The organism is Nostoc sp. 106C (genome assembly GCF_002154725.1).
GTDB lineage: Bacteria > Cyanobacteriota > Cyanobacteriia > Cyanobacteriales > Nostocaceae > Aulosira.
The window spans coordinates 1-57,671 of the sequence record NZ_MTAW01000036.1 but is presented as its reverse complement, the minus strand read 5'-3'; the positions used below and the strand labels follow the sequence as shown (position 1 = coordinate 57,671).

At 43.0% G+C, this 57,671-nt stretch carries 46 protein-coding genes and 1 pseudogene (1 of these 47 running past the window's edge); 23 read left to right on the top strand and 24 right to left on the bottom strand.

Annotation, left to right across the window (positions count from 1 at the left end):
* On the top strand, window positions 1-115 hold the 3' portion of the coding sequence (locus BV375_RS01765) for a PAS domain S-box protein (protein WP_086756594.1). It extends 3,560 nt beyond the left edge of the window; 115 of the gene's 3,675 nt are visible here — the last part of the coding sequence; its start codon lies off the left edge, out of view; it ends in the stop codon at window positions 113-115.
* Window positions 116-249: 134 nt separating this feature from the next.
* On the opposite strand, the gene BV375_RS01760 is transcribed toward BV375_RS01765, so the two are convergent.
* Window positions 250-720 (bottom strand): Hsp20/alpha crystallin family protein, encoded by a 471-nt coding sequence (locus tag BV375_RS01760; RefSeq protein ID WP_086756591.1) that lies wholly within the window; start codon window positions 718-720, stop codon window positions 250-252.
* A gap of 279 nt (window positions 721-999) precedes the next feature.
* Window positions 1,000-1,698, bottom strand: coding sequence for a rhomboid family intramembrane serine protease (locus tag BV375_RS01755; RefSeq protein ID WP_086756589.1), 699 nt, complete (start codon window positions 1,696-1,698; stop codon window positions 1,000-1,002).
* Window positions 1,699-1,886: 188 nt separating this feature from the next.
* Between BV375_RS01755 and BV375_RS01750 the strand changes: the two genes are divergently transcribed.
* Window positions 1,887-4,016: a serine/threonine-protein kinase gene (locus tag BV375_RS01750; protein ID WP_086756587.1), complete on the top strand. Its 2,130-nt coding sequence runs from the start codon at window positions 1,887-1,889 to the stop codon at window positions 4,014-4,016.
* A gap of 185 nt (window positions 4,017-4,201) precedes the next feature.
* Here the strand turns inward: BV375_RS01750 and BV375_RS01745 are convergent, their stop codons facing one another.
* Window positions 4,202-5,989 (bottom strand): serine/threonine-protein kinase, encoded by a 1,788-nt coding sequence (locus BV375_RS01745; protein ID WP_086756585.1) that lies wholly within the window; start codon window positions 5,987-5,989, stop codon window positions 4,202-4,204.
* A 508-nt stretch (window positions 5,990-6,497) separates the two neighbouring features.
* On the opposite strand from BV375_RS01745, the gene BV375_RS01740 reads away from it, so the two are divergent.
* Entirely contained in the window at window positions 6,498-6,863 is a 366-nt protein-coding gene (locus BV375_RS01740; RefSeq protein WP_243713811.1) for a hypothetical protein, read from the top strand.
* Between the two features lie 420 nt (window positions 6,864-7,283).
* On the opposite strand, the gene BV375_RS01735 is transcribed toward BV375_RS01740, so the two are convergent.
* Window positions 7,284-8,912, bottom strand: coding sequence for a cyclic peptide export ABC transporter (locus tag BV375_RS01735; RefSeq protein WP_086756583.1), 1,629 nt, complete (start codon window positions 8,910-8,912; stop codon window positions 7,284-7,286).
* A 132-nt stretch (window positions 8,913-9,044) separates the two neighbouring features.
* Between BV375_RS01735 and hpnI the strand changes: the two genes are divergently transcribed.
* Complete coding sequence (gene hpnI, locus BV375_RS01730; protein WP_086756581.1) at window positions 9,045-10,229, top strand: bacteriohopanetetrol glucosamine biosynthesis glycosyltransferase HpnI; 1,185 nt, start codon at window positions 9,045-9,047, stop codon at window positions 10,227-10,229.
* 137 nt (window positions 10,230-10,366) lie between these two features.
* On the opposite strand, the gene hpnH is transcribed toward hpnI, so the two are convergent.
* The 3 genes from hpnH to BV375_RS01715 all read right to left on the bottom strand — a co-directional run bounded on the left by hpnH (window position 10,367) and on the right by BV375_RS01715 (window position 15,078).
* Complete coding sequence (gene hpnH / locus BV375_RS01725) at window positions 10,367-11,383, bottom strand: adenosyl-hopene transferase HpnH (RefSeq protein WP_086756579.1); 1,017 nt, start codon at window positions 11,381-11,383, stop codon at window positions 10,367-10,369.
* Between the two features lie 96 nt (window positions 11,384-11,479).
* A complete protein-coding gene (gene hpnA / locus BV375_RS01720) occupies window positions 11,480-12,466 on the bottom strand; it encodes a hopanoid-associated sugar epimerase (RefSeq protein WP_086756613.1) in 987 nt (328 codons plus the stop codon).
* Window positions 12,463-15,078 carry an efflux RND transporter permease subunit gene (locus BV375_RS01715; RefSeq protein ID WP_243713812.1) on the bottom strand — a complete coding sequence of 872 codons (2,616 nt, stop codon included), beginning with the start codon at window positions 15,076-15,078 and terminating at the stop codon, window positions 12,463-12,465. Before BV375_RS01715 ends, hpnA begins: the two co-directional genes overlap by 4 nt.
* Between BV375_RS01715 and BV375_RS37935 the strand changes: the two genes are divergently transcribed.
* The 7 genes from BV375_RS37935 (at window position 15,020) to BV375_RS01685 (ending at window position 20,458) form a co-directional block, all read left to right on the top strand.
* Entirely contained in the window at window positions 15,020-15,235 is a 216-nt protein-coding gene (locus tag BV375_RS37935; protein ID WP_243713813.1) for a hypothetical protein, read from the top strand. The two genes, BV375_RS01715 and BV375_RS37935, sit on opposite strands and share 59 nt — an antisense overlap.
* Before the next feature lie 97 nt (window positions 15,236-15,332).
* Window positions 15,333-16,202, top strand: a complete 870-nt coding sequence (locus BV375_RS01710; protein WP_086756611.1) for a ferritin-like domain-containing protein — start codon at window positions 15,333-15,335, stop codon at window positions 16,200-16,202.
* Between the two features lie 133 nt (window positions 16,203-16,335).
* Window positions 16,336-17,028 carry a phosphorylase gene (locus BV375_RS01705; protein ID WP_086756575.1) on the top strand — a complete coding sequence of 231 codons (693 nt, stop codon included), beginning with the start codon at window positions 16,336-16,338 and terminating at the stop codon, window positions 17,026-17,028.
* A 134-nt stretch (window positions 17,029-17,162) separates the two neighbouring features.
* Window positions 17,163-17,741: a Uma2 family endonuclease gene (locus BV375_RS01700; RefSeq protein WP_086756609.1), complete on the top strand. Its 579-nt coding sequence runs from the start codon at window positions 17,163-17,165 to the stop codon at window positions 17,739-17,741.
* 78 nt (window positions 17,742-17,819) lie between these two features.
* Window positions 17,820-18,044: a hypothetical protein gene (locus BV375_RS35700; protein ID WP_143841949.1), complete on the top strand. Its 225-nt coding sequence runs from the start codon at window positions 17,820-17,822 to the stop codon at window positions 18,042-18,044.
* Window positions 18,045-18,075: 31 nt separating this feature from the next.
* Window positions 18,076-18,477, top strand: a complete 402-nt coding sequence (locus BV375_RS01690) for a sugar ABC transporter permease (RefSeq protein WP_086756571.1) — start codon at window positions 18,076-18,078, stop codon at window positions 18,475-18,477.
* A gap of 1 nt (window position 18,478) precedes the next feature.
* On the top strand, window positions 18,479-20,458 hold the full coding sequence (locus BV375_RS01685) for an SUMF1/EgtB/PvdO family nonheme iron enzyme (RefSeq protein WP_086756569.1): 1,980 nt from the start codon (window positions 18,479-18,481) through the stop codon (window positions 20,456-20,458).
* 293 nt (window positions 20,459-20,751) lie between these two features.
* Here the strand turns inward: BV375_RS01685 and BV375_RS01680 are convergent, their stop codons facing one another.
* Window positions 20,752-21,921: a glycosyltransferase gene (locus BV375_RS01680; protein ID WP_086756566.1), complete on the bottom strand. Its 1,170-nt coding sequence runs from the start codon at window positions 21,919-21,921 to the stop codon at window positions 20,752-20,754.
* A gap of 100 nt (window positions 21,922-22,021) precedes the next feature.
* Between BV375_RS01680 and shc the strand changes: the two genes are divergently transcribed.
* The 3 genes from shc to BV375_RS01665 all read left to right on the top strand — a co-directional run bounded on the left by shc (window position 22,022) and on the right by BV375_RS01665 (window position 25,500).
* On the top strand, window positions 22,022-23,941 hold the full coding sequence (gene shc / locus BV375_RS01675; RefSeq protein ID WP_086756564.1) for a squalene--hopene cyclase: 1,920 nt from the start codon (window positions 22,022-22,024) through the stop codon (window positions 23,939-23,941).
* A 131-nt stretch (window positions 23,942-24,072) separates the two neighbouring features.
* Window positions 24,073-24,468: a carboxymuconolactone decarboxylase family protein gene (locus tag BV375_RS01670; RefSeq protein WP_086756561.1), complete on the top strand. Its 396-nt coding sequence runs from the start codon at window positions 24,073-24,075 to the stop codon at window positions 24,466-24,468.
* A 186-nt stretch (window positions 24,469-24,654) separates the two neighbouring features.
* Window positions 24,655-25,500 carry a class I SAM-dependent methyltransferase gene (locus BV375_RS01665; RefSeq protein ID WP_166507347.1) on the top strand — a complete coding sequence of 282 codons (846 nt, stop codon included), beginning with the start codon at window positions 24,655-24,657 and terminating at the stop codon, window positions 25,498-25,500.
* A gap of 321 nt (window positions 25,501-25,821) precedes the next feature.
* Here BV375_RS01665 and BV375_RS01660 read toward each other — a convergent pair whose 3' ends face one another.
* The 4 genes from BV375_RS01660 to BV375_RS01645 form a co-directional block, all read right to left on the bottom strand.
* Window positions 25,822-29,400 carry a PAS domain S-box protein gene (locus BV375_RS01660; RefSeq protein ID WP_166507346.1) on the bottom strand — a complete coding sequence of 1,193 codons (3,579 nt, stop codon included), beginning with the start codon at window positions 29,398-29,400 and terminating at the stop codon, window positions 25,822-25,824.
* Window positions 29,397-29,687 carry a helix-turn-helix transcriptional regulator gene (locus tag BV375_RS01655; protein ID WP_086756554.1) on the bottom strand — a complete coding sequence of 97 codons (291 nt, stop codon included), beginning with the start codon at window positions 29,685-29,687 and terminating at the stop codon, window positions 29,397-29,399. The genes BV375_RS01660 and BV375_RS01655 overlap by 4 nt, the downstream gene beginning before the upstream one ends.
* Before the next feature lie 236 nt (window positions 29,688-29,923).
* Window positions 29,924-31,855, bottom strand: coding sequence for a S9 family peptidase (locus BV375_RS01650; protein ID WP_086756552.1), 1,932 nt, complete (start codon window positions 31,853-31,855; stop codon window positions 29,924-29,926).
* Window positions 31,856-32,111: 256 nt separating this feature from the next.
* Window positions 32,112-33,587: a GTP-binding protein gene (locus BV375_RS01645; RefSeq protein WP_086756550.1), complete on the bottom strand. Its 1,476-nt coding sequence runs from the start codon at window positions 33,585-33,587 to the stop codon at window positions 32,112-32,114.
* A gap of 209 nt (window positions 33,588-33,796) precedes the next feature.
* On the opposite strand from BV375_RS01645, the gene tpiA reads away from it, so the two are divergent.
* Both tpiA and folP read left to right on the top strand, forming a co-directional pair.
* Window positions 33,797-34,522: a triose-phosphate isomerase gene (gene tpiA / locus BV375_RS01640; protein WP_086756607.1), complete on the top strand. Its 726-nt coding sequence runs from the start codon at window positions 33,797-33,799 to the stop codon at window positions 34,520-34,522.
* A gap of 120 nt (window positions 34,523-34,642) precedes the next feature.
* A complete protein-coding gene (gene folP / locus BV375_RS01635; protein ID WP_086756548.1) occupies window positions 34,643-35,497 on the top strand; it encodes a dihydropteroate synthase in 855 nt (284 codons plus the stop codon).
* On the opposite strand, the gene BV375_RS01630 is transcribed toward folP, so the two are convergent.
* From BV375_RS01630 to fabI, 6 genes are all read right to left on the bottom strand, one after another.
* On the bottom strand, window positions 35,494-36,336 hold the full coding sequence (locus tag BV375_RS01630; protein ID WP_086756546.1) for an SPFH domain-containing protein: 843 nt from the start codon (window positions 36,334-36,336) through the stop codon (window positions 35,494-35,496). The two genes, folP and BV375_RS01630, sit on opposite strands and share 4 nt — an antisense overlap.
* A 395-nt stretch (window positions 36,337-36,731) precedes the next feature.
* Entirely contained in the window at window positions 36,732-38,375 is a 1,644-nt protein-coding gene (locus tag BV375_RS01625; protein ID WP_086756605.1) for an alpha/beta hydrolase, read from the bottom strand.
* 121 nt (window positions 38,376-38,496) lie between these two features.
* The gene (locus tag BV375_RS01620) at window positions 38,497-39,996 is read right to left on the bottom strand and encodes an SLBB domain-containing protein (protein ID WP_086756544.1); all 1,500 of its coding nucleotides are present in this window, start codon (window positions 39,994-39,996) and stop codon (window positions 38,497-38,499) included.
* A gap of 465 nt (window positions 39,997-40,461) precedes the next feature.
* Window positions 40,462-41,448 carry an ABC transporter ATP-binding protein gene (locus tag BV375_RS01615; protein ID WP_086756542.1) on the bottom strand — a complete coding sequence of 329 codons (987 nt, stop codon included), beginning with the start codon at window positions 41,446-41,448 and terminating at the stop codon, window positions 40,462-40,464.
* Window positions 41,449-41,635: 187 nt separating this feature from the next.
* Window positions 41,636-42,280, bottom strand: a complete 645-nt coding sequence (gene hisB, locus BV375_RS01610; protein ID WP_086756540.1) for an imidazoleglycerol-phosphate dehydratase HisB — start codon at window positions 42,278-42,280, stop codon at window positions 41,636-41,638.
* A 90-nt stretch (window positions 42,281-42,370) separates the two neighbouring features.
* Window positions 42,371-43,147 carry an enoyl-ACP reductase FabI gene (gene fabI / locus BV375_RS01605; protein ID WP_086756538.1) on the bottom strand — a complete coding sequence of 259 codons (777 nt, stop codon included), beginning with the start codon at window positions 43,145-43,147 and terminating at the stop codon, window positions 42,371-42,373.
* A gap of 379 nt (window positions 43,148-43,526) precedes the next feature.
* Here fabI and ntcA point away from each other — a divergent pair, with 379 nt between their 5' ends.
* From ntcA to BV375_RS01590, 3 genes are all read left to right on the top strand, one after another.
* A complete protein-coding gene (gene ntcA, locus BV375_RS01600; protein ID WP_010998529.1) occupies window positions 43,527-44,198 on the top strand; it encodes a global nitrogen regulator NtcA in 672 nt (223 codons plus the stop codon).
* Window positions 44,199-44,367: 169 nt separating this feature from the next.
* The gene (locus BV375_RS01595) at window positions 44,368-45,861 is read left to right on the top strand and encodes a DUF3084 domain-containing protein (RefSeq protein WP_086756536.1); all 1,494 of its coding nucleotides are present in this window, start codon (window positions 44,368-44,370) and stop codon (window positions 45,859-45,861) included.
* Window positions 45,862-45,976: 115 nt separating this feature from the next.
* Entirely contained in the window at window positions 45,977-46,423 is a 447-nt protein-coding gene (locus BV375_RS01590) for a pre-16S rRNA-processing nuclease YqgF (protein WP_086756534.1), read from the top strand.
* A gap of 32 nt (window positions 46,424-46,455) precedes the next feature.
* Here BV375_RS01590 and BV375_RS01585 read toward each other — a convergent pair whose 3' ends face one another.
* Window positions 46,456-46,719 carry a DUF3146 family protein gene (locus tag BV375_RS01585; protein WP_045872646.1) on the bottom strand — a complete coding sequence of 88 codons (264 nt, stop codon included), beginning with the start codon at window positions 46,717-46,719 and terminating at the stop codon, window positions 46,456-46,458.
* Window positions 46,720-47,340: 621 nt separating this feature from the next.
* On the opposite strand from BV375_RS01585, the gene BV375_RS37930 reads away from it, so the two are divergent.
* Entirely contained in the window at window positions 47,341-47,502 is a 162-nt protein-coding gene (locus BV375_RS37930; protein ID WP_243713810.1) for a hypothetical protein, read from the top strand.
* 233 nt (window positions 47,503-47,735) lie between these two features.
* On the opposite strand, the gene BV375_RS01575 is transcribed toward BV375_RS37930, so the two are convergent.
* Both BV375_RS01575 and BV375_RS01570 read right to left on the bottom strand, forming a co-directional pair.
* On the bottom strand, window positions 47,736-49,892 hold the full coding sequence (locus tag BV375_RS01575; RefSeq protein ID WP_086756532.1) for a polyribonucleotide nucleotidyltransferase: 2,157 nt from the start codon (window positions 49,890-49,892) through the stop codon (window positions 47,736-47,738).
* Between the two features lie 102 nt (window positions 49,893-49,994).
* Window positions 49,995-50,540, bottom strand: coding sequence for an N-acetyltransferase (locus BV375_RS01570; RefSeq protein ID WP_086756531.1), 546 nt, complete (start codon window positions 50,538-50,540; stop codon window positions 49,995-49,997).
* 223 nt (window positions 50,541-50,763) lie between these two features.
* Here BV375_RS01570 and BV375_RS01565 point away from each other — a divergent pair, with 223 nt between their 5' ends.
* From BV375_RS01565 to BV375_RS01555, 3 genes are all read left to right on the top strand, one after another.
* A complete protein-coding gene (locus BV375_RS01565; RefSeq protein ID WP_086756529.1) occupies window positions 50,764-54,015 on the top strand; it encodes a DEAD/DEAH box helicase in 3,252 nt (1,083 codons plus the stop codon).
* A 175-nt stretch (window positions 54,016-54,190) separates the two neighbouring features.
* Complete coding sequence (locus BV375_RS01560; RefSeq protein WP_086756603.1) at window positions 54,191-55,027, top strand: SWIM zinc finger family protein; 837 nt, start codon at window positions 54,191-54,193, stop codon at window positions 55,025-55,027.
* A 263-nt stretch (window positions 55,028-55,290) separates the two neighbouring features.
* Window positions 55,291-55,644, top strand: coding sequence for a CU044_2847 family protein (locus BV375_RS01555; RefSeq protein WP_086756527.1), 354 nt, complete (start codon window positions 55,291-55,293; stop codon window positions 55,642-55,644).
* A gap of 181 nt (window positions 55,645-55,825) precedes the next feature.
* On the opposite strand, the gene BV375_RS01550 is transcribed toward BV375_RS01555, so the two are convergent.
* The 3 genes and pseudogenes from BV375_RS01550 to BV375_RS38980 form a co-directional block, all read right to left on the bottom strand.
* On the bottom strand, window positions 55,826-56,011 hold the full coding sequence (locus tag BV375_RS01550; protein WP_086756525.1) for a PCP reductase family protein: 186 nt from the start codon (window positions 56,009-56,011) through the stop codon (window positions 55,826-55,828).
* Between the two features lie 202 nt (window positions 56,012-56,213).
* On the bottom strand, window positions 56,214-57,602 hold the full coding sequence (gene psbC / locus BV375_RS01545) for a photosystem II reaction center protein CP43 (protein ID WP_086756523.1): 1,389 nt from the start codon (window positions 57,600-57,602) through the stop codon (window positions 56,214-56,216).
* Window positions 57,586-57,671: pseudogene (locus tag BV375_RS38980) on the bottom strand (photosystem II protein D2); the annotation flags it as partial. The gene psbC and the pseudogene BV375_RS38980, both read right to left, overlap by 17 nt.

Genomic DNA, 57,671 nt, shown 5'->3' with positions numbered 1-57,671 from the left:
TTATGCTGGACAAATTAACGCACAGCAAGCATTGAGCGCCGGGTTTAACAAGCATCTTGCTAAACCAGTAGAGCCAACAGAATTATTAGAGATGATTATCAACTTGCTCGTTTGAAATAGTAATACCAATTTTAAAAATGATTGCTTTGGTGATATGTGAAATTATAAAAAGCGATCGCACCTGAACTATCAAACCAGATGCGATCGCCATCTTAGCCAAAGCTAATAAATCAGAGCGAAAATTTTTAATTAACCAATATTAACCTTGACAGTTTTTTGCTTGTCTGACAAAGATTTCGGCAAGGTTAGCCTGAGAATGCCATCTTTGTATTCGGCTTCTACCTTATCATTTTGAATTTGGACTGGTAGTGGAATCACCCGCTGAAATCTTCCATAGCGGAACTCAGAGCGAGCTATACCTTTTTCTTCAGTCTTAGTTTCAGTCTTCCGCTCGCCGCTAATAGAAACTGCGTCAGCAGTTACTTCTACATTAATATCTTTAGCATCCAAGCCAGGGACTTCTAGCCTTAGGTGAATTGCGTCATCAGTTTCTTCCATTTCAGCAGCAGGAACGAAGCCAAATCCCATACTTTCACCACCATTACTTGTTGGCGTTAACCTATCAAACAAGCGATTCATTTGCCGCTGTAAAGTATCAATGTCGCGGAATGGTTCTAACCGTTCAATATCTCGGAAGGGGTCCCAACGAATGAGTGCCATAGTATCACCTCATTAGAAGCAATCTTTGGTTTTTGGAAGCTCAATCTCAAACTTCCTAGTTATTAGATTAGAGTAACTTTAAAACCTAGTAGGTTCGGTTTTTTAGCAAATGTCTATAGCAATAACCGTACTTAATTATAATTTTGACAATTTGTTATCAAAAAACCCAGATGCCAACAAGTATAATTTTTATTTTGAAGCAAGTTCATAGGTAATCATTTATGAGTTTAGATTTACATATCTCCTATTCTTTTTTGTCACAATTACTTTACTATACTTTCATCTTCTCTGAAATCGCATAAAGACTGCACCAATCAATAATCCCGCTGCCTGTGTCCAGTAAGCGAGGCTAAATTGATTAACACCTACAGGAGGAATATTTAAACTACCTATGCCATAAAAAACCTGTTGAATAAACCACCAAAATAAATAAACAAAAGCTGGTAATTCAACGGGAATATATACAAATACTAGGGGTAGAATAGTGTCAATTTTGGCTTTAGGAAACTTCATAACATATGCCCCTAAAATAGATGCGATCGCACCATTCGCTCCAATCAATGGAACTGTCAAACTTGGTTGAGCTAATATTTGTACTATTCCTGTTACAATCCCACTTAATAAGTAAAATCCTAAATAGCGTTTATGACCAAGTATATTTTCTAAAGTCTTGCCAAAAACCCATAAAAATAATAAATTTCCTAATATTTGACTAAAGCTACCGTGTAAAAACATTCCTAAAGGCAAACAAATCAACCGCCAGCATACAATTATCCAAGCTGCCGGGTTAACGAAGGCATTTGTAATTGCTCCAGTAATCTGCGCTGGAATTATACCCCAACTGAAAACAAAGTCGGCTAATTTATCACCTAATTCCAGTTGAATTTCCCATAAAAATATTGCAATATTAATGCCAACCAGCCAGTAATTAATAATCGGTCGATGCCGAATATGAATATTATCACTAATAGGAATCATTGAGAATTGTCATTTGTCATTTGTCATTTGTCATTGGGCATTAGGCATGTAGGAGAGATGGTGAAGAAAACTCCCACACCCCCCACACTCCCCACACTCTCTTGTCCCCCGCCCCTTCTCGCGCCGAATCCGGTTAGCCTGTGCCAAGATTGAAATTAGATAATATCGCGCTCAACTAGGCAAACCTGATGCTGGGAAACACACTTGTTGGAAGATACCAAATTATTAGCCATTTGGGTGGTGGGGGATTTGGGGAAACCTTTATCGCTTGTGATACTCAATTGCCGGGATCTCCTCAATGTGTTGTGAAAAAACTCAAGCCTCAGGCAAATGATCCAGTCACTTTAGAGACTGCTAGACGTTTATTTGATACAGAAGCTCAAGTTCTGTATAAATTAGGCACTCATGATTATATTCCCCAACTTTTAGCATACTTTGAAGAAAACGCAGAATTCTATCTGGTACAAGAATTTATCGAAGGTCATGACTTAAGTCAAGAATTAACGCCAGGGAAAACTTTTAGCCAAGATGAGGTAATTTCCCTGTTGATAGAAATTCTAGAAATTTTAGAGTTTGTTCACCAACAAAAAGTAATTCACCGCGATGTCAATCCGTGCAATGTACTCAGACGCCAACAAGATGGCAAGTTAGTATTAATTGATTTTGGTGCAGTTAAACAAATTACCACCCAAGTAGTTACGCCACAAGGACAAACTAAATCTACTGTTGCTATCGGTACGCCTGGCTATCTTCCTGGGGAACAAGCGCAAGGTAATCCTAAATTTAGCAGTGATATTTATGCAGTGGGAATAATTGCGATTCAAGCTCTCACAGGATTATCTCCTGAACAATTAGAAAAAGATGCCGATACTTATGAGATTATCTGGCAAAATCACACCAAAGTCTCTCCAGAATTTGCACAAGTATTAAACAAAATGGTATGTTATGACTTTCGGCAGCGCTACGCTTCAGCAACGGATGCATTAAAGGCGCTAAGAGAGTTAACACAACCGGCTCCTCAAACAATCGCATTAACTCCAGCGTTACCATTTAAGAATTTAAAAAAATATAGATATAGAAAAGATATAATTCATAAGCTTTTAGCAGCAGTATTTATCTTAGGTGTAACTGGAGCAGGTTCTATATTTATTATTGACGGTATTCATACAAATAACGCCACAGAATTATATAAACAAGGTAATACACTGTATGACTTACAACGCTATCAAGACGCACTTGCTGCCTATAATAAAGCAGTTGATATCAGACCAAATTATGCTCAAGGGTGGTATGGTCGGGGCAACAGTCTATCTGCATTAAAACAATACAAAGAAGCTCTGGCGGCATATGATAAAGCAATTCAAATTCAGCCAGATTACTTAGAAGCTTGGAGCAGTAGAGGATTTGTGTTGGAAAATTCACAGCGCTATAAAGAAGCGATCGCCTCTTTTGACAAAGCCCTACAATTAGAAAATAACTCTCCTGAAATCTGGAATGCTAAAGGTGAAGCTTTTAGTACCTTAAAACAATATGAAAATGCCATAAAAGCTTACGACCAAGCAATTGAATTTCAAAAAAATTATTACCTTGCTTGGTATAACAAAGGACTAGCACTACATAATTTAAAACGTTACGAAGATGCAATTACAGCCTACGATAAAGCTATAGAATTAAAACCAGATTATGATACAGGGTGGTATAGTCGCGGCAATTCTCTAGTAAATCTAAATCGCTACGAAGATGCATTTAGAGATTATGACAAAGCAGTGCAATATAAACCAGATTATTACCAAGCTTGGTTATCTAGGGGCAATGTTCTGATTACTTTACGACGTTATCCAGAAGCAGTTGCATCTTTCGACCAAGTAATTAAATATAATTCCGATAACTACCAAGTATGGTACAGCCGAGGTTGGGCACTACATCAAAGCCAACGCTATCTAGAAGCAATTCAATCTTACAATAAAGCCATAGCGTTGAAGCGCAATGATTATCAAGTTTGGTATAACTTGGGAAATTCTCAATACAATTTACAGAAATACGAAGATGCGATCGCATCTTATAATAGAGCAGTTCGTTACAAGCCAGACCACTACGAAAGTTGGTATAGCAGAGGTAATGCTCTAGTAAATTTGAAACGCTTTCAAGATGCGATCGCATCTTATGCCCAAGCAATAAAATATAAGCCCGACTACCAACAAGCAATAGAAGCAAGCAAGCAAGCACAGAATCAATTACAAACTGAAAAACCACAGCCTGTAATTGTACCAATTATCCGACTTCCTAATCCCCTTGCTCCAAATCAGCCACCGCGTTAATCGCCTTCAATCTTGAGGCGATTCCAGGATACCGTCACCAATTGCTAACTGCACTTTGGTGAATTGTGCTTCTATAACTTGAGGCAATAATACCATTTTGGATTTTAGATTTTGGATTGTGAAATATTTATTGAATAAATATTTCAAATTTCCATCTATCGCAATCATTTTTCAAATTGGTATAACTATTGAATACTCACGTCGTGAATATCAATAATAGGTCTTAATTTTTCAATCTTTCTATTTGAGTAGTAACTGCTATTTGAGCTAGTTTTTTTTGCCGAAGAATTTTGCCTTGATAAAGCTATACTATTTGTTTGCGATCGCAGGCGTTGCTTTTGAGTATACTCATTCAATTTAATTTGAGCTTGGGCATAAACAGGAGTATTTTTCGGAACCTTTTGTAGAAATCTTACAGCGTCTTCAAATTCGCCAGCAGAGGCTTTATTGTAAGCTTTTTGTAAAAAAAATGTAGCTCTAATATGTTGCTTTTGATCGTACTCAGCCAATTTTTTTTGGACTAAAGCTCCCGCAGAACTTTCTAGAGGAACTTGACGAAGATATTGTATAGCAGCGGCAAAATCTCTGTTACTTGCACTCGTGTAAGCTTTTGCTAACAAGTCTTGTGTCTGTGCTTCCAGATGAGTGCGTGCCTGCTCAACTAGTTTATCTGTTTTAGATTGCCAATATAAAATATCGGGAACTTTAGGAGCAATAGTAAGTACATCTGACCATCTACCAGCATGAAAGGCTGTTTCAGCAAATTGGTATTGTTCAGCAGCAACTTGCCATTGCTGTTGCCATTCGTCAATTGTGGCTTGAGCTTCTGGATAAATATTGCTGTCGGAGGGAATCGATTTCACCAGGGCGATCGCTTCTTGCAAATCTCCTGATTGATATTCTTCTGTTGCTTTATATAAAGTTTCTTTTTCTGAATAGACTGGAGAATTAGTAAATAAAGAATACATTCCCAATCCTAACAACATCGAATTAGCCGCCAAGCCTACTTTCATCCCTGTTAGTAGGGGAGCCGATTTTGTTGATGCAGAACTTTGAGGTAAATGGCTAACTTTTACAGGGGGTTCTAGGTGCTGTTCATGCTGTACTTGTGCAGGTGGTAAATGAGTTTCCCACAGCATTTCTTGAAGTATATGTAGTACCTCACTTGCAGATTGAAAACGATCTTGGTAATCGTAGCGGATCATTTGGCTAAGAATAGCAGCTAAATAATCATTAACTGGTATTTGTGGAGAATGCCAAATAATCTCATTCGTATAAGGATCTAATTTAAATTGTAGTGGTGACAACCCTGTTAATGCCTGGATAGCGATTATACCTAAAGAATAAATATCACTATTGGGCTGTGTTTGACCAATAAATTGCTCTGGCGGTATATATCCCAATGAAGTTACAGGAACTGAATGGATAGGTAATTCTGAATCCTCGCCAAAATCAAATGGCTGAATTGAGCCAAAATCAATCAGCACTAATCTGCCATCATAAGCACGTCTGATCAGATTTTCCGGTTTGATGTCGCAATGGATAACGCCTTGAGAGTGGACGAATTCCAGAATTCCTAAGACATCTTCGAGAAATCCGATAACTTCGCTTTCACTCCAAATCTCTCTAGACTGTTTATTAATTGGTAGTTCCTCTGTTAGCGCATGTCCTTCAATAAACTCTTGCACTAAGTAGAATCGCTCATTCTCTTCAAAACAAGCAATAAGTTGGGGAATTTGATTGTGGCGTCCTAAACGCTTGAGAGTTTCAGTTTCAGTAAGAAAACGCAGTCTTAAGTTGTCTAAGTAACTGGGGTGGGAACTGCTAACCTTTAGTTGTTTAACAACACATTTTGGGTTTTCTGGGTATTCTATGTCTACGGCAGTGTATGTCTGTCCAAATACCCCTGCACCTAGGCTTTGGACGATTTGGTAACGTGCTTGTAGTACTTTACCGATCATGTGGTGGGTCATGAGCTGGTTACTGAGTAAGTCCTGATATAAGTTTTCTGATCTTTTCCCCCATTTTCCGGAATGCCTTAGAATTAATTCCACAGAGGGATGACTGTATGAATGACAAGTTTATTTGTGTAAGTAGTTTTTACTAATAAAAATAGTATGTTAAGGTTTTTATACAAAATCTTACAGTAAGCTCTCTGGTATTAAAAAGTATTAAGCTTGACAAATTTTTACTTCATACTGCACTTATATGCTGTGCCAGTTGATGTATCTATCTTGACCAGGATTTTTACTTTATTCAAAAAGTATTAATAAGTACAGCAATCCCCGATAAGTCCTGAACAAAAATCATGAAAATAAACTTCCAAAGATAAGGCTACTGACCTGTATAAAGTACATAAACAAAATTAGTTACACATTCTCTACCCTATTTCCCGTTCCCTCGTTTAGCTAATTAACCCCTTTGTAGGAGGTAATGAGCAAGCAAATCAGTGTATTTTACTGATAGCCAGACCAATACAACATGGTTTGCAGCAGCATTAATGTGATAGAGGTAGAAATCATGTTGAAACTGTTATTTACCCGCTTCATCAAAGTAACAGCCTTCGGGTTCTCAACTGCTTTGTTACTTGCTGGGCAGACTGCTGTTAATGCTGAACAAGCCTTGCCTCGCCTAACTCCACAACAAGCTCAACATTTATCCCGTGACTTGGTTCCATATAATTCTCAAGAATTTTTCCGCCAAGGTCAAGAATTGATGGAGAGAGAAATTCAACTGCTCAGACAAAGACAACTTTCCGCGAATGAACCTGTGCTCAAGATCAATTTAAGACCACAAGTCAAAAAAGACCGCCTCCCAAGCAACAACTCTAATGTCTTACCCAAGTAATCAGTAGCCGTCATGAACGGGTGCATCCCAGTTTTTATTTTGCCACTAGAGAATAACTGTCATTGCGAGGAGGAACGACGTAGCAATCACAAAATCTTCAACTAAGAACGAGTCCATGCGATTGCTTCGCTCCGCTCGCAATGACGTTCAAAAAAGTGGGATGCTCCCTCATGAACTATATAGGCCATGACGGATAAAAACGCTTTTTTATTTGAGTATTATGGTTCTTCAGTATCTATTATGCTAAAGTCGCAATAATAAATCGAAATCTGGAGTGGTGCGGGCATCTTACCCGCTACGAAGAGCAGGGAGCAAGATGCTCCCACTACTTTTAAAACTTATCAAAATAGATGTGGTTTAAGTACGGTAGAGCCAGTATTATTTGGTTCAAAATTTGTTTAACACTAAGGTGTCTGCGTTTTATCTGCCAGACTCATGGTCGTACTCAATTTTGCCATAGTCTAGTTTTACTACCCGATCTGCTAAATCAAAATAGCGATCGTCATGGCTGATTACCAGTACAGTTTTACCTTTATCTCTTAGTTCCGGTAACAGCTGAGTGTAAAATATGTCCTTGAATAATGGATCTTGGTCAGCTGCCCATTCATCAAATAGATAAATTGGTCGATCTTCTAAATAAGCAGTGAGTAAAGCCAATCGTTTACGCTGTCCTTGAGAAAGCTCAGTGGTAGAAAGTTTGCCATTTTCAACTTTCACTTTATGGTCTAATTGGAGTTGCTTGAGGTATTTTTTGGCTTTAGTATCTAAGTCAGGATTTTCTAAGCCTAAAAGTTCCTCAAATAAATAGAAGTCGGAGAAAACTACCGAAAAATGCTGACGATACCATTCTCGATTATTGTCATTAATTGACTCTTTATCTAACAGAATTTCTCCATTTTCAGGAATATAGAGTCCAGTAATTAGTTTGGCTAAGGTAGATTTACCACTACCGTTACCACCAACAATAAAAACTATTTCTTTGCAAAATAACGTCAAATCAATAGGGCCGAGGATAAAGCTATTATCTTCTTGATCTCTATAATAAGTATGGGTAATACCCTTTAATTGTAGGCGTTGCCAAGAAGTTTTCACAGTTGGTGGCACAGTTGATGTTTCTACTCGGCTAGCTAGAGATAAACCCAACGACTCTATCTTTTTTAAAGCCACGTTGGCTCTAATAACTTGGGGCAAATTATTAACTATATTGTCCATTGGCAACATCAAATAAGTGAAAGTTAGGATGAAGCCAGAGAGAGTATGGGGACTAATAGTAATCAAATTAGGTAACGCAAACAACAAAAAGCCAACCGCGAAAAAAAATATAAATCTGCCCCAACTAGTAGTAGTCGCAAACAAAGTCAATCCTTGAACATTATGATTGCGGTATCTAATAGCTGTTGATTGTAGTTGTTTTTCTAAAAATACTTGGCGGCGTCGATAATTGAGTTTAAGTTCTTTAACGCCTTCGGTAACGGTGCGAAAATGCTTAAACAGTACATCTTGATCTTCACGGGCAAGAGCAAGCAATTTCCCTCCTCCGCGTAACAGCCATTGGCAACTACCAAGTGCTACCACCATTAATCCGAAAACCATCAAAAATACTAACCAAGAAAGCCAAGTTATATACACTAGGCAACCGAAAACCATCGCCAAATCAATGCATAAGAAAGGAATGAGATATACGGCATTAGCAACAGCTTGGACATCTTCTGTTAGAGTTGCCAATATGCGAGGATTCCCTAGTTGTTCGAGATGACTTAACTCAGAAGCAAGTATTTGATGGCTCAAGCCCATCCGTAATTGCAAGATAGCATTTTGAGAGAGGCGAACTAGCATTACCTGAGAAATTATGCTGGTAATTAGTGCAACTATCACTAATCCAACAAAACCCCACGCTATGGATGTGAGGGGTGAGTGGGTATCAGGATTTGCAGCAGAACTAATGAGAGCAATTAGTCCAGCACTACTACCACCACTCAGGAATCCGGTAATGATCGCGATCGCCACCATCCCCCATGAAGAACGTAAAAGAAAATAAATCAGATTCATGAAAATATAATTAGCAATTTCTGGAGTGCGCTCTCCTAGGGGTAAAAACGAAATTTATCAGATGAACTCTCTATTATCCCATTCTATAAATAGAATTTATCAATATTTTCAACCAACAGTAGGAGATGTTACATGGGGTTTACTTCATTCTTCAACTCTCAGATTGCAATTATTGCGTTGCTGCTGTTAATACTTTGCCTCTCAGCTATCTTGTTCTACTGCTACAGCATATATGCAGCGATCGCTTTTTTTAGCCAACCCCATACTATAGAACCAGGTTTCCATCCACCTATCACCATCCTCAAGCCGATTTGCGGAATTGATCGGGATGCTGAACAAAACCTGGCTTCTTTTTGTCAGCAGGATTATCCAGATTATCAAATTATCTTCGCCGTGCGCGATCGCCAAGACCCTGCGATCGCAATTATCGCCAAAATTATCCAGCAATTTCCTGATGTGGATATTCATCTGGTGGTGAGCGATCGCATCATTGGCGCTAACCTCAAGGTGAGTAATCTAGCAAATGCTGTCACTGCTGCTAAACACGAAATTTTCCTGATCGCCGATAGTGATATTCGCGTGGGTAAAGACTATTTGCAACGAGTTATCCAGCCTCTCAAAGACCAGCAGGTGGGTGTGGTTACTTGTTTGTATCGTTCTTTAGCCCCAGGATGGGTAACAGCTTTAGAAGCGCTGGGTACGTCTACGGACTTTCATCCTAGTATTTTAGTTAGCAATCAATTAGAAGATATAAAATTTGCTTTCGGTTCTACCATTGTCATCCGCAAACAGGCACTAGAAGCAATTGGTGGATTTGAAGCTATTGCTGATTATCTTGCAGATGACTTCCAACTAGGCTATTTACCAGCCCAAGCAGGTTACAAAGTAATACTATCTAATTACATAGTCGATCATGTATTGGCTACTAGCACATTAGCCCAAACCATCCAGCGCCAAATCCGTTGGGCGCGTTGTATCCGTGTTTCTCGCCCTTGGGGTTATGTCGGACTGCTGTTTACTTACGGTACAGTTGCTAGTTTACTTTTATTACTGGCTACGGGTGGATCAATATTAGGCTGGACTTTACTAGCTATTACTTGGGTGATGCGTTTGCTTATGAGTTGGATAGTTGCCGTGAAAATCCTAAATGACCAAGTAGCCAAAAAGTTCTTCTGGGTAATTCCTGTGCGTGATTTATTCCACTTTGCAATTTGGTGTAGTGGTTTTGTGGGTAGCACAATTGCATGGCGGGGACAAAAATTAAAGTTGATCAAAGGTGGTAAATTGGCGGCGATGACAGCAGATTTCGCAAATTAAATAGCAAAACACGGGTTTGAAAGGTTTGAAATTGGAAAAGCGATCGCCAAAAAAGGAATTAATGGTAATTATTACCCACCATATTTAGGGTGTGGTGGGCATTGCCCACCCTACTTTTTTAATTTCGTCTAACTGTACTACTTACCAAACACAGTTCCTAAGGAACGCGCTATATTTTGTGGTTGCATCGCATCCATTGCTGCTGTTGGTTCATAGCCACAGTGAACCATGCAATCGGCACATTTGGGATTACCACTAGCACGACCGTATTGACTCCAATCGGTATCTTCTAGCAATTCCTTGAAGGTGGAGTAATACCCTTCATTTAATAGATAGCAAGGTTTTTGCCAGCCGAGAACGCTGTAACTTGGGCTACCCCAAGGCGTACATTCGTAGTCCTTCTCACCTGTGAGGAAGTCTAAGAATAGAGGGTTGTGATTGAAGTTCCAGTTTTTCGCACCAGATTTTTGCGGGGCAAGAATTTCTCTGAATAAGGCTCGTGTTTGTTCGCGTTTGAGAAAATGATTCTGATCTGGTGCCCACTCGTAACTGTAACCAGGAGAAATCATCATGCCATCAGTATTCAGGGTTTCTAAGAAGTCGAAGAACTCCTGCATTTCTTTGGGGTCAGTACCCTCAAAGATAGTGGTGTTTGTTGTCACCCGAAAACCTTTGGCTTTAGCAGCACGAATGGCTTTGACGGCAATATCAAAAACGCCTTTGCGGTCTACAGACTTATCGTGTAACTCTTGCAACCCATCTAAATGGACGCTAAAAGTCAGGTAAGGAGAAGGTTGAAACTTATCCAGGCTTTTTTCTAGCAACAAACCATTAGTACACAAGTAAACATACTTTTTGCGCGCAACTAATCCCCGGACAATCTCATCAATTTGAGGATGCAGTAGCGGTTCTCCCCCAGGAATTGAAACAACTGGTGCGCCACATTCTTCCACAGCAGCAAAGCACTGTTCTGGGGTAAGATTTTGCTTGAGAATTTCTACTGGATGTTGGATTTTACCACAACCGTTACAGGCTAAATTACAGCGAAACAGCGGTTCCAACATCAATACTAAAGGAAAGCGTTTACGTCCTTTCAAACGCTGAGTAACTAGATATTTTCCTATATCTATAGCTTGTTGTAGATTAATCGCCATTGATCTTTTAACTCCTCTGTTACGTTGTAAAACACCACCGAAAAAGTCAAATTGAGTTTTTGTAGTTAGTGCTTGAGCGCTGACTACGATTTTTTCTCATTTAACATACCCTCCCTTGACAAACCAATCGACAGCATCCTTAAGTGCTGTCGTCAGGGAAGACTGAGGTAGACCCAATTCTCGTACTGCTTTTGATGCATCGTAGTACATAGGTTGTTGAGCCATTCGCACACCATCTAATGGTACTGAGGGCGATTTCCCTAAGGGTGCGAGAATTTTTTCATCAACCCAAGCAACACTTAGAGGTAACCAAGCAGGTACGGCCTGTTGCGGAGCCTGCAAACCTGTAATTTGAGCGAGTTGTTCCAAAAGTTGCTTGAGGGTGAGATTTTGATGTCCTAAGATATAGCGATCGCCTGATTTACCTCGCTGCAAAGCTAGTAAATGCCCCCAAGCTACATCGCGCACATCAATAAAATTCAGCCCAGTATCCACGTAAAATGGCATTTGCCGCCGTAGAAACCGCAGGATAATATCACCTGTTGGCGTAGGTTTAATATCCAATGGCCCGATGGGGCTACTGGGATTGACCACAACTATTTCCTGACCTGCACTAGCTGCTTGCATGGCTGCTTGTTCCGCCAGAAATTTAGACTTTTTGTAGTGACCAACCAATTTATCTAAGGGACTCTGATGAGTTTCATCTACGACTTTACCAGATTCTCCTACCCCAATTGCAGCCACCGAGCTAGTATATACAGTGCGCTCAACACCAGCTTTTTGTGCTGCTGCTAGCACATTACGCGTACCTTGAACGTTGTGGCGGTAGAGTAACTCTTGGTCTGTTTGCCAAAGAGAATAATGAGCTGCTACATGAAACAAGTACTGACAACCCAACATTTGCTGCCAGAGATCGGAGTCATTTAAATCACCCTTGACAATTTCCACCTTTAAACCTTGGAGATTTTCCAGGTTGCTGCTAGGGCGTACCAGTGCTTTGACTGCATAGCCTTCTTGCAGCAACAGCCTGACTAAATGAGCACCGATAAAACCAGTACCCCCAGTAACAAAGACCTGCTTCAAGGAATCCACCTCTTTTTAAAACGCGGAAACCTGTCATCCAAAATTGCATAGACTACAGGCACAACAATTAAACTGAGGACAGTTGAAGTTACCAATCCACCAGTAATGGCTACAGCCATAGGCGATCGCAACTCTGAACCCGCACCCAAACCCAAGGCGATAGGCACCATACCTAAGATTGTGGCAGCAGTGGTCATCATGATTGGTCGAAGGCGTACTGGCCCGGCTTTGAGGATGGCTTCTTTGCGTTCCAGCCCAGAGTTACGCAATTGGTTGATGTAATCCACAATCAGAATGGCATTCTTATTGGTAATACCCAACAAAAACACAAAGCCGATGAGTGATATCATGCCGAAGTCGCTCTTTGTAATTAATAGCGCCAGCATTGCCCCCACCAAAGCCAAGGGTAAAGAAACGCCAATCACCACAGGGTCTACCCAGCTTTTGAATAGCCAAATCAGTACCACTACAATGCACAATGCTGATAGAGCTAAGGTAGTGCCGAAACTGCCAAAAACTTCACCTAGACGGGCAGAGTCTCCTCCCAAGTCTAAAGACACACCAGGGGGTAGTACTGCTTTAGCTTCTGCTACCACCTTATCTGTGGCATCACCTAAAGACATATCTTTACCGAGGTTGGCACTGATATAAGCCACTCGTTGATTATTTAGCCGCTCGATCTGAAAAATCTGGTCTTTTTGATTGCCTTCACCTGTAACAGCGACATCAGCGAATCCTGGTAGTTTCACTAATCGGTCTTTAATTGCCTTGGCTGCCTTGCTAAGTGCCTTGAGGTCGTTGCCTCTCAATGCCAACTGCAAAGGTTTTTGACCACCAGTATCGACAAATTGAATATCTTCCACACTGGTAGTGACATCAGGAAGATTCGGTAAAGAGGTACGCAATTGCTCTTGTAATTCCGCCGTTGTAATTTTGCGGTCTTCCTTGAGCTTGATATAAATTGTGCCTTTGTTCGGCTCACCCTCACGGGAACCAACGGTGGTAAATACCGTTTGCACAGCTGGTGATTTTCTGACTACCTCTTCTAGTTTCTTAGCAACTTGCAAAGAATCATCTAAAGGGTTGGAAATTGAGAGTTGGGATTGTGCATTGGCTATTCCCCCTTGTCCTGCTTGTCCTGCTTGTGCCCCTTGTGCCCCTTGTCCGCCCTGTCCTGCCCTTAAATGCTCAGGTAAGCTCAGCAAAGGAGTGGTGTAAGTAATATTAAATTCGCCGCGATCGAGTTTGGGAATAAATCCCTTGGGAATCATGGGAATGATGGCAATACCCGCAATTAAGCTGAGTAAAGCTAAACTCATGACTATTCGCTTGTGATCCAAAGACCAAGCCAGCAAATTTCGGTAACTTTGGGCAAAGTTAATCCATAGCTTAGATTCGCGACGGCGAGAACGGGACGATGCAGGTTTTAGCCAGTAAATAGACAGTACAGGTGACAAAGTTCTGGCTACTAGCAAAGAAGCCAGCATGGCGGCGGAAACAGTAATACCGAAGGGCTTGAAGAATTGACCAATCACTCCACCCATCAAACCAATTGGCAGGAAAACCGCTACGGCTGTCAAAGTGGCGGCGGTAACTGTAAGTCCAATTTCATTGGTGGCAGAAAGAGCAGCTTGACGGGGGTTTTCGCCATCTTCGACGTGCCGCATGATGTTTTCTACATCCACGATCGCGTCATCGACAATACTACCAATCACCAAAGCTAAGGCTAACAGAGTAATCGTTTCTAAGTTGAAGCCAAAGAACGCCATGACGATAAATGTCGCCAACAATGATGTCGGAATCGCCAAGGCAGAAATCAAGGTAGCTTGCCAGTTCCACAAAAATGGAAAGATCACAACTACCGATAACACAACTGCTTCAATCAAAGCGTCGATTGTGGAATGGGTGGCGTTGCGGATATATTCAGCCTGAGTAGCGGCTAAGGTAAGTTTGGCATCTTTGAGAGAAGACCGAAGCTTTTGAACTTCTTGCTCCACTCGGCTCACCACTTCCAAAGTATTAGCTGTGCCCTTTTTAATTACCTGAAATGCCAAAGCATCTTTGCCATTGAAGCGCACTAAAGTAGCTCCACCTTCCGGTAAAGCAGCTGTATTTGCTGCTAACTGGGGAGGGGAAGTAATAGGCGCACCCAATAGTACTACTTTGAGTACTCCTGGCAGTTTAGCGATCGCTGGCACGATTTTGTCTTTTGCCAACTTCGTCAGATCGCTAAGATTCCCAGAAGGGCTTTCAATGGCATAACTAATCGCAGATGACTCATTGAGATTCAAGGGAATAATTTTGTAATTTGCTCCCTGAGTCAAGGTCAACTTTTTGAGTGCAGTCTCAACTTGACGAGTCGAATTTTCGAGGTTTGTACCGACAACAAAAGACAAACTAACGGCAGTTTGACCTGGATAAGTGGATGAGCGGATATCCTCAATTCCTTCCAGGGATTGCAAACGCTTTTCTAGAGGTTGGGTGAGTTTTGTCTCTGTATCCAGGGCTGTTTCTATGGGGGCGGTAGCATTTACCACCACTACAGGAAAGGTAATGTCTGGAAACAAAGCATACTTGAGGGAACTGAAAGCCAAAAGCCCAGCTACCGTCACGGCAATCCAAAAACCTACCGTCAGCCACGAAAATTCAATCGCCAATCTAGAAATATTGAAGCGTTCTCGTGCGGATTTTGAGCTATTAGGCTTGACCATCTTGGAAAATCATCGTGCGGGTGACACAATTATTAGTCATGCTACAGTAATCACTTAAAGTTTGCGAGTTCGGGTACTCCCCAATCAGCAAGATTGCTGAATATTGTTACCTTGGTATGACTCAATTTTTCCTTTCTACAAAATGGAACTTAGAAATGAAACTTGGATCTTTTGAACACAAGGAATTATTCTGCCGCAGCTTTTTAGATAGCCATTTGGAGTATGAGCCTGAGCATCTGCCCTGGCCTGACTTGAATGATGCAGATCTTGCTCGTCTGCAAGCCATTCCCTTTTGGGAAAAAGCACTTGATATTGAACGAGAAGCTGGCGCAATGGTGAGTAGTTATGCAGCCACTGTGACAGATCCCCTGTTACATGAAGCGATCGCTCTCCAAGCTAGAGAAGAATCGCGCCACGCCCGTTTGATCGAGACACTAATTGACCGCTATGGCATCGAAATGTCGGAACGTCCTCCTGTGGAAGTACCGCCAAAGATTGAGCCAGCCTTCACAACCTTTGGATTTGAAGAGTGCCTAGATTCCTTCTTTGCCTTTGGGCTGTTTGGAATTGCCCGTGACGCTAAAGTATTTCCAGAAGCACTTTTCACGATTTTCGATCCAATTTTGGACGAAGAAGCACGTCATATTGTCTTTTTTGTCAACTGGTTCACATACATCCAAATTAATCGCGGTCAAGGATTTTTACCTCTGCGGATCGTTAGAACTCTTTGGTACTATGGCAAAGCACTGAGTAATTTAATTACCGCCTTTGGCGATTCCGATCCTAGTGGTACTGGTTTTACCGCTACTGGCGCAAGCACTTTCACCGACGAACTCACACTAGAAAAGTTTCTGGGAGTGTGCATTCAGGAAAATCATCAGCGGATGAGTAAGTATGATTCTCGTTTGCTACAACCGCAATTGATACCTCTGCTTACTAATGTCGCTTTCCGCACTCTCCAATTATTACCTCAACGTAAGCCCCAAAGTGTAGAGAGAAAAGGGAATTGGGGAATGGGAGGATAAGGGAAAGGAGTGTGGGAAGTGTGGGGAGTGTGGGGAGAAATGAGATAAGGAAGACAAGGAGGATAGGGGAGACAAGGGAGCAGGGGAAGAAATGCTCAATGCCTGATGCACAATACCCAATGACAAATGACAAATGACAAATGACATCCATGTAATTCTTGTGCCTCAGGGAGCAGAGTACAAGGCTGTGTGTCGTGGTTTACGCCGTGTCACTTCAACGCCAACTGTAGTTCCTATTCCTGTGGGAATAAAACCTTTGACCACATATCTGCACGAATTACCAGAGGATGGGCGGTTTCTGAATCATCCACAGGCGAGAGTGCTGCTTATGGGTCTGTGTGGTAGTTTGTCTCCCAGCTACCCTGTGGGCAAAGTCGTTTTGTATGATAACTGTGTTTATCAGGGGAAGCTTCAAACTTGTGAAGCTAGATTCACAACTCAGTTATACTCAGCACTCAAAACTCATAACTCAGCACTAAATTTAGTTAAGGGACTAACAAGCGATCGCGTAGTTTGTTCCGCTGCGGAAAAACGCCAGCTTGGTGAGACTCTAGGGGCTGATGTTGTAGATATGGAAGGATTTGCCGCTTTAGAGTTTTTCAGTGCGGTGGGGGTATCAGTGGCAATGTTACGTGTAGTTAGCGATGATTGTCACCACGATATTCCTGACCTCACATCAGTAATCAGCCCTGATGGTTCCCTGCGTTCTTTACCCTTAGCATTGGCATTACTTCGACAACCTATTGCTGCTAGCCGTTTAATTCGAGGTTCCTTACAAGCATTGAAAGTATTGGAGGAAGTAACCGGAGTATTATTTTCTGATTAATATCTGCCTCGTGAACAACAAGATCCCCGACTTCTTCAAGGAAGTCGGGGATCTGAGCAAATCGGACTTTCATCAAGCGAGAATATTTATAGATGTGCAGCGCAGTCGGTGAACAAAAAACGGGAACTACCCTTATGACACCACTTACATTAAATCTCAATTCTGTAATTAAACTGACTTCAGAAGAGTTTTATCAGCTGTGTCAAGATAACCCTGATTTGAAGCTAGAACGTAATGCCGCAGGAGAACTAATTATCATGCCGCCTACTGGGGGAGAGACGGGAAAACGTAATGTTAATTTAATTCTTCAGCTAGCACAATGGAATGAACAAAACCAACTCGGAGAAGTTTTTGATTCTTCTACTGGATTTACTTTACCAAATGGGGCTGACCGTTCTCCTGATGTTTCTTGGGTTGATAAAAGCCGCTGGAATTCTTTAACTCAAGAACAAAGAGAAAAATTCATTCCTCTGTGCCCTGATTTTGTAATTGAAATACTTTCACCTTCAGATAGGTTGCAAAAAGTTCAAAAAAAGATGCAAGAGTATCTTGAAAATGGCTGTCGTCTGGGTCTGTTGATTAACCGTAAAAAGCAAGAATTAGAAATATATCGTCCTCATCAACAAGTTGAAATTTTGCCAGCACCTCAAACCTTTGCCGCAGAAGATGTGTTACCCGGATTTATCTTAAATTTGCAGAAGATTTGGGAATAAATGGAAGCAATTTTATAAAAATAACTACCATATCGGGATTTTGTCAGACATAACCCTACCTAATTTAGCGATCGCACTTTGCATATTGGCAACAGCATTGATGTCCATCGCGGCAGATGCGATGTTGATCGCGGCAGATGCGATGTTGATCGCGACAGATGCGATGTTCATCACGCCAGATGCGATGTTGATCACGGCAGATGCGATGTTGATCGCGACAGATGCGATGTTCATCATGACAACTTGAGCGATCGCACCCCGCGTATTGTCAAAATTACCGAAAATAACCGATACAATCGTTAAAAAATACTATTGAAACTACTTAGGCATTCACATGGCAACGATATCTAACGTTCAGGTGACACTTTCTCTAGCTGGGCTGGATTTAGACGATGAAGATTTGCAAGCAGAAGTAGAAAATTTGCGCCCGCAGCTAGAAGAAGTAGATGGCGTAGAAGCAGCAGATTTAGTAGCCGTGGAAAATACACCTAGAAGTGCAAAGGCTTTCGGCGGTTTTTTGTTGGGATTGCTAAATTTAGAAGTTAATCCTGCAAATATCAAGAGTTTGTTTAAATTTCTGAGCGATCGCTTCGGCAACAAACCCATTAAACTAGTAGTCAAAGGTACTGATGGCAGAGAACTTAATCTCGAAGCCAGTAGTCGGGAAGAGTTTGAATTTGCTTTCCAGAAAGCACAGGATTTTTTAAACAATACACAGAAAACACAAGACAGCTAAGATGGCGAAGGTAGCACTGCTGATAGGGATTAGTGAATATGAGTCAGGATTAGATCCCCTACCAAGCGCTGTCAAAGATGTGGAAGCGATGCGGCGAGTTTTGCTCAACCCAGAAATGGGTGGTTTTGCTGAGGAGGATGTCACAGTACTGAAAAATCCTCCACGGCAAGAAATGGAAGATGCTATTTATCATTTATATGCCAATCGTCAAAAAGATGACCTGCTGCTTTTCTATTTTTCTGGTCATGGTGTGAAAGTAGAGGAAGGTGATTTTTATTTTTCAACTCGCTACACCCGAAAAAATCAGGGAAAGTTGATTCCCACTTCAGCCGTAGCAGCGACAAATGTACACAGTTGGATGAACCAGAGCAAATCTAAGCGACTGGTGGTAATTTTAGATTGCTGCTTTAGTGGGGCTTTTGCCAAGGGTTTAACGGCTAAAGATAGCGGTACTATTGATTTGCAACAGCATTTAGGCGGTGAAGGTAGAGCAATTCTCACAGCTTCCACTTCCACACAATATGCTTTTGAGTCTGATGGCTTGGAACTTTCAATTTATACCCATTATTTGGTAGAAGGAATTGAGAAAGGTGCAGCAGATATAGATGGCGATGGCTGGATTTCGGTAGATGAATTGCATGGGTATGCGAAAAGCAAGGTGCAAGAAGCATCTCCTGCCATGACACCAGAGTTTTATCCTATTAAGGAAGGTTACCGGATTTTTCTGGCTAAGTCGCCTAAGGATGATCCTCAGCTGAAATATCGCAAGGAAGTGGAACGCCGCCTTAATCGTGGCAAGTTTACCATACCCGCCCGTCGCCTATTAAACTCATTGCGTCTCCAATGGAAGCTTGATGATAAGATTGCTGATGCGATTGAAGCTGAAGTTTTACAACCATATCGGGACTATCAACGGAAATTAGCCGAATATGAAGCAACTCTAATTGAGACAATTAAAGATGAGCCTACACTGAGCAAAACTACTCTCAACGATTTGAAAGATTATCAACAACATTTAGGACTGAGAGATGAAGATGTTGCGCCAATAAAAGAAAAGATTCTTGGTCAACCAAAAAACCTTACCCCCGAAAACCCTCCACAGGTGCAGGCAAAAACCATTAAAGATGTAGAGTCAGCGAATCAGTTTGAGTTTGAAATAGTGATAGTCAATGCTCAGGGAAAACCCATCTACCGCAGTCAGGAACGCACCGAGTTTTTTACAGAAAGCCTGAGTAATGGCGTAGTTCTGGAAATGGTTGCAATTCCTGGTGGTAAATTTCTCATGGGTTCCCCAGAGAATGAGCCAGAACGATATGAGTCTGAAAGCCCTCAGCACATTGTCACCATTCAACCATTTTTCATGGGTAAATTTCCTGTTACTCAGAGTCAATGGCAAGCCGTTGCTGCTCTTGATAAGGTAAATATTGATTTAATTCCCGACCCAGCCAAATTTAAAGGTGCTAATCGACCTGTTGAGCAGGTGTCTTGGGATGATGCAGTTGAGTTTTGCGCTCGACTCTCAAAAAAGACAGGGAAAACCTATCGCTTACCCAGTGAAGCTGAATGGGAATATGCTTGTCGTGCAGGAACAACTACACCATTTTATTTCGGCGAAACGATTACGACCGATTTAGCAAATTACGAGGGAAACTACACATACGGCCAAGGACCAAAGGGTGAATATCGTAAGCAAACAACAGATGTCGGAACATTTCCTGCCAACCTCTTTGGTTTATTTGATATGCATGGTAATATACGGGAATGGTGTCAGGATGAGCGGCACGAAAATTATAATGGAGCGCCAACAAACGGCAGTGCTTGGTTAAGTGGCAATGATAATCAATATCGGCTGATACGTGGTGGTTCGTGGGATAGCTTTCCCGGGATTTGCCGTTCGGCGGATCGCGTCTATTTCGCGCGTGACCTTAGGGACAACGACGTGGGTTTTCGGGTTGTGGTGGTTCCGGGCAGAGCTTATTAGCACTTTACACTCTTTCCCTTTAGCTCTCTACCCTTGTTTTCTTTTCCTTTCTTAACCCTTTCGCGCGAAGGGCGATAAATTTTTTTAGCGACTGGTGCGTGGTAGTTTGTGGAAGAAAAATCCCAGGAATTGCTGTTTAGCGAACCGCAACTATAACGCGCATGACAAGAACTGGTGAATAGGAATTCATCGAGCGTACCAAAATGGATGGTAGGGGTACGGCATCCGTAGACTTTCGGTAAAACAGACATTTTATCGGTGCCGTGCCCCTACGAGTGAATATCATCTTGTAATCAACCAGGGTAAACGCGACCTTTCCAAGCACCGCCGCGCCCTTGCCAGTGACGTATAGCTGAATCTATGGTCATTAATGTATAAAGAAAAGAGATCGCAGGTAGGCAAAAAGCTAGCCAGGGAGGACATTTATAAAAGCGGATAGTAGGAAAGTAAGCTAAGGTCATCAATAGCCAAGCAGATAAACCAACAAGAGCGATCGCCCAATTTCCTGTCAAACCACCTAAAATAGCAGCGACAGGTGGAATTAAATAAATTAAAGTCATAGCTACGACTGTGCCAACTAATAGCAATGGAGAATAATTTAGTTGGGTGTAAGCAGTACGCGCCACCATATCCCATACTGTATCTAGCGTGGTATAAGGACGTAAACTCCGAGTTAAAGTACTTAATCCTAGCCAAATATGTCCTCTACCATTTTTGCCTAACTTGACTGCATGAGCTAAGGCACAATCATCAATTAAGGCTTGGCGAATCGCTGCAATTCCCCCAATGCGCTCAAGTGCTTGTTTGCGAATCAAAATAGACCCGCCAGCAGCAGCAGCAGTGGCATTTTTGGGATGATTAACCCAGCGGAAAGGGTAGAGTTTTTGAAAGAAAAAGACGAAAGCTGGAATTAAAAGTCGTTCCCAAAAGCTTTCGCATCTAAGGCGCACCATCACCGAAACTAGGTCTAAATCTTCTTGTTCAGCTTTTGCTACTAGTCGGCGAAGACTGCCCAAGTCATGTTCAATATCTGCATCTGTAAGTAAAAAATAATCAGGTGTAAATTCAGTAGCTATTTGAATACCTTGCTCAACTGCCCAGAGTTTGCCACTCCAACCAGGCGCTAGGGATTTGCCGGAAATAATATGCAATTTTTCGGGTTTATTCAAGGCGCAAGCAACCCCTTGCGCAAAATCGGCTGTGCCGTCGGTGCTGCGGTCGTCTACCAAAAAAACGTTAAAATCACCAGGATAATCTTGAGTTAGCAGCGATCGCAGAGTGATTGGCAGTAAATCAGCTTCGTTACGCGCCGGAATGACCACGCAAATCCTCGGCGAAGATCGTAGCGGTATTTCTGTCGCTTCTAATTTCTGATCAGATCGCCAAAACTGCCCCCGTAAACTCAGTAATCCTATCCAAATCACTAAAGATAAAACTGTTAGCGCTAATACAAATCCCACCATGACTTGTTGCCCATTCTCAATGCCTCAGACAGGATACTATGTCTGCTGATTATGGGAAAATATTTTTCACCGTTGTGGTGTTGAGGTGGAATAGTATTTGATGCAAACTCAAGACAGGGTAACAGTCAATCAAGTCGCAGCGGCGATCGCAGCCAGTCAAAAATATCTGCTGTCAATTCAAAATCCGGCAGGTTACTGGTGGGCAGAGTTAGAATCTAATGTCACTATTACTGCTGAAGCTGTCCTTCTGCATAAAATTTGGGGAACAGAAAGCACCAGACCCCTACATAAAGTTGAAACCTACCTGCGTGCTCAACAACGGCAGCATGGAGGCTGGGAACTGTTTTACGGGGATGGAGGAGAACTGAGTACCTCGGTGGAAGCTTACATGGCTTTGAAACTGTTAGGTGTTCCCGCCACCGATCCAGCAATGCTCAAGGCTAAAGCCTTTATTCTCCAACGCGGTGGCATCAGTAAAACTCGCATCTTTACTAAGCTACACCTGGCCCTGATTGGATGCTATGACTGGCGCGGCATTCCCTCACTACCGCCTTGGATTATGCTTCTGCCCAATGCTTTCCCCGTCAATATCTACGAAATGTCGAGTTGGGCGAGATCGAGTACTGTACCGCTGTTGATTGTCTGTGACAGTAAACCTGTGTTTCAGATTGACCCAGCTATTACTGTAGACGAACTTTATGCTGAAGGACGCGATCGCGTCCAGTGGGAATTACCTCGTAGTGGCAATTGGACTGATTTATTTATCACTCTCGATCAAGGATTTAAGTTGGCAGAAAGCTTGAATTTCGTTCCTTTCCGCGACGAAAGCATCAAAGCCGCAGAAAAATGGATTATCGAACGCCAAGAAGCTACAGGTGATTGGGGTGGGATTATTCCCGCCATGCTCAATTCTCTGTTAGCTTTGCGCTGTCTAGGTTATGACCCAGCCGACCCAATTGTAGAACGGGGATTAAAAGCAGTTGATAACTTTGCGATTGAAACCGCAGATAGCTACTGCGTCCAACCTTGTGTTTCCCCAGTTTGGGATACAGCCTGGGCAATTCGTGCTTTAGTAGATTCTGGTTTTGCTCCAGATGATCCTGCTGTAGTGCAAGCGGGAGAATGGTTAATCAACAAGCAAATTCTTGATTATGGTGATTGGAATGTCAAAAATCGCCAAGGAAAACCAGGTGCTTGGGCATTTGAATTCGACAATCGCTTTTACCCAGATGTAGACGATTCTGCTGTTGTGGTGATGGCGCTACATCAAGCGAAACTCCCGAATGAAAAATTAAAGCAAGCAGCGATCGCCCGCGGATTGAACTGGATTGCTTCCATGCAGTGTAAACCTGGTGGCTGGGCAGCTTTTGACCTCGACAACGATCAAGAGTGGCTCAACGCTGTACCCTATGGCGACTTAAAAGCCATGATTGACCCGAACACAGCAGATGTCACCGCCAGGGTACTGGAAATGCTGGGTGCTTGTAACCTATCAATAGATACCCAGAATTTTGAAAAAGCGATCGCCTACATTCTCCGCGAACAAGAACCCGAAGGCTGCTGGTTTGGTCGTTGGGGAGTAAATTATATTTATGGCACCAGTGGCGTTCTCTCGGCTCTAGCTTTAGTTGCGCCTCTAACTCAAAAAAATAGTATCGAAAAGGGAGCAGCTTGGTTAGTTGGTTGCCAAAACCCTGATGGTGGCTGGGGTGAAACTTGCCGCAGCTATGACGATCCTAGCCTTAAAGGACAAGGCACTAGTACTGCTTCCCAAACAGCTTGGGCTTTAATTGGGCTAATAGCAGCAGGTGAAGCTACTAACAAATTCGCTCTTGATGCCATTGAAAAAGGAATTAGCTACCTGTTGACAACCCAAAAGCCTGATGGCACTTGGTTTGAGGCAGACTTTACAGGTACAGGCTTCCCCAGCCATTTTTATCTGAAATATCACCTCTATCAACAGTATTTTCCTTTAATTGCACTCGGTCGCTATCGCTCAGTTTTAAAAACTAGGGACTAGGGATTGGGGAGACAAGGGAGACAAGGAGGACAAGGAATGGGGGATGAGGGATGAGGGAAATAATAACTAAGACAAATGCCCAATGACCAATGACAAATGACCAATGACAAATGACAAATGACAAATGACAAATGACAAATCTAATCGAATACGAAGACGCTAGCGATGAAGTGCGGGCTGTATATGACGACATCCGTGCCACGCGCCAGACTGAATATATCAACAATTTTTGGAAAGCGATCGCCAATCATCCTCCAACGCTGCAACGCACTTGGCAAGCAGTCAAGGAAGTGATGACTAGTCCTGGTGAGATTGATCCACTGATGCGCGAACTAATTTACATCGCCGTGAGTGTAACAAATAGCTGTGATTACTGCATTGCCTCACACAGTGCCTCAGGACGTGCTAAAGGCATGAGCGATACTATGTTTGGTGAACTGTTGGCGATCGTTGCCACTGCGAATATGACCAATCGCCTTGCTGATGGTTATAAAATTCCTGTAGATGAACAATTTAAGAATCACTAAATCAAGTAGAGCGATCGCAGTAAGTTCTCAATGTTGTAAATCATCCCAACCTAGACGAGTCAGCTAGGACTCGTCTAGGAACGGGGTGGTATTGGTGAATACATTAACCCTAATTATGTCAAGTTCGCTGTACAGCAGCAGAGCGAGGGAGAATAATTTATAGCTGTAATTTAAGGAATTAATCTAGTGTCATTATCTGATTTTGATAGCCTGCTTTCAGATGAGGCTTTAATCCATTACGGAAGTGGCCACGAGCAAGAGCGGTTATCACGAGGTACAGGTGTGCTGGAATTAGCTCGAACCCAAGAAATTCTCAGCCGTTACCTACCTGCTGCACCTGCGGTTATCTTTGATGTTGGTGGTGGCGCTGGTATTTATTCTTACTGGCTTGCCCAACAAGGCTATGAAGTTCATCTTATTGATGCGGTTGCTATGCACATTGAGCAAGCTCAACGCTTTGCACAAACGCAACCAAATTATCCTCTAGCTAGTTTGGCAGTTGGAGATGCTCGTCAATTAAATCGGGCAGATGATAGTGTTGATGCTGTTCTTCTACTTGGGCCTTTATATCACTTGACTGAGCGTACAGATAGAATACAGGCTCTGCGTGAAGCTCACCGCATTTTAAAAAGTGGGGGTTTTGTCTTCGCTGTGGGAATTTCTCGCTTTGCTTCGACCTTAGATGGATTATTTCAAGGTTATTTAGATGACCCTGAATTTGTGAAAATTGTGCAACAGGATTTAATTGACGGTCAACACCGCAACCCAAATAATCATCCTGCTTACTTCACCACAGCTTTTTTACATCATCCTGACGAACTTAAAGCCGAGATTGAAGCAGCAGGTTTATATTATCAAAGTACATTGGCTATTGAAGGGCCAGGCTGGTTACTACAAAATTTTAAAGAACATTGGAATGAGCCAGTTCGTCGCGATCGCCTTCTGGAAGCTATCCGTTGGCTAGAAACTGAACCATCTGTGTTGGGAATGAGTGCTCACATCATGGCTGTTGCTCGTAAAAACGCAGTCTAACTATACCTAGATTTTTTCAATAGACTTCTTGCAAAAATGCTAATCAGCAAAAAAGGAACCACAGATAAACACAGATGAACACCGATATTTATCGGTGTTCATCTGTGTTTATCTGTGGTTTGATATTCAAAATTTTGACTTATGCAATAGGTCTAATAATCAAATCCGATTCCTATATGACCCGATTAAATACTTTGCTGCCCTATAAAATCAAGACTTATACCATTTCACTTCATGCCTAATACAAATGATTTGTCCCTAATTCTTTCTCCCTGCTCCCTGCCAACAAAGCGATAGGATATTTTTTAAGTTGGAAGTCCTTTAGTTGCGTTCTAGCAAGTTTGCGATCGCCCTCACTAACTTCTCTGGCTCTACAGGTTTGGTAATGTGAGTTTGAAATCCTACCTGAAGTGCTCTTTTTCGGTCAATTTCTGCGGCATAAGCAGTCAGTGCGATCGCCCGAATGGTTCCTCCTTGATTCGGTGGGCGAGAGCGAATCTGCTGCATCAGCATATAGCCGTCCATCTGTGCCATGCCTATGTCACTCACTAGCACGTCAAAAGTGAACTGCTCTAGAGCTTGCAAAGCTTCTAAGCCAGAAGCAACATCTGTTACATTTGCCCCGCTTTGTGACAGCACAAATGCTTGGAATTCGCGGGTATCTGGCTCATCATCCACCAGCAAAATTTGAACGCCGTTTAAAGGCACTTCTGCTTCTGTCTGGGTGTGGATTGACTCGGATGCGTTGAGCTTTGCTCTTGCCTCAGGCATCGCTGTTGTCTGCTGCATGAGGGGCAATTGCACAATGAAGGTTGCGCCTTGATTCTCACCCTGACTTTCTGCTGTAACCGTGCCTCCGTGCATTTCTACAATTTGCCGCACGATCGCTAGCCCCAACCCCAACCCGCCAAATTTGCGTGTCGTTGAGCTATCTTCTTGCCGAAAATACTCAAATACATGGGGCAAAAACTGTGGATTGATGCCCTTGCCAGTATCAATTACCCGAATCTGAGCTAGCCCGTCGAGTTGCCGCAGTTCAACCGTCACTTGTCCGCTGTTGGGTGTGAACTTCACCGCATTGGTAAGCAAATTCCACACCACTTGTTGCAAGCGGACTGCATCGCCAGAAATCGGAGCGATCTCAGAGTCAAGATCGAGAGCGATCGCAATATTTCTTGCTTCTGCTGCCAAACGCACCGTTTCAACTGCGGCAGAAATCACAAATATCAAACTGACCGGAGCCACTGTTAAGCTGAGTTTGCCCTGCATGATGCCGGAGATGTCGAGCAAGTCTTCGATTAGTTGCGTCTGTAGATTGGCATTGCGCTCGATTGTTTTTAAGGCTTCGACTCTACGGGCTTCGCTCAGGTTGCCGTTTTGTAGTAAGCGCGCCCAGCCCAATATCGGATTGAGAGGCGATCGCAATTCATGGGACAGTACCGCCAAAAACTCATCTTTGATCCGGTTGGCGCGATCGGCTGCCTCTCTTGCAGCTTGTTCGCGGGCAAGGAGTTGTTCTCGTTCTGCCTGAATGCGTTTTTGCTCAGTGATATTGAGCACAGTGCCGACAAAGCGTTGTGGATTGCCGGCAGCATCAAAGTAAGCCTGTCCTCTGGCCGCAATCCACCGTTCAACTCCATCCTGAATCCCGATCGTGCGATATTCTACGTCATACTTGCCGCTGCTTTTTGGATTCAAAGTCCATTGCAGCACCTGTTCTAGTCGTTCGCGATCGTCGGGGTGCAGTCCGGCAAAAAAGACCTCAATGCTGCTGTTGGCTTCTGGTGGTAAGCCAAACATGGCTTTACAACCCTCATCCCAAATCAATTGGTTGGTAATGAAATTCCAGTCCCAGGTGCCTAATTGGGCTGCTTCGATCGCCATGCGGAAGCGGTTTTCACTGTCGCGCAGAGCTGCTTCGGCGCGGGCGCGTTCGATCAGCGGAGCGACACGCGCCGCAACGTTTTCTAACAACAACATCTCATCCGCCGTCCAATGGCGCGGCTTGTCGGAACTGACTCCGATCGAAGCCACCCAACGCCCTTCACGGACAAACGGTGCGATGACGTAGGATTGCAGATTAATGAGCGTGTAATTGTCCGCAAAATCCTTTGTCCACGGATGTGTGTTCACGTCGTCAATCCCGAACGGTTGACGTGCCGCTGTTTCCCACCATTCCTTCGCGCCGAAAAGGGCGAGGTCATAAGTTCCGGCAAGATCTGATCCGTCGAGCCGCCAATCGGGTAAAACCGTTACCTGGCTGCCGCCCGGCGTGACATCGAGATAATAACAGCGATGCCCGTTCAAAAACGTTCCAACTTCGCGCGTGACGATGCGGTTAATTTCCACCGCATCCTTCACCGTGCTGAGTCTTCGGCTTAACTCGGTCAAAAACTCCACTTGTCGTTCGGCTTGTTTGCGCTCTGTGATGTTGCTGAAATAAACGGTGATACCGTTTGGAGCGGGGTAGGTGCGAACTTCGTACCAGCGATCGTGATCCGGGTAAAACGCGGTCATTGACCCAGCCACACGATCTTGCATGGCGCTCCAGTATACCTGCGCCAACTCATTGCCAATCAGTCCTGGATATTCTACCCACAAATTCTTGCCAACTAAATCGCCTGGAGTGCGATCTAGTAGTGTTTCGGCAGATGGATTCATGTAAGTAAACCGCCAGTTCTCATCCAGGGCAAAGAAAGCTTCGGCGATGCTCTCCAGAATATTCCGAGTCTGTTCCTCGCTTTGGCGCAAGGCTGCTTCTACCCGTTGGCGATCAGTGATGTCTCGCGTTACGCCTGCCACTGCTTCTACTGCGCCATTTATACCCAAAAGTGGCACGAAAATGTATTCATAAGCGCGTGTACCGATGGCGCTAGTGTAGCGTGTTTCGTCTTTGAGCGGCTGGCGCGTGGCGATTACCTGTTGAATCTGTTGCTGAAGTCTGGTCGCTAAATCGGTTGGATAATCGAGTTCAAAAAAGTTCTTTCCCAAAGCTTCATCCGCAGTTTTCTGCCAAAGATTGAGCAACGCCGGGCTGATATAGGTGAACCGTCCCGCCAAATCAAAGGTGTAAACAAAATCGGGAATTGCAGCGACGATCGCGTCAAACTTTCGCAGTTGCCGTTCGAGTTCGGCGCGGCTCTGGCGTGATGCTGCTTCGGCACGGGCACGCTCGACGGCTGCCCATGTCTGCTCTGCTGTTTCCTCGACTCGTTTCACCTCGTCTTCCGTCCACGGGCGAGGGTTTGCCTGATGCACCGCTAGCAAGGCGACAAATTGATTGTTTTTGATCAGAGGCACATCAATATGCGCGGCAATATCGATTGCTAGATACCTTGCCTTCTGGCTGGCTGTGTATTTGGGGTAGTTTGCCACATCAGGAACGATCGCCGTTTGCCCCGCTTGATGGTCATCTGTTAGGTTGCGCCCAAAGTCTTCTAGATGGTACAGTCCGCTCAATTCGGCAACACCGTTCGTGTAGTTTTTATGAACGATAACCTCTTTGCCGCCCGGTAACACTTCAATGTAAATGACGCGGCTTGCGTCTAGAGACTCGCCTAAAATGCAGGCAGCGATCGCCTGAATCTCATTAGCATCAGTCAGCAAACGTAGCGCATTGGTGAGCTTGACTCGAAACGCATCGGCTTGGGCAGCTTGACGTAAGGCATCTGTTGATGTGGTAACCAGCAGCAGATCGGATTCTAGCTGCGTTTTTTCGGGCGGCTTGGCTCGATCGAGTTCTGTCAACAGAATCTGCACAGCCGTTTTCAGGCTGTCCGGCCAGGCTTCCACAGCCCCTAGCGGCGTTTGTGACCAATCGTGCGATCTCAACAATGCACCTATCTCGCCACCACCAACAAAGAGGTTTTCAGCCCAAGCTTTGTGTTCCTCTGCCTTCATGCTTGCAGATCCTTTATCGGAAAGTATTTTTCTCGAATTGTCTGACTGCATTTCCGTAAGGCGGCATCAGGGAACTCAGATAATTGGTTTAGCAGAGTGTGAATTTGCTTAAGTGCCAAATAAGAAGGAGCCGTATGTCCATTGTCCCAGCAAGCGATCGTTGGAAATGTGACACCAAGTTGAGTCGCAAACTTCTCCTGTGTCAGCTTCAGGGTTTGTCGGAGTTCCCGAATCAATTGACCCACGGCTGGTTGTTCAACACCAAGGTAATCCTGATGGAAAGGCATACGACTCAAACTTTATAAAGTCCTTTATTTCTATAAATTTTGGTTAGTTTTGGCAAATAGACAATCCATCTCAAGACTTAGACTGTTTTTTTGCAATTCCGTTAGCAATGCTCAATCAAATTTACGTTATTCAAAATTTCACCAATTACATCTAAGTAAGTGGTAGAGAAAATTTATAATTATCTAATAAATAATTAAGCAGAAGAATTAGAGTTAAATTTTACACCTTGTGTAGTCTAACTAAAGTTTTCAATCGCTACAGGTTCAACAGATTCAGCCAATTCAAAGCCAAAAATCCGCGAGTAAAAGTAGAGTTCCCCTTCCAAAGAACGCTTGATATTCTCGGCTCTGCGAAAACCATGCTGCTCACCTTCAAAGGGAAGGTACGCTACTGGTACACCCTTAACTCGCAGTGCTGTCACCATTGCTTCTGTCTGGTTGGGTGGTACTACTTCGTCTTCCAATCCTTGGAAAAAAATCACCGGCGAAGCCAGACGTTCGGTAAAATTGATCGGCGATCGCTTTTGATAAATCTCGCGCTGTTCTGGATAAGCACCAATCAAGCGATCTAAATATCTTGACTCAAATTTATGGGTATCTCGCGCTAAGGCTTCTAAGTCACTAACTCCGTAGTGGCTGGCTCCGGCTTTAAAAGTATTGCGGAAAGTTAAAGCACACAGGGTTGTATAACCACCAGCACTACCACCAGAAATTGCTAGGCGATTACCGTCTACTTCTTTTCGTTCTACCAAGTAACGCGCACCATCGACACAATCATCGACATCAACAATTCCCCACTGACCATCTAATCTTTGACGGTACTCCCTTCCATAGCCAGTGCTACCACCATAATTTACATCTAAAACTGCTATACCGCGGCTAGTCCAGTATTGAATGCGAAAATTCAAACTACTCCCAGCTGCGGCTGTTGGCCCACCGTGGCTTTTGACAATCAGCGGCGGTTTTTCCGCTACAGGAGCAGTGTAATCTTGATTTTGCGGTGGATAATATAACGCATAGCCTGTCTTGCCATCGGCTGTCGGGTATTCTATTGCTTGGGGTAGTGAAAGATAACCAGCCTCAATCTTCACATCACTAGCGCGGCGTAGCACTTCCAGCTTTTTACTTGTTAAGTCTAACTGCACAATAGCTGTCTGCTCAGTTGGAGAACCAGCGATAAAAACCACTTTACCAGGGGCTGTGTGCAGTGAAGATATGTCTGTGTATGGGTTTGGCAGAGATTCTAGTTGTTTTGTTTTAGTATCGAGACTAGCTAAATGCCAAATGCCTTGCTGAGTATAAGTGCAGATGATGCGATTTGATGACTCAAAATCATAGGTACGCATCCCTAACACCCACAGAGGCTTACCAAACTCCGCCTTCATTTGAGTCAACGGTTCCACGCTCCCATTTTGCCAGCGATAAAAATTCCACCAGCCTGTGCGATCGCCTATAAAATACAGTGTGCCATCTGGTGACCACTGCGGCTGAAAGATAGATTCGTCTAAACCACCTGCGACTTGTTGAGCTTGTCCTAAAAATCCGTCTGCTTGTATTTCTGCTACCCACAGTTCGGTGCCATCCCAGGGCATATTAGGATGGTTCCAAGTCAGCCAAGCCAAGCGAGAACCATCAGGACTGAGGCGAGGTGAGGCATAAAAATCGTTACCCTCAACTAGTTGCTGTGGTGTGCTATCTTCTGTCAACCCTAGGCTAACCACTGTGTTAACAGCTTCTCTTCCAGCAACGGTATGATCTTCGCACACGCAAATAATTCGCTGGCGTTGCTGGTCAAAGATTGCGTCTGCATAACGTTTAGCTACTTCTGGTGTGATGGGTTGTGGTTCGCTATCAGCAGATTGACGATAAAGCCGTTGGTCGGCAAAGTTAGAAAAGTAAACTGTGCCATCAACTACACAAAAAGAAGCTCCGCCATATTCATGAACACGGGTACGCACGTTGTAGCCAGCAGGCGTTACATCCTGAGTTTGACCATCTTTCAACCGTACAATTACATTCCTGCCTTGTTCTGATGGTCGCAATTCGCTCCAGTAAATGTCTTCACCATCAAGAACAACTTGCCCTAACCCAATAGTTTGGGAAGTGATCAAATCTGTTGTAATTGGCGATCGCCAAGCTCCATAAGATGCTATCTCTGGTTTAATCATGCTCTAGCTGCCTCCCTGCTTTCAACATTTAGCAAGCGTGTAGACGCGTTAGCGAAGCGGTAGCGACGTACTCCTACGGAGAAGCAAGCTACGCGTAGCGTCTCCCCTTGGGAGAAGGAGCGTCAGCGGCTTGTCGTCAGACATCGCATTTTGCGTGCAGATACAAAACTCTACCATACCTAACAATATGACTACCCAACACAACAAAAAACCTCGGCTGTTAAACCAAGGTGAGTAGGAATAGTCCAAATCTCAATCAATTTCTCAGTTTGACCTTGTAGAGCAATTCCTCTTTAATGCGGTTGAGAATAGAAGCTTCATCTAAAGTTGCCAAAATCCGACTGATTACTGCTTTGGGCCCATCAGGTCCCCAAGTCGCACCATTTGCTAAATAAGCTTTAGTAACTTGTCCAATACCATAGGATGAAACACCTGCTACACCACCTTGAGTTACTGCTACTGATATATAAGGCCCAATGGCAGCACCAGCAGTAGCTGATGCAGAGATACCAAGTAAAGTTTTTAACCCACTTAATCCCAAATTTGCCAGTAGCTCACTGACACCGATACCACCCATACTCAAAGCAATTTTTTGGAGCAATTGCACAGCCCCAGCTTCGGTCATGGGAATACCGTAGAGTTTAGATAGACCTAAAATTAGAAAAATATCAATGGTAATGCTACTCAATATATCTACTACAGTGACAGGATTGAGCGCGATCGCTAATGCCTTGGTCATGACAGCTTTCCAAATTAGCTGATTGGCATTCTGCTCCCGAATCATTAATTTTCGCTGCACTAATTGCTCATTCACTATATCCGCGTAAAGCATGGTATTCAAAGCTACCAAGGCTTTGCCCTCACGGTGCAGAATCTCCAAGATTTTCAGCTTCAGTTCTTCGACTTGGGCATTACCTGTACGCAACTGTAAACCCCTGCTGCCATCAGGACGAAGAATCGCCGTTTTCACCAAGGGTGATGCAGCCGCCATGACAATTTCTAAGGGTGAGACTAATTCTTTTACCCTTTCATCCCGAATTTTGTGGTAGATTGCCATCCTGTCTGCTTCTGGGTACTGGTCTACTTTGTTAAACACCAGAATTATTGGTTTACCAGCTTCCCGTAACTGCGAAAGAGCAATTTGTTCAATTTTGGTCATGTCACCAGAAATCACAAACAGAATTAAATCTGCTTGTTTTGCCACCTGTTCAGCTAATGCTGCACGGGTATCACCATCAATTTCATCTAATCCTGGTGTATCAATTAATTCCACCTGAGATTGCCCTACGGCTGGCAGAGTAACTCGCAAAGTGCGTTCAGATTCACCAATTGCTTCCTCGTTAATACTCCAATTAACTCTTTGGGCATCCCGAGTCACACCGTGTAGGGGACCAGTTTCAAACACAGGTTGCCCAACTAAGGCATTAAGTAAAGAAGATTTACCCCGTCCCACCATGCCAAAAGCCGCAATCTGCACCACCATGCGGTCTAACTTTCCTAGCATGGTTTCCAAATCATCAATTTCTGTCTCTAAACCGCGCTTTTCTTGGGGGGAGAGGTCGAGATTGGCTACCAAATTTCGTAATGCTGTTTGTGCCTTTTTATAGTTAAGTTCCGTCTGAATATCTTCAAAACTGAAAATGGCACTATCTAGTTCTTCCTCCCAGTTCAGGGAATTGGTATCAGTATTGGGCGAATTGCTGTGATGAGGTTCGGGCAATGTGGAATTCATGTGAATTTTAGATTTGAGATTTTGGATTTACCTCGTATCCGATCCTAGTTTGTTTTAGCAAGGGTTTGGGACAGGAGAAATAAAAGGGACATTGCACCTACAAAAGAGGTTCGGCTGTGGTTTCCGTAAATAACTCAAGAATTTGGGGTGCAAAATGTTCTAGAGTGAAAAATGCATCTAGTAGCGTTAGGAACTTGACTAAATCACCTGTGCGGAAAATAGTTATTGCTGGTAACTGGAAAATGTTCAAAACTCAGGCAGAGTCCCAAGATTTTTTACAGGGATTTTTGCCCCACTTAGAGGAAACTCCCCAAGAGCGAGAAGTTATATTGTGCCCTCCTTTTACTAACTTAAGCATTTTATCCAAGAGTTTGCACGGTAGTCGTGTACAGCTAGGGGCGCAAAATGTCCACTGGGAAGAATATGGAGCCTACACTGGTGAAATTTCTGGTCCCATGCTCACAGAAAGTGGTGTACGCTTTGTGATTGTCGGTCATAGTGAACGACGACAATATTTTGGTGAAACAGACGCAACTGTTAACCTCCGCCTCAAAGCTGCGCAAAAGTACGGTCTTACCCCAATTCTATGTGTAGGCGAAACTAAACAACAACGAGATGCTGGGGAGACTGAAGCACTAATCATCAGCCAGTTAGACAAAGGCCTGGTAAATGTCGATCAAGATAACTTGGTGATTGCCTATGAACCGATTTGGGCAATTGGGACTGGTGACACTTGTGAGGTTACAGAGGCAAATCGGGTCATTAGCCTAATTCGCAGCCAGTTGAGTAATCCTCATATGTCGATTCAATATGGTGGCTCAGTTAAGCCCAATAATATTGATGAGATCATGGCTCAACCAGAAATTGATGGTGTTCTAGTAGGAGGAGCCAGTCTAGAACCTGAAAGTTTCGCCAGGATTGTGAACTATAAGTAGCAAAAATTGGGCATCGGGCATTGGGCATTGGAAATTGCTATTTTTCCCTGGTCTCCCTTGTGCCCCTCATCTCCCTCATCCCCCATCCCCTCTACTCCCATGCCCCATGCCCTATGCCCTATGCCCAATAACTTGATACTTCGGGAACGCTGTTTCCAATGGGGGCAGCAGACTTATCTAATGGGTGTATTGAATGTGACGCCCGATAGCTTTAGTGATGGCGGTAAGTTTAACACTACCACTGCGGCTCTAACACAAGCACAAGCATTGGTAGCAACTGGTGCTGACATTATTGATGTGGGTGGTCAATCAACTCGGCCAGGAGCAGAGCAAATAACTCTTGCTGAAGAACTGGAGCGAGTCCTACCAATTGTGCGAGAGCTAAGATCGGAAATTAATATACCGATTTCTGTAGATACCACTAGAGCAGATGTAGCTAAAGCATCTATTGCGGCTGGTGCTGATATGATTAATGATATTTCTGGCGGCACGTTTGACTCTGAAATGTTACCGACAGTTGCAAGTTTGGGCGTGCCTATTGTGCTGATGCACATCCGGGGTAACCCGCAGACTATGCAACAACAAACTGATTATCAAGATTTAATGGCAGAAATTTATAGTTTTCTAGCAAAGCAAATTGCAGCTGCAACGGCTGCGGGTATAGATCCACAAAAAATTATTATTGATCCTGGTATTGGCTTTGCTAAGAACTATGAACAAAATTTAGAAATTTTTCGCCGCTTGCGGTCATTGAGAGCGCTCAACTGCCCTATTTTAGTAGGACCATCCCGTAAAAGTTTCATTGGCCGGATTTTAAATCAACCAGATCCCAAAGCACGAGTCTGGGGAACAGCGGCGGCGTGTTGTGCTGCCATTGTTAATGGCGCTGATATCCTCCGAGTTCATGACGTTAAAGAAATGCGTGATGTGTCGCTGGTTACCGACGCAATATGTCGGCAGTCAGTACAAGATTAAGTAGCACCATTTCCAGAGTTCTTGCCATTACCTTCAGTATTAGTTGTTTCAGCAATCACCTCTTTCATCAATTCACCACTTTTACCTGGATCTACAAAGACAACTTTGGCATTCTGGCTTTCTCCCAGTCTGTAGCTAGCATTTATGTAGTCTTGAGCAACAAGATAACGGAGAATTTCTTTACTTTCAGGATTGGTACGTAAAGCCTCAGCAATTATCTGCATTGAGGTCATAGTTCCTTCGGCTTTCTTAATTGCAGCTTGCCGTTCGCCTTCTGCTTCGGAAACGAGTGCGCGTTTTTTGATTTCAGCGGCGCGCTCTTCTTCCATTGACTTCCGTACACTTTCAGGTGGCGTAATGCTTTGAATATCTAACCGAATAATCTCAACTCCCCAACCTGACGTTGTATCATTCAACTGGTCTAAGATGGCTCTGTCCATTTCGGATCGAGAGACATTGGTTTCTTCTACTGTATTCTGAGCAATGATTTCCCGCAGGGTGGTGTGAGCCAGCTGTACAAGTGCTCCTTGAAGGTCATCAATTGCATAAAAGCTCTTTTCTATATCTTTAATACGCCAGTAAAGGATAGCATCAACTTCCAGATAGATATTATCTTTAGTAATTACGTTCTGGGGTTTGATATCTATAAACTGTTCCCGTGTAGTATCTTCCATGACAATCTGATCGACCAAGGGAACAATGAAGTTTAGCCCAGGACTAAGCTTTCGATGGTATCGCCCTAATCGTTCTACCAAGGCTACATTGCCTTGATTAATCAGTTTTGCAGATCCTAAGGCATAACCTATAAGCGCTAAGACAATAGCAATGATTGGCTCCATATCTGCTCCTAATTTAGCTTTTGGAGAAATTTTAGTTTAAAGGACATGGTACTATCTTGTCCTATCTCTAAGTCTAATGTTTTGCATCTGTAATTTTCCGAACACCAACAGCAACATCCGCTCGCAAGTCGCAGTTCGCCTTGTGCAGTTAGGAGAGTTTGGCTGAATGCGATCGCTATTAAAGCACCTAGATTACATAGTGGCAAGGTATAACTTCGTAATTACAATAGTTTTCAGCTATACCTTTGTATTTTCTGGGCACTGATTCAGCGATCGCAGATTTAACTTTCACAGATGATGTTTTCCAAGCAGAACGCACAAATATAATTTTAGTTATTCAAATTGTGATATGTCGTTATATAGTATACGAGATACTTATCTACTACTTAAAACTATTAATTTGGCACAAAACTCAGCCAGGTTTTGATACTTCCGGGTAAATCAGAATTAAAACGTAAGGGTAATTCAGGTGTAGAAAGAGATTGGGCGTAAGCCGATGTCAGAAACGGTTGGTAAACTTTTGCTTCTGAAGTTGACTGTTTAACAAAAGCTAAGGTGACACCACGAATCAACTGGCGTAGGGAATTAGTTTCTTCGCCGCGCTTTTCTTTAACAATAGTAGTGACTGTACTAACGCTATAGGCGGGATCGCTAATACTTAAGTGAGTACCACCAATCGCAGTTAATAAATACTTGGGACCTCGCAGTTGGGTAAAAGGTGCTATTTGGTGCTTTAATGCTGGGGTCAAGGCATCTTCGGTTCCAGTTAAAAATAATACTGGCTTGGTAACTTGATTTAGACCTTTTTTACCAAAGAGTTTGCCGATTAAAGGGTTAAAGGCGATCGCACTCTTGACTCGCTCATCTTTTAACTGAAGTTTTTGCTCTTTTAAAGGAGCTGCTGCACATTGCAACCAATCCCCAGGAGATTCGTTGAAGGAGAGAGAAGTTTTACAGAATTGCCGTAATTCCTCTAAATCGACTTCTGTGCCTAACAACGCTAAAGCAGTATAACCTCCCAAAGAGTGACCAATCACAGTGACATTTTCGGTGTTAAATTTTCCTTGAAATTGCCCTGATTGATTATTGAGCTTCGCTAGTTCGTTGAGCAAGAAACTGATGTCTTTCGGTCGTTCAATAAATTCAGTAGCGGGTAGCAGTTGCGCTAAATTGTCTGGTTGTGAGCCTTTATTCACAGAGCTAACCTGGCTATCTGGATGTTCAATGGCTGCAACGGTAATGCCGTAAGAAGCGAGATGACGCGCCAAATAGCCAAAAAATTTGCGGTTGGCACCAAAGCCGTGGGAAAGCACAACCAGTGGTGTTTGGGTGTTACCTTTACTCCAATAAATATCTACAGGAATGATTCTTTTGCGTTGCTGGTCTGCTAGAGTCAGGGTTTGCTGCTGCACTACTTCTTTGCCAATAGCAGCTGGATCGAAGCTCGGTTGAAAGACTGTAGTGTTTTTTACGAACAGATCCCGTTCTAATAAAGCTCCCAAGGCTTGGCTTTGTAGGTAATTAGCGTTAAATTCTATGGCGATTTTAAGAGCTTTAGTTGCATCTATGGTGACATTCTCTTGTGGGTAAGCTCGCAAAAATCCAACAGTACTTAAACCGTTCACTTGACGTAGAGAGAGGTTAAGCGCTGTTTGCAGTGCTTCTACCGTACTACCTGGTATGGCTACTCCTAGGGATGCAATTAATTGTTGACCTTGTGGCGATCGCACCAAATCATCGAAGAATTTGTCTGCAACATCTGGATCAACGTCCAGACGTTGATTGAGCAATTCTCGTACTTGGGGGGTCAGTAAGACACCATAAATTTGGAGGTTGTCAGGCAGTTTTCCTGTTTTGGCAAATCTTTCTAAGTCAGCGATCGCTATTGATTGCTGAAATGGGCCTAAGCGGATAGTAACTTTTTGGGCTGCTAAAGTAGAGGGCATTCCTACACCCCAACTTAGAGCAATAGTCATGCTGCACAGTAACCCTTGCAACCAAGATATTTTACGTTGCTGTCTACCAAGCCGAAAACGCATATTAGCCATTAGTTATTAGTTACTAATAGTTCATAACGCATAACTTTGACTGGTTAAGATTCGCTTTTGTTGCAGTCTGGGGGCAAAATCGTTAACCAATGCCCCCAGTTTATAGTTAAATCTAAAATCCGGTAAATAAAGTTCTAAGAATACCAAAGACAGAACCGATAGGATTGAACAATACACCAAGGGTGTCACCAGTCCTAGCTGTACCATTACGGCTGACTACCACCACATCATTATTGCGGAGTATCGGATTGGTTTTCTCATTGATTCCTTGAGAGAAATCTACTTGTACTACACGTTTAGTCACAGAACCATTGGGGTTAAGACGAATCAAATCTACAGCACCGCTTTTAGCTCTAGCATCGTTAAATCCGCCAGCAGCAAGTAATGCTTGATTTAACGAACTATTCGGCTTAATTTCTACAGTTCCAGGTTTCTTGACTTCGCCTACCACACCAACTTGAATGCTTGTGGGCGATAAGGTAGTAGTAGCTAATTGAGTAGCTTCTGCAGGGTTAATCTCGGTGGCGGTAGGTATAACAATTGTATCTCCGTCTTGGACGATGACATCTTGATTCGCATCACCACTCTGCAATAACTGCCAGAGATTGACATCTATAGTTTGTTCTGTACCAATTCTTGTGGGTCGGCGCAGCTTGAGACTACGAATATCAGCTTGTGGTGTGATTCCCCCAGCTAGTTGAATTGCTCGTGTTAAAGTTGGCAGACCACTGCCGACGGTACCGCCACCTTGACCATCTGTACTACCAGCTGATACAAGATACGATCCAGGACGGTTAACTTCGCCAATGATTGCTACTGTACGTGGTTTGGTGGGGTCAGAAGCAAAGTTAGCTGCAAACAAATTACGTGCTTCTGCTACGTTGAAGGTAGTTGCAGTTGGCACAACAATTGTGTCACCATCACGTAAGGTAATATCCTGTCCGATTCTGCCTGATTGGATGAGTTCTTTCAAATTTAGTGAGACTGTTTGCTCACCAGAACGCCCCAGCTTGCGACGTAATTGAACTTGAGTTACATCTGCTGCCAATGTTACACCTTGAGCTGTTGTGAGTGCAGCTAATACTGTTGGGTATTGTACGCCTGGATTATTTCCGGCTCCTCCCTGTAAGCTGAGAGTGTAAGCCCCTGGGCGTGTCACTTCCCCTGCTACAAAAATATTTATTGGACGAGGTGATAACAGGTTAACCGAAATTAGAGGGCGTTTGAGAAAGCGGGCGTATCTTTGAGCAATGTCGTCAGCAGCCTGTTCGGTAGTTAGCCCTAAAACCGAGACACTACCGATTAAAGGTAGATTGATCGATCCACCAGGGGGAATTTGGTATTCGCCAGTATATTCTGGTACTTCAAATACGTTTACACGTATGAGGTCACCGCCTCCTAATGTATAATTTGTATCTATATTAGACGATACTGGCGGTGTTGTTGTAGTAGGTGTTGTTAACTGAGTATTAGGTATTACTGGTCTTCTATTAGGTGATACTGGTTGTCGCTGAGCTAGGCTGGCAGATGGCGCAGCGACATTGACAGCCGTTAACAAGACCACACCCAGACTTGATTGGGTGAGTATTTTCAGCAAACCTGTATTAAGCATATTTACCCGAGACTCTGAAACTACAATTGCTAAAGTACTGTCTAAACATTTTAATCGTGACTATACTGAATTACTCAAGTTCCCCAACATTCTTATTTTCTTAGAAAAACTTGACCTTCCGGAGGAGTATTTACTGATTAAGTTTGAATTTTTAGTAAAGCTAACTTAAAGTTTAAACACTTTGAATACAAAATGGTTGTAAATATTCTTATAGAGTCAAGTTACATTTTTTGCAGACTGTATTAGCGATCGCTACTAAAAATTTCCCCTAATCCTCTGATCCCTTACCTAACTGCTACGTATTTATAGCAAGCTGAAAGTAAAGTTTTGGAGAATTAAGCGCAATTTCGCCACAAAATTAGTGCAGCTAGACAAAATTCAAAATCCAAAAACTTTCTATCGAGATTATTTGCAATATTTTGAGCTAGAAAATTGATATCTACCGTACAATCTTAGCGATCTAAATTATTTAATAGAATGATTTTTTTGTTGGATCTGTTGAATGAAAAACTCTTCTAGGGAGATGCGAGACAAATTCATAGCAATCACTTGTCCTCCCATGAGGCGGAGACTTGCAAGAAAATCATAGTAATTCTCTTGTTGTAGGGTACCTTGCCAAGAACTATCAGGCTTAAATACTATAGTAGGCATCCATTGTTGAAGAAATTCTTCATCGCCACCTAAACCTTTGATGTGATATGTGCTTGAGCTTCCTAAAAGTTCGTGAAAGGAACCAGTACAAATTAATTCACCCTGGGCGAGAATAGCAACGCGATCGCAAAGTTGTTCTACTTCACTAAGAATATGGCTGTTGAAAAAAATTGTCTTGCCTGCGGCTTTAAGTTTTAGGATAATTTCCCGCATTTGATAGCGTCCTACAGGATCAAGACCAGACATTGGTTCATCTAAAAAGATCAACTCCGGATCGTTAATTAGTGCTTGTGCCATGCCCACACGCTGTAACATTCCCTTAGAGTAGCGACGCATTTGTTTCTTACGGGCATCAGCTTGAGATAAACCGACTAATTCGAGCAGTTGGGGAATACGTTGGCGTTGAACACTATAGGGAATTTGAAATAGCCCTGCTGCTAGCTGTAAAAATTCCCAACCAGTGAGATAGTCATATAAATAGGGATTTTCTGGCAGGTAACCAATGTACTGTTTAACGCTGCGATCGCCTAATGGTTTACCCAATAATAATCCTCGCCCAGAAGTAGGACGGATAATTCCCAGCAATAGTTTTAACAAGGTAGTTTTACCAGCACCATTCGGTCCCAGTAACCCAAAAGTTTCTCCTTGGTAAACGGTTAAAGAGCAACTTTTGAGCGATAAAACTTTTTGATGCATCCAAAAGCCAGTACGGTAGACTTTTCGCAACTCAGAAGTTAATACTACTGGCGGAGTATTAGGAGTATTCAGTTGAGAATCAGGAGCGTCTGCAACAGACTTCATCTCGGTTCCATGCACCTTTAGGCAGTAACTTGGTATCAATTACAGATTACCCATTGGTTACCAATAACTAACACTGGGTTAAAAATGGGACATGGGGCATTGCGCATTGGGCATTGATAGCAGTGGAAAGCTTTTTTATCTTCTTCCCACACTCCCCACACTCTCTACACTTCTCATCCCTCCTGATTTATAAAACTCCCTTAGAACTGGGAATCATCCCAGCACGACGGGGATCTATTTCTACCGCTATGCGCATTGCTCTAGCAAAAGCCTTAAATGTTGCCTCAATAATGTGATGGGAATTAATGCCATCTAGCTGGCGAATGTGCAGTGTTAATTGACTGTGGTTCACCAGTGCCACAAAAAATTCCCGTACTAGTTGGGTATCATAGGTTCCTACTCGCTCGGTAGGAATTTGTAAACCATAGCTGAGGTGAGGTCTGCCAGAAAAGTCTAGTGCTACCTGAACTAATGCTTCATCAAGTGGCGCTAGAAAATTGCCAAAGCGGATAATGCCTTTTTTATCACCTAGTGCTTTACTCAAAGCTTGTCCTAGGGTAATTCCCACATCTTCGTTAGTGTGGTGGTCGTCAATTTCCCAATCTCCCTTTGCTTGCACCTCCAAGTCAATCAACCCATGAGAGGCGATTTGATGCAGCATATGATCCAAAAATGGAATGCCGGTTGCTGCTTGACAAATCCCCGTACCATCGAGGTTGATAGTGACTTGGACATCAGTTTCACCAGTAGTGCGATGAACAGAAGCAATCCGAGGAGTGGGATGGGATTGGTTGTATTGGGGGAAGTTAACTTGACGGTCGCTGATTTGCATAGCTAAAGGGGATTGGGGATGAGGGGGACGCGAAGAAGCGGAGAATGACAAAGGACAAATGACTATTGACTATTGACCCTTGACTTCCTACTACATTCCCATAATTTCATATCCTGCATCCACATATAGGACTTGTCCTGTAATTCCACTGGACAAATCACTACACAAGAAAGCCGCAGTATTCCCTACTTCTAGCTGGGTGACTGTGCGTCGCAGGGGAGCAACTTGCTCTACATGATGAATCATATCCAAAATGCCTCCCACAGCACTAGATGCCAAAGTGCGGATGGGACCAGCAGAGATGGCATTTACCCGAATATTTTGTGGGCCGAGTTCAGCAGCTAGATAACGTACGCTGGCTTCCAAGCCTGCTTTGGCAACTCCCATAATGTTATAGTTAGGAATTGCCCTAACGCTTCCTAAATATGAAAGGGTGAGGATACTTCCTCCTTCTGTCATTAAAGCTTTGGCTACACCACTTAACTGCACTAGCGAGTAAGTACTAATTTGTAGCGCCGTGTTGAAGCCAGCGCGTGATGTTTGGCTAAAATCTCCGCTCAAATCATCTTTATTGGCAAATGCCATACAGTGAATTAGAATGTCTAGCTTGCCCCACTTACTGCGGATTGTTTCAAAGGTAGACTGTATCTGTTCATCGTTTTGAACATCACATGGAACGAATAAGCTGGGGTTTAGAGGTTCTACCAATTCCGCAACTTTTTTCTCCATCTTACCCCGCTCATCAGGCAAGTAGGTAATACCTAAGTTAGCTCCAGCTTTGTGTAGTTGTTGAGCAATTCCCCAAGCGATTGAGCGGTTATTTGCAATACCTGTAACAAGAGCGTTTTTTCCAGTCAGATTTAGCATAAAAATTGTTAGTGTGAACAATCATGCTAGAGCATACTAGAATCTGAGGCTAGTTTGACTTTGTTTTATACAGGATTTGTAAAAATGATTATTGGTAGGCGTGTTTATGGCAATGAAATTATTGTTTATTCCTTAAGATATTCTCAAGATATCTTGATTTTGTCTTTAAAAAACCTTTTAAATACAGCTATTATAAGTACTATTCAAAAAGTAATAGCTAAAAATATCAATAATTATGTATCATTATAAACAAATAACTATGAAGCAAGGATTTTGAGTATAGGAAAGTACAGAAAGGTTGACGGTGCCTTATTGATTTTTCGGGTGTATTCTTAGGTAATCAGTTTTTGTTTTTCCGGCATTGGGTAGGGGAAGGGAGATGATCGTGACACAAGATAAAGCCCTAGCAAATGTTTTTCGTCAGATGGCAACTGGAGCGTTTCCGCCGGTTGTAGAAACGTTTGAACGCAATAAAACGATCTTTTTTCCTGGCGATCCTGCTGAACGAGTTTATTTTCTTTTAAAAGGCGCTGTTAAGCTTTCCAGGGTGTATGAAGCAGGAGAAGAAATAACGGTAGCATTGCTGCGGGAAAATAGTGTTTTTGGTGTGTTGTCATTGCTGACGGGAAACAAGTCAGATAGGTTTTACCATGCCGTTGCATTTACCCCAGTAGAATTACTGTCAGCTCCAATTGAACAAGTGGAGCAAGCACTCAAGGAAAATCCAGAATTATCAATGTTAATGCTGCGAGGTCTGTCTTCGCGAATTCTACAAACAGAGATGATGATTGAAACCCTCGCACACCGAGATATGGGTTCAAGGTTAGTGAGTTTTTTGTTAATTCTCTGTCGCGATTTTGGTGTTCCTTGCGCTGATGGAATCACAATTGATCTCAAGCTATCTCATCAAGCGATCGCAGAAGCAATTGGTTCTACTCGCGTTACTGTAACTAGGTTACTTGGAGATTTGCGTGAAAAAAAGATGATTTCTATCCACAAAAAAAAGATTACTGTGCATAAACCTGTTACCTTAAGTAGGCAATTTACTTAAAAACAATTGGGGGAAGCAGAGGTGGCACATGTTGTTTTTTTAGAGATGGCACCCATAATGGAGGTAGATCTAAAAAATTGAGTAAATTCAGCTATTGTCAATCTCTCATCCCCCACAAAAAATGGTTGAAAGTAGTAGGCTGTATCTGGAAGCATTTCGGTAGCTGAAGATGACCACTGGGTACATCCTCATTGCAGCAATTTTAATTTTGGGAGGCATGCTTGCCACCGTGGGCGATCGCATCGGCACACGAGTTGGCAAGGCGCGCCTCTCTCTATTTAAGTTACGTCCTAAAAATACTGCTGTACTAGTAACTATTTTTACTGGCACTTTAATTTCAGCATCAACTTTGGCAATTTTATTTGCTGCGGATGAAGGATTGCGCAAAGGAGTTTTTGAGTTAGAGGATATTCAAAGGGACCTTAGAAATAAACGCGAACAGCTAAAAACCACAGAAACTCAAAAAAGCCAGGTAGAGAGTGAGCTAAACCAAGCAAGGAAAGAACAGGCCCAGGCTCAAAAAGACTTACAAGCAATCAATCAGTCCTTACAGGCGGCGAATGCCAAACAACAGGCAACGCAAGCCCAACTCAACCGCACTCTCACTCAACAAGCTCAAACTCAAACTCAACTGCAACGCACGCAAAGCCAACTAGGCCAAGTTGTAGCTCAATATCAAAAAGCAATAGCGGAACTACAAAGCGTTTACGACGAGAAAAAGAATCTGCTGGCGGAAATTGAACAACGTAAGATAGAACGCCAAAGACTGTACGCTGAAGCGAAAAAAGCTATTGACGAAGCCAAAACAGCTATTGCCAAACGCGATCGCGAACTAGCTAATCGGCAAGAAGCGATTCAACAGCGAGATCAAAAAATTTCGCAGTTGGATCAACTGATTCAACAGCGTAATCTAGAAGTTGCAGCCCGGGAACAAGTGATTGCCAAGCGGGAATCTCGTCTCAAAGAATTGGAAAAGCAACAGAACTATTTAGAACAAGAAGTGGCAAGACTGGAAAAATATTATCAGTCTTACCGTGACCTGCGTTTAGGCAAGCTGGCTTTAGTGCGTGGTCAAGTTCTGGCTGCTGCTGTAATTCAGGTTAACCAACCTATGGCTGCGCGTCAGGCAGTGACGCAACTGCTAAAGGAAGCTAATCAGAATGCTCTGTTGGAATTAGCTGAACCTGGTACAAATACAGGAAATAATGTAGAGATACTGCACGTTACCCAGGATAGAATCGAGCAGTTGATCAAGCAGATTGATGACGGTCGAGAATATGTAATGCGAATTTTCTCTGCTGGGAATTACGTTAGAGGCGAAAAGCAGATAGAATTCTTTACCGATACCGCAAAAAACCAACTAGTATTTTCTGGGGGACAGGTACTAGCTACTACTACTGCCGATCCCAAAACTATGACTTCTTATCAGCTAAGACAGCGGCTCGATCTGCTGATTTCTGCTTCCCAATTTCGCGCCCGTAATGCTGGAATTATTGAAAATGTACAAATAGATGGTACTTTCCTGCGGTTTGTTGCCCAATTGAGACAATTTAATCAACCGTTAGAAATCAAAGCGATCGCGGCTGAAAACACTTTTACAGCCGGGCCGCTAAGAGTAAAGCTACTGGCAATAGTTAACGGCCAAGTTATTTTTAGTACCTAAAAAATTAATCAACAGACCTGAATAGAATGCCAGCCTATTTAAAAAAATGGGCAATTGTAAAAAAGCTTTATGAAAGACTTGTGATTAAATTTTAAATTTTGAATTCTAAATTACTATGACTCTCCGTGAATTCTCACCGACACAACCAGTCATTTTAGGCTTTGATCCCGGTCGAGATAAGTGTGGTTTAGCAGTGATTGGATTAGATCGACAACTGCATTATCACCAAGTTGTGGTTGCAAATGAAGCGATCGCTACTATTGAAAGCCTGCGTCAGAAGTTCCCTGTTTCCTTAATGGTGATGGGCGACCAAACTACAGCCAAGCAATGGAAACAACGACTGCGTCAAGAATTAGCAGAACCGCTAAATATTGTTTTAATAGATGAGCGCTATACAACTTTAGAAGCACGCGATCGCTATTGGCAAATGTACCCGCCCAAAGGACTAACGAAGCTATTACCCCAGGGTATGCGGCAACCTCCACGACCAATAGATGACATTGTTGCCATTCTCTTAATTGAAAGGTACTTAAATCGTTTAGCTGAATCAGTAAACAATTAATCGTAGTTAGGAATACTTAAATGACTGCTTAACTATAGCTCAGCTCGGATAGTGAAAGCATAGTCGCCTCCTGGCTCTAATTGGTAATCTTGTTTCTCTAAGAAGCGACCTAGAGGTTCTTTAATTAAAGCGCGTCCTTGAGAAGGCTTTACAGACAGTTCTCCCCGGCGAAAATGCCATTGGAACTGCCACTCATACTCACCCGCACTCACTTCACCCTCAAGGAAGCCGTGTTGCCAAGATTGGCGAGTAATTTTCACATGGGCGATGGTTTCTGGCAGACGTTTAGCACTCACAATGCTGGATATCAAGTTGGGAATGAAAGTTAACCACGTAGGCTAATTCTTTTAATACCAAACATAGCGTAAATCGAGAAACTGACAAAGTGGGTATTTGTAAATTGAGTCTAACGGCTGAAGTCACACCTAGAACAACAAAGCTTGCCTCCCCAGACTGGGGTAATTTAGCCTAGAACAAAAAGGGGGTTTTCACTGTTGATTGTAAATTTCTCAGTGTTGCTACAAGCGTTATTTCGATAGTTAGTCACTTAGCAGAGCAGCAATACTTGAATAGTCGTTTTGTTACCCATAATTAACCCAAACACAGACAACTAAAGCTTACTTCAGTAAGCTTTTAAAGTAAAACATAGGTAAAATGCATCAAAATTTTACACCGTTGCAGCTACATTAAGTTTGAGAAACTTGAGACAGACTGCCAGTAGTTAGGCTAGATATTCAAGAAATAATTTTTTCGGCAATTGTCAAGCAATGCTGATATTGAGGATGCAATGTAATGGCTATTGCCAGCATAGTTAATCGAGTTCACTTACTAACTGGCTTTCCGCCCAACTTAACTATTTCTAAGCTTTGATTATTCATGAAATCAAATCCATGTATTTTACAAATGGCGCGGCGGTTATGGTGCATTTACAATTAGTCATCATCTCATCGATCAGAGCCAATTATATTCGCAACCAAGCCACCCGCCATCAACCACAATCCTGCATTTCTGGATGGGAAATCATTTGGCTTTGTTCTTGTAGCCGTGACCTCAGTCGTTCGGCTGCGATTAACATGTAATTAATAGCATCGAGCCTGCGCTGGCAGGCTTAGTTTTTATAGTCGTAACTTCAGTCTTGCGCCTAGATCTAAATTTAATAGCATCAAGCTTGAGAAGGTAGACTTTGTTTCTTTAGCCGCGACTTCAGTCGTGCGGCTTGAATAATTTTGACAACTGAATCAGAGAAGCATACAGCGATGCCTTGCCCTAAGGCATCGCGGATTTTAGATTCAATCTAAAATCCTAAATCGATTTATCGATTCACTGCTGCTGCTTCCCGCGCCGCAGCTGCCTGGTCAGGATGGATACCTAAACGTGTCAGATTAATCCGACCTTTGTTGTCAATCTCGCGCACTTTGACAATCACTTCATCACCAACAGCTACTTCATCCTCTACTTTGCCAACGCGGTAGTCAGCTAGTTGGGAAATGTGGATCATGCCTTCTTTACCAGGCAAAAATTCCACAAATGCGCCTATAGGTATAATTCGAGTCACGCGTCCCACATACACATCACCTTCGTGCAACTTACGAGTCATGCCTTGGATGATGTTACGGGCTTTCTTCGCCTTGCTTTCATCCACAGCAGAAATCGTAACGGTGCCATCATCTTCGATGTCAATTTTTGCACCAGTTTCTTCGGTGATGCCTTTAATTGTCTTGCCTCCTGGCCCAATTACCAGACCAATCATGTCTGGATCAATCTTAATGGTCAACAGACGCGGCGCATAGGGTGAGGTTTCTGTACGCGGTTGCTCAATGGTTTGGAGCATTTTGTCCAAAATGTGCAAGCGAGCTGATTTAGCTTGGTGGACGGCTTGGGCAATAATGTCCAAAGAAAGACCGGAGATTTTCATGTCCATTTGTAAGGCGGTAATCCCCGTATCTGTCCCAGCAACTTTAAAGTCCATGTCGCCTAAAAAGTCTTCGATACCCTGAATATCAGTGAGAACGCGGACTTCGTCGCCTTCTTTAATTAGACCCATTGCTGCACCGCTGACAGGCTTGAGAATTGGCACGCCAGCATCCATTAAAGCTAGGGTAGAACCACAGACCGAACCCATCGAGGTGGAACCGTTGGAAGAAAGTACTTCCGATACGACGCGAATCACGTAAGGGAATTGTTCTTTTGGTGGTAGCACAGGTAACAGCGCTCGCTCTGCTAATGCTCCGTGACCGATTTCACGCCTTCCTGGGGCGCGCATCGGCTTAGTTTCGCCAACTGAGAAGGGGGGGAAGTTGTAATGGTGTAAGTAGCGTTTGGATTGGTCTGTTTGCAGGTCATCGTTGAGATTTTGGGCATCACCGGGTGTACCAAGGGTACAGGCGGATAATACCTGGGTTAGTCCCCGATTAAACAAGCCACTACCGTGGACACGCTTAGGTAAGACATCAACTAAACAAGAAACAGGACGCACTTCATCGAGTTTGCGACCATCAACACGAACGTTATCTTCGATGATTTGACGGCGCATGAAGTGTTTGGTAATTTCCTTGAAGGTGTTACCAAGGGCCTTGCTATTGGCGGCTGTAGCAACGCGAACTGGGTCTTCTTCGGAAAGTTCCGCGATCGCGTTGGCAATATTTTCTTTGACAACATCCAAAGCAGCATCGCGCTCTGGCTTAGTCAATTCAAATTGCGCCAGAATTTTCTTAATTTCATCACTGGCGCGATCGCTGATGAACTTGTCTAAAGTTTGGTCTACTTCTGGGGGCGTTGCTTGCACAATTTCTAGACCTAGTTCTGCAACTAAATCTTGTTGTGCCTTGATTAAATCTCGCACTGCTTCGTAGCCAAAATCAATCGCCTCGATAATATCTCGCTCTGGCAACTGATTGGCTCCCGCCTCTACCATGATTACGCCGTCTGGTGAACCTGCAACTACCAGATCCAAGTCTCCAGCTTCAATTTCTGCATAGGTAGGATTAATGACAAAATCATCTCCTACTAAGCCAACTCTTACTGCTGCCATTGGCCCGTGAAACGGAATTTGGGCAATAAGGGTAGCAATAGAAGCACCAGTAACTGCTAACACATCGGGTGGTACTTGCTCATCCATTGACAATGTCAAGGCAACAATTTGCAAGTCATCCCGCAACCATGAAGGGAACAGCGGACGTAGGGGACGATCGATCAGACGGCTGGTAAGAATTGTTTTTTCTGGTGGACGACCTTCACGCCGCATGATCCCGCCGGGAATCCTACCCGCAGCATACAGTCTTTCTTCGTAATCTACTGTGAGGGGAAGAAAATCAATGCCTTCTCTGGCTTGCGATCGCGTAGCCGTCACCAAAACAGCTGTATCCCCTGATTGTATCAAAACCGACCCACCAGCTTGGGGAGCTAGTAGGCCTACTTTCAGTCGAATATCCCGTCCGTCAAAGGATATTGACTTATCAACTTCTGTCATTCAGTTTTTTTTCCTTCTATGCACGCTATTCTCTCTCTGTGGCAATCCTAACATTTATGCACTATGGCTGGCTTGGGCTACATACAAAGATAAACAACTTTGTCAACATAAAGCACGATACATCATAACTGCCTCTATCACTTGCCCATCGGCTAATTTAGCTGCCTGCGGAATACGCCCAATAATCTCAAATCCCAATTTCTGCCACAGTGTAATTGACGGTATATTAGTTGCAAAGACCAAATTGAACATCACCGCCTCGTACCCTAGACTAGCTGCTATCAACAGCATCGACTCTCCCATAAACTGCCCTATGCCCTGACCTCGCAACTGTGGTTGTACAATAAAACCAGCGTTGCAAATATGGCTACACCGACCGGGGAAGTTTGGTTTCAAATAAAATGCCCCTAATATATCTTTGGGTTTGTGTGTATTGCTCTGCTCAACAGCCCTGACAACAAAGGCATCCTGACTCAACCAGTAAGCCGCAAATTCTGTTGGAGAAAGGGGTTGCTTTTGAGGATAGGTTTTACCTTCAAAAATTACTAGATTTAGTAATGTTCTGACTACCTCCTGCTCTTGAGGATGCATATAATCTAGTTCTACTTTTATGCCATTTTTTGTAAATTTATTAAGGGGAAATTGCATTAATTACTAATCTTTAATTATTGACTATCAAATTCTGACTTTAATTTTGAAAGCTAACTTTTGATGGAAATTGCCCAGCTTACATTAATTAGCATTTATTATATTGATCTTAGCTAATTAAAACCAGATAAATATGAATTCAAGTAATTATGAGCGCCAAATATTGAAAAATTAATACTTGATAGCAGCAATACAGATAACGTAGTTGATTGGTAGTTGGAAAATGGCAATTTTACACGGTATTTGGTTGAATAGAAAGCAAAATAGTTGTTTATTTATTTGGGGAGAAACTTGGCGTTCTTCCCAGATTAATACTGATTCTAGTGCTGCTTTTGATATCCCATCACATCCATTGGCAATGCCACCACAGGAGTTAAGTGAGTGGTTACGTTCGCGGAATTTAAAAATTGCCAACTTTATTCAGCAGCCCCAATTAGCTGTGAGTGTGGGACGGAAACGTCAAAGTGCAAGTGTGGCTGAAGTAATGCCAACACAATCTCAAATAATTGCTTTACCAACTCACATCTTAGACAACAATCAACAGGGCGCAGTATCAATTTTTCCGGTACATTCTGCCGTTGTCGAAACGCAATTACTACCATCAATAGAAACAGACTCAGCACCATACCTGCACCCTTGGCGAGTTGAGGGTTTTTGTCTGAACCCTACCGCAGCGATGAAATTTCTTTATTCTCTTCCCTTAAGTACTATTAGCGGCGAAGAAGCCTTTTTAGGAGGAGATTTACGCTTTTGGTCGCAGGTTGCTCGGTGGAGTTTAGATTTAATTTCACGGTCTAAGTTTTTACCAACAATCCAGCGACAATCAGATAGTTCGATAGATGCTAGCTGGCAAGTACTTTTAGATAGTGCTGTAGATGGGACAAGGTTGGAAAAATTTTCTCAGTTGATGCCATTAGCTTGCCGCACTTTTCAGAGCGAACTAAGGAGTGATGAAGTAACCCAATCCCAACTATATATAGATTTACCACTACAACCTCAGGAATTACTTTTAGGATTTCTCAACACTACGATAGATGCTCAAGTCCGTGAAATGGTAGGTTCTCAACCCCCAATTGAAACTAGGGTAATGGCATCCTTACCAGCGGCAGTGCGGCAGTGGTTGCAAGCTTTAACTAGTGAATCTCAAACAGTTAGTGCAGATCCTGTTGGAGTCGAAAGATTAGAAGCGGCACTGACAGCTTGGACTATGCCCCTGCAATATCAATTAACTCATAAAGCTCTATTTCGTACCTGTTTTGAATTGCGTTCTCCGGAGTCTGGGGAAACAGAATGGAAGTTGGCATATTATCTCCAAGCTGCGGACTCTCCAGAGTTTTTGGTTGATGCGAGAACTATTTGGCAGCACCCAGTTGAACAATTAATCTATCAAAATCGCACAATCGAAGAACCTCAAGAAACTTTTCTGCGCGGCTTAGGGTTAGCTTCTCGATTGTATCCAGCGATCGCACCCAGTTTAGAAAGTGAATATCCCGAATCTTATAGTCTTAACCCCATGCAGGCATACGAATTTATTAAGTCTGTGGCTTGGAGGTTGGAAGATAGTGGTTTAGGAGTGGTTTTACCACCTAGTTTGGCGAACCGCGAGGGATGGGCGAACCGTTTGGGTTTAAAAATTACTGCCGAAACACCAAATCAAAAGCAGGGACGCTTGGGATTGCAGAGTTTGCTCAATTTTCAGTGGAAATTGGCAATTGGTGGACAAACAATTTCTAAAGCTCAATTTGACAGGCTGGTAGCATTAAATAGCCCACTAGTAGAAATTAACGGTGAGTGGGTAGAGTTACGACCCCAAGATATTAAGACAGCACAAGCATTTTTTGCTTCCCGTAAAGAAAAAATGGCGCTTTCTCTAGAAGATGCTTTACGCCTAAGTACAGGGGATACCCAAGCAATTGAAAAATTACCTGTGGTCAGTTTTGAGGCTTCTGGGGCATTACAAGAGTTAATTGAGGCACTGACAAATAATCAGGCGATCGCACCTTTACCCACACCAGCTAATTTTCAAGGACAGTTGCGACCTTATCAACAGCGAGGTGCCGCTTGGCTAGCCTTCTTAGAACGTTGGGGCTTGGGTGCTTGTCTCGCCGACGACATGGGTTTAGGAAAAACCATCCAGTTCATCGCTTTTCTTTTACACCTGAAAGAACAAGACGTATTAGAGAACCCAACTTTACTAGTATGCCCAACTTCTGTATTGGGGAACTGGGAACGGGAAGTTAAGAAATTTTCTCCCACACTCAAGATTTTACAATATCACGGTGATAAACGCCCCAAAGGTAAGGCATTTACAGAAGCAGTGAAAAAATATGATTTAGTCGTGACTAGTTACTCGCTGATTCACAGAGATCTCAAATCATTGCAGAGTGTTTCTTGGCAAACAATAGTTTTAGATGAAGCTCAGAATATCAAGAATGCTGATGCCAAGCAATCACAAGCAATTAGACAATTAGAAGCAACATTTCGTATCGCGTTGACTGGCACTCCAGTAGAAAATAGATTGCAAGAACTTTGGTCTATTTTAGATTTTCTCAATCCCGGTTATTTGGGTAATAAACAGTTTTTTCAAAGACGATTTGCCATGCCAATTGAAAAGTATGGTGATTCTGCTTCATTAAATCAATTACGCTCATTAGTCCAACCATTTATTCTGCGGCGACTCAAAACAGATCGTGATATCATTCAAGACTTGCCAGAGAAGCAAGAAATGACGGTATTTTGTGGGCTTAGTCTTGAACAAGCCACACTTTATCAAAAAGTGGTGGAAGATTCTTTAGCAGAGATTGACACAGCTACCGGACTGCAACGCCGAGGGATGATTTTAGCTTTACTAGTCAAGCTCAAGCAAGTTTGCAATCACCCAGCTCAATACTTAAAAGAAAGCTCATTAGAAAAATATCATTCAGCTAAACTTCAGCGCTTAGATGAAATGCTAGAAGAGGCTTTAGCAGAAGGCGATCGCGCTTTAATTTTCACCCAATTTGCGGAATGGGGTAAGTTACTTAAACCCCATTTAGAAAAACAGCTTGGACGAGAAATTTTCTTTTTGTATGGTAGCACTAGTAAAAAACAACGTGAGGAAATGATCGACCGTTTCCAACACGACCCCCAAGGGCCACCAATTATGATTCTTTCCTTAAAAGCTGGTGGCGTAGGGTTAAATTTAACCAGAGCAAATCACGTTTTTCACTTTGATAGATGGTGGAACCCCGCAGTCGAAAATCAAGCCACAGACAGAGTATTTCGCATTGGTCAAACCCGAAATGTTCAAGTACATAAATTTGTCTGTACGGGAACTTTAGAAGAAAAAATTCATGACATGATTGAAAGTAAAAAACAACTAGCAGAACAAGTTGTAGGTGCAGGGGAAGAGTGGTTAACTGAACTAGATACAGACCAACTCCGCAATCTACTTTTACTTGACCGCAGTTCTGTCATTGAAGAGGATGAAGGATAAACAATTTTGCTAACTAAGCCTTCTACAATTATTTTAGATAATGAACCACAGATAAACATGGATACACACCGATAACTATCTGTGAGCATCTATGGTTCATAATAATTTAGGATTATTTATAATAACAAATTCTCTAGCTGTAATCCTCGAATTATCGTTAAATTTTGAATTGATTATGACTAATTATACTTTGCAAGCAAGCCGTGAATGGTGGTCACAAAGGTGGCTAGATCTATTAGATTCCTATCGTTTTAAAAAGCGTTTAGAACGTGCGAGAAACTATGCTCGTCAGGGAAATGTCTTGAGCATTGAGTTTAAAGGAGCCAAAGTATTAGCTAGAGTACAAGGTAGCGAAGTTGAACCTTATAAAGTTTCTCTTTCTCTTGAACCATTTAGCGATGAAGAATGGGGTTATGTAATTGAAACAATGTCCAAAAAGGCGATTTTTGCTGCCAAGCTATTAGCAGGAGAAATGCCACAAAATATCGAAGAAGTCTTCACAGCAAATGGACTTTCTTTATTTCCGTTTACCCTATCAGATATCCGCAGCAAATGCTCTTGTCCTGATAAAGCAAATCCTTGTAAACACGTAGGTGCAGTGTATTATCAGTTAGGCGATCGCTTCAGCGAAGATCCGTTTGTACTATTTAAATTACGCGGACGCACTAAGGAGCAAATTATTAGCGATTTGCGCAATTTACGTAGCGCTAAGATTGAAGTTTCTCGTACGAAAACATCTGATGTTAAACAGCCAATTACTAACAATCAATACACAATTAAACTGAACTCATTCTGGCAGTACAATGAGCCACTCGATTCTTCTTTAGTAGTGATTGCGCCTAGTGCTAGCGAGACAGTATTAGATGTATTAGGATTGATTCCCTTGGGTAAGGAAGAGGAGAGTGTACTAAATATCACATCATCAGAGGTGGCAATGAAGTATTTGGAGACAGTCTACCAAGATGTCAGACAGAAGGCTGTTTTAGCAGCGATGAATGTGGGAGAAAGTTAATATCAGCCACGGGAAGAAGTGCAGGGCAGAATCCTTTGTAGCTTAGTATGGCAAGAATTGGCATAACTTATCCAAGTTTGGATTTTAGATTTTGTGTCAGTGGGTTTAGTCACAACGCTTGTAGACACTCATAGAGTAGTAACTGATGTGATTTTGGTTGAAAAGTCTTCATCCCTAGGAGCCAAAATTTATTTTGTATGGGTGGTTGTATTTATTACACGTGGTTGAATGATATAAATGCAGAGTAATCCTGTCAAACCCACATGGAAGCACAAAATAAAGTTATTTCAGTAGAACTGTCTGATGGTACAAGTGTGAGAGTCGAAGCTACGCTAATTGGGGAACGCAAATTAAGTGTCCCAACCCGACCTTTTAATGAAGTAACCGTGGCTATTGAATCCCTTACCAAGGAAATTGCAGAAGTAATCCAAAAAGTTAAACCAGATAAGGCTAGTGTGAAATTTGGTATAGAAATCGCTATGGAATCAGGTAAACTCACGCCTGTACTAGTTAAAGGTACTTCCACAGCCAATCTAGAGATTACTTTAGAATGGGGTCAACATTCTGCGGGAGAATTCAAAATTCAAAATTCAAAGTTTAAGCAGGAAGCTCTATAAACCAGTCGTCATCATCAAGTTAGGTGAACATTATTAAGCGCGCATCTTTACTCACTATTGAACCTTTCCCCCTTCCCTGAGCCACTTCCTTACATTAACTAACTGATGTTGTAAAGCATTATGCAATCTGAACAATTCTTAGTAATTTTCTTTCAATATCTAACAGAACATTTTAAGTAGTTTACTGCCCAAACTCTAGGCGTGCTTGTTCAACCAACTCTGCTGTCACAATATTCTGCTTTGCCTGACGAGCTAGCTGCTCAATTCTTGCTTTTGCTTGAGTACGGACAAAAAAGGGAATATTTTTTAATTTTTCCTTGGCTTCTGTGGTCCATCCTAAAGAATCGGAAAAAATTGAGTCACTCATATTTAATACTCCTTTATTTAATTGCAGCGTTTCTATACCCAGCTAGCAATAAAAATTAAAAAAATTTTCTACATCTGTCTCTAATAAATCTGATTTTGTCACATAGCAACAGTACTAACTATTAACAATTAATAAAAAAGCTCTTGATTTTACACAAGAGCTAGAAACATTTAATTGTCAGTGATGAAAGAAAATTTCTGAACTAGTCGAGTTCGGTCATGGACATAACTGGCTCATTCTCACGGTCAATACCTTTCTCAAAGCCACCTGCTGCTGCTCTAGCGCGACCAGCGTGCCACAAGTGACCAATGAGGAAGAAGAAACCTAAAACGAAGTGAGAAGTTGCCAACCACGCACGAGGAGATACATAGTTGAAGGAGTTGATTTCAGTAGCCACACCACCTACAGAGTTCAGAGAACCCAGAGGAGCGTGAGTCATGTATTCAGCAGCACGACGAGCTTGCCAAGGCTGAATATCGTTCTTAATTTTTTCTAGGTCAAGACCGTTAGGACCACGTAGCGGCTCCAACCAAGGGCCACGGAAATCCCAGAAGCGCATGGTTTCTCCACCGAAGATGATTTCACCTGTGGGAGAGCGCATCAGGTATTTACCTAGACCTGTAGGTCCTTGTGCAGAACCGACGTTAGCACCTAAGCGTTGGTCACGGATCAAGAAGGTCAGAGCTTGAGCTTGTGAAGCTTCAGGACCAGTAGGACCGTAGAATTCACTGGGGTAAACAGTGTTGTTGTACCAAACCATACAGGAAGCAATGAAGCCCATCAGGGACAGTGCACCCAAGCTGTAGGAGAGGTAAGCTTCACCTGACCAAATGAATGCACGACGTGCCCAACCGAAAGGCTTGGTGAGGATGTGGAAAATACCACCAGCAATACAGATGAAGGCAACCCAGATATGACCACCAATGACATCTTCTAGGTTATCAACGCTAACAATCCAACCTTCGCCACCAAAAGGAGACTTGATTAGATAACCAAAAATAACTGCTGGGTTCAGTGTCGGATTGGTAATAACACGAACATCACCACCACCAGGTGCCCAGGTGTCATATACACCACCGAAGAACATCGCCTTCAGCACCAACAAGAGGGCACCAACACCCAAGATTATCAGGTGGAATCCGATAATGTTGGTCATCTTGTTCTTGTCTTTCCAGTCGTAACCAAAGAAGGAAGAATACTCTTCTAGGGTTTCTGGACCGCGGACGGCGTGATAAATACCGCCAAAACCCAGCACAGCTGAAGAAATTAGGTGAAGTACACCGACAACAAAGTAGGGGAAAGTGTCGATGACTTCGCCACCAGCGCCAACACCCCAGCCCAAAGTAGCGAGGTGAGGTAGCAGGATTAAGCCTTGTTCATACATAGGCTTTTCAGGGATGAAGTGAGCGACTTCAAATAAAGTCATTGCTCCAGCCCAGAATACAATCAAACCAGAATGGGCAACGTGAGCACCAAGCAGTTTGCCAGATAGGTTGATCAAACGAGCGTTACCAGACCACCAGGCAAAACCTGTTGATTCTATGTCGCGTCCACCGCCCAGGACCGCTGGTCTATTAGAGAGCGTTACCACGAGGTAATACCTCCTCAGGGAATACAAATTGTTCGTGGGGCTGATCTTGAGGAGCCATCCAAGCACGGA

What these genes read in the sequence shown, in the direction of transcription:
- BV375_RS01630 (WP_086756546.1), bottom strand. Translation starts at nt 36,336, where the DNA reads ATGGAGCCAATCATTGCTATTGTCTTAGCGCTTATAGGTTATGCCTTA.
- BV375_RS01680 (WP_086756566.1), bottom strand. Translation starts at nt 21,921, where the DNA reads ATGGTGGGATTTGTATTAGCGCTAACAGTTTTATCTTTAGTGATTTGG.
- BV375_RS37930 (WP_243713810.1), top strand. Translation starts at nt 47,341, where the DNA reads ATGGTGCATTTACAATTAGTCATCATCTCATCGATCAGAGCCAATTAT.
- fabI (WP_086756538.1), bottom strand. Translation starts at nt 43,147, where the DNA reads ATGCTAAATCTGACTGGAAAAAACGCTCTTGTTACAGGTATTGCAAAT.
- BV375_RS01670 (WP_086756561.1), top strand. Translation starts at nt 24,073, where the DNA reads ATGACAAATCTAATCGAATACGAAGACGCTAGCGATGAAGTGCGGGCT.
- BV375_RS01755 (WP_086756589.1), bottom strand. Translation starts at nt 1,698, where the DNA reads ATGATTCCTATTAGTGATAATATTCATATTCGGCATCGACCGATTATT.
- BV375_RS01560 (WP_086756603.1), top strand. Translation starts at nt 54,191, where the DNA reads ATGACTAATTATACTTTGCAAGCAAGCCGTGAATGGTGGTCACAAAGG.
- hpnH (WP_086756579.1), bottom strand. Translation starts at nt 11,383, where the DNA reads ATGGCGATTAATCTACAACAAGCTATAGATATAGGAAAATATCTAGTT.
- BV375_RS01760 (WP_086756591.1), bottom strand. Translation starts at nt 720, where the DNA reads ATGGCACTCATTCGTTGGGACCCCTTCCGAGATATTGAACGGTTAGAA.
- BV375_RS01710 (WP_086756611.1), top strand. Translation starts at nt 15,333, where the DNA reads ATGAAACTTGGATCTTTTGAACACAAGGAATTATTCTGCCGCAGCTTT.
- BV375_RS01690 (WP_086756571.1), top strand. Translation starts at nt 18,076, where the DNA reads ATGGCAACGATATCTAACGTTCAGGTGACACTTTCTCTAGCTGGGCTG.
- hpnI (WP_086756581.1), top strand. Translation starts at nt 9,045, where the DNA reads ATGGGGTTTACTTCATTCTTCAACTCTCAGATTGCAATTATTGCGTTG.
- BV375_RS01740 (WP_243713811.1), top strand. Translation starts at nt 6,498, where the DNA reads ATGGTTTGCAGCAGCATTAATGTGATAGAGGTAGAAATCATGTTGAAA.
- BV375_RS01590 (WP_086756534.1), top strand. Translation starts at nt 45,977, where the DNA reads ATGACTCTCCGTGAATTCTCACCGACACAACCAGTCATTTTAGGCTTT.
- BV375_RS01650 (WP_086756552.1), bottom strand. Translation starts at nt 31,855, where the DNA reads ATGATTAAACCAGAGATAGCATCTTATGGAGCTTGGCGATCGCCAATT.
- BV375_RS01620 (WP_086756544.1), bottom strand. Translation starts at nt 39,996, where the DNA reads ATGCTTAATACAGGTTTGCTGAAAATACTCACCCAATCAAGTCTGGGT.
- ntcA (WP_010998529.1), top strand. Translation starts at nt 43,527, where the DNA reads ATGATCGTGACACAAGATAAAGCCCTAGCAAATGTTTTTCGTCAGATG.
- BV375_RS01575 (WP_086756532.1), bottom strand. Translation starts at nt 49,892, where the DNA reads ATGACAGAAGTTGATAAGTCAATATCCTTTGACGGACGGGATATTCGA.
- BV375_RS01555 (WP_086756527.1), top strand. Translation starts at nt 55,291, where the DNA reads ATGGAAGCACAAAATAAAGTTATTTCAGTAGAACTGTCTGATGGTACA.
- BV375_RS01570 (WP_086756531.1), bottom strand. Translation starts at nt 50,540, where the DNA reads ATGCAATTTCCCCTTAATAAATTTACAAAAAATGGCATAAAAGTAGAA.
- BV375_RS01550 (WP_086756525.1), bottom strand. Translation starts at nt 56,011, where the DNA reads ATGAGTGACTCAATTTTTTCCGATTCTTTAGGATGGACCACAGAAGCC.
- hisB (WP_086756540.1), bottom strand. Translation starts at nt 42,280, where the DNA reads ATGCAAATCAGCGACCGTCAAGTTAACTTCCCCCAATACAACCAATCC.
- BV375_RS01735 (WP_086756583.1), bottom strand. Translation starts at nt 8,912, where the DNA reads ATGAATCTGATTTATTTTCTTTTACGTTCTTCATGGGGGATGGTGGCG.
- BV375_RS01625 (WP_086756605.1), bottom strand. Translation starts at nt 38,375, where the DNA reads ATGCGTTTTCGGCTTGGTAGACAGCAACGTAAAATATCTTGGTTGCAA.
- shc (WP_086756564.1), top strand. Translation starts at nt 22,022, where the DNA reads ATGCAAACTCAAGACAGGGTAACAGTCAATCAAGTCGCAGCGGCGATC.
- BV375_RS01645 (WP_086756550.1), bottom strand. Translation starts at nt 33,587, where the DNA reads ATGAATTCCACATTGCCCGAACCTCATCACAGCAATTCGCCCAATACT.
- BV375_RS01615 (WP_086756542.1), bottom strand. Translation starts at nt 41,448, where the DNA reads ATGAAGTCTGTTGCAGACGCTCCTGATTCTCAACTGAATACTCCTAAT.
- BV375_RS01655 (WP_086756554.1), bottom strand. Translation starts at nt 29,687, where the DNA reads ATGCCTTTCCATCAGGATTACCTTGGTGTTGAACAACCAGCCGTGGGT.
- BV375_RS01700 (WP_086756609.1), top strand. Translation starts at nt 17,163, where the DNA reads ATGACACCACTTACATTAAATCTCAATTCTGTAATTAAACTGACTTCA.
- BV375_RS01750 (WP_086756587.1), top strand. Translation starts at nt 1,887, where the DNA reads ATGCTGGGAAACACACTTGTTGGAAGATACCAAATTATTAGCCATTTG.
- folP (WP_086756548.1), top strand. Translation starts at nt 34,643, where the DNA reads ATGCCCAATAACTTGATACTTCGGGAACGCTGTTTCCAATGGGGGCAG.
- BV375_RS01685 (WP_086756569.1), top strand. Translation starts at nt 18,479, where the DNA reads ATGGCGAAGGTAGCACTGCTGATAGGGATTAGTGAATATGAGTCAGGA.
- BV375_RS01595 (WP_086756536.1), top strand. Translation starts at nt 44,368, where the DNA reads ATGACCACTGGGTACATCCTCATTGCAGCAATTTTAATTTTGGGAGGC.
- BV375_RS01660 (WP_166507346.1), bottom strand. Translation starts at nt 29,400, where the DNA reads ATGAAGGCAGAGGAACACAAAGCTTGGGCTGAAAACCTCTTTGTTGGT.
- BV375_RS01745 (WP_086756585.1), bottom strand. Translation starts at nt 5,989, where the DNA reads ATGACCCACCACATGATCGGTAAAGTACTACAAGCACGTTACCAAATC.
- BV375_RS01565 (WP_086756529.1), top strand. Translation starts at nt 50,764, where the DNA reads ATGGCAATTTTACACGGTATTTGGTTGAATAGAAAGCAAAATAGTTGT.
- BV375_RS01705 (WP_086756575.1), top strand. Translation starts at nt 16,336, where the DNA reads ATGACAAATGACATCCATGTAATTCTTGTGCCTCAGGGAGCAGAGTAC.
- BV375_RS37935 (WP_243713813.1), top strand. Translation starts at nt 15,020, where the DNA reads ATGTCTGGAAACAAAGCATACTTGAGGGAACTGAAAGCCAAAAGCCCA.